The following is a 57,671-nucleotide window of genomic DNA, read 5'->3' as shown; positions in this document are numbered from 1 at the left end:
CTCGGGCGCGCTGTGGAGCGCGTCCACGTACAGCGGTCACGACGCGGCCGGGACGCAGGGCGTCTTCCACAGCCTGGAGGGCGCCGGGCTGGTCTGGACGCGGTACGCCGACGGCACGTCCGTGCCCGTGACCCGGCCGACCGGGAGCGTGGTGAGCGGCGGTTCGGGCGGTGACGTCATGGTCAGCCGCTACTCGGACGGCCGGGTCGACCTGTGGAACGCGGTCGACGGCAGCACCCGGACGCTGCAGGCACCCGAGGGCCTGAGCGTGCTCACCGGCTACCAGGACCTGGCGGTCGCCTACCGCAACGTCACCGACGAGAACGGGACGGCCTGGCGCGAGATGCATCTGCTGCTCCCGGACGCCGACGGCGGCACCCGGGACGTGCCCGTCACCGGTGTGCCGGCGGGGGTGAACCTCGGGCAGCCGGTCGGCGCAGACGCGGACGGGCTGCTGTTCCAGGGCGCCAAGGACGGCCAGTACCTGTCGGTGATGGTCGACCGGCACACCGGTCAGGTGCGGGACATGACCCCGCTGCGCACCAAGGTCTACCTCAAGGCCCAGGTCACCTCCGACCACGTCGTGCTGTTCAACCTCAACGAGACGACCGTCCTGGTCTACGACCGCGCCGACCTCTCCGCTGCCCCCGTCGAGGTCCCGCTCGCAGGCAGCGGGGTGAACCCGGCGCAGGATCTGGCCGTCGTGGGCGACTGGCTGGTCCACCGGCCCAGCGGGGGTACGACGGTGTACGCCAAGGCGACCGCGGGTGGTCCCGAGGTCACTCTGCTGGCCGGGTCGAACGTCGGCGTCTCGGCTGTCTCCGACGGCACCGCCGTAGCTGTGGGCCGCACCAGCGCCGCCACCGACGACTGGGGCGTGCAGCGGATCGCCGCCGGCGCGGACGGCAGACCGACCGTCACCATGGTCAAGCCGTTGCCGAAGCCGCCGTACCCGATCCAGGGGCTGTCGCTGGACCAGGGGCGGCTGGTGGAGGCGGACGCCAGCTGGGGCAACACGCGTGACACGTACGGCCGCACGGTCGCCGTCACCGGTACGCCCACCTATGGTCCGCGCTCGAACTACGACGGCACCGACATCAAGCTGTACAGCTGCCCGGCCGGCGACGTCGGCTGCTCGCAGGTGTTCGGTACGGCCGCCGGGCCGACCGTCTGGCTGGAACGGGAGTCCGGGGAGGACGACCGGCTCAGGGTCAACGGCCCCGGGCAGTACGCCTTCTGGGACCGCGATGTGCCCGCGGGCGGGCGGATCACCGACGTCTCCGGCACGTACGTCCTCTACACCACCGCCACCCAGCAGTACGTCTACAAGATCCGCGACGACGCGCCGGCCAAGGTCACCCGCGCTCCCGGCGCCGCCGCCCTCTCCGGTGACCTGCTGTGGACGGCGGACGTGACTCCCGGGCGGGTCAGCGCGTACGACCTGTCGGCGAAGAAAACCGTCGAGACGCTCACCCTCGACGGCGTCGGCTGCGCACCGACCGAACTGCAGGCGCTCGGCCGCTATCTGTACTGGAACTGCGGTGACACGGCCGGGGTGTTCGACCGTACGACGAAGAAGTCCGTGTCCGTCCCGGCCGACGAGGCGAAGCTCGGCGACGGGTATGTCGTCACGCACGACAAGGCGGCCGCGAAGCTGGTGCTGACCACGGTCGCCGACGGAAACCCGGTCAGCCGGGTCATCGGCGAACTGCCCGACACCGGCGTCTCGCAGCGCGATGTGCGCTGGACGGTCGACGAGTCGGGCGCGAACGCCGCCTACGTCGACGCCCAGGAGCGGGTGCACATCGTCCCGTCCGGTGTGCCGCAGCAGCCGCTGCGTCTGCTGGACCCGCCGGCGTCCCGGGACATGGTCACCCCGGACGAGGAGTATCCCGAGTTCAATCCGCTCGCCCGAGTGCTGCTGTCGAAGCCGGCCGCGGGCTGGCAGCTGACCGTGCGCAGCAAGGCGACCGGCAAGGTGGTCGACACCCGCCGCGGCGGTGAGGCGCGCGGTGAGCTGAAGGTCGAGTGGTTCGGCGCGACCGCGAACGGCCGCCTGCCGAACGGCGGTTACGACTGGGCGCTGAGCATCGACCCGGCGGACGGCGTGGGCGCCCCGCTGCAGGTGCAGGGCTCGGTGCAGGTACGCAAGGGCGCGGCCGTCCGCCGCGACCAGGTGGGCGGCGTCTGGGGCCTGCCGGACGGCATCGGTGACCTGTTGACCCTCAGCTCCTCCGGCAAGCTGGCCTTCCAGCAGGGCACGGGCAAGGGCACCTTCTCCGGGACGGTGACCGGGATCGGCTGGCCGACGACGATCAGGCCGGTGCCGTTCGGCGATCTGAACGGCGACCGCTGCAACGACGTCCTGGTCCGGCTGAGCAGTGGCGCCCTGCGCGCCTACCGCCCGGACTGCGGCGGGGAGTTGGCGCCGTCGACCCCGTACACCTCGCTGGGCACGTCCGGCTGGAACCAGTACGACGTCCTCACCTCGCCCGGCGACGTGACCAAGGACGGCCGCCCGGACCTGATCGCCCGCAACACCTCGACCGGCGCGGTGTACCTGTACAAGGGCACGAGCACGGGGAAGCTGTCGGCGCGGGTGACGCTGTACGGCGACTGGCGCGGCTACAAGAAGGTCGTCGGGGCCGGTGACCTGAACGGCGACGGGATCGGCGACCTGCTGGCGCAGGACAGGGCGAACACCCTGTACCGCTACTACGGCAAGGGCGACGGCACGTTCGGTGCCCGGGCGAAGCTGTTCTCCAACTGGGGCGGCTCGTACAACGCGCTCGTCGGCGTCGGCGACATCACCGGTGACGGCAAGGCGGACCTGGTGGAGCGGGACACGGCGGGGAACGTGTACCGCAACTCCGGTGACGGGAAGGGGTCGTTCGGGGGCCGGGTGAAGATCGCGTCGGGCTGGCAGGGCTACAAGGGTATTTTCTAGCCAAGTTGTGACGTGTGTCACGCCCTCGGTGTGGGAATCGCTGGGGGCATGACAGATGACGCGATAGAGAGTGGGCTGTCGGACGAGGAACGGCTTGCCCAGCTCGGTTACACCCAGGTCCTCGCCCGCCGTATGTCGGCGTTCTCCAACTACGCCGTCTCCTTCACGATCATCTCCGTCCTGTCGGGCTGCCTGACCCTCTACCTCTTCGGGATGAACACAGGCGGCCCCGCGGTGATCACCTGGGGCTGGGTGGCCGTCGGCCTGATGACGCTGTTCGTCGGGCTCGCGATGGCCGAGATCTGTTCGGCCTACCCGACCTCCGCGGGCCTGTACTTCTGGGCCCACCGGCTGGCGCCCCCGCGTTCGGCCGCCGCCTGGGCGTGGTTCACGGGCTGGTTCAACGTGTTGGGCCAGGTGGCGGTGACGGCGGGCATCGACTTCGGCGCAGCGTCCTTCCTCGGCGCCTATCTGAACCTCCAGTTCGACTTCGAGGTGACCCCGGGCCGGACGGTCCTGCTCTTCGCCGGGATCCTGGTGCTGCACGGCCTCCTGAACACCTTCGGCGTGAAGATCGTCGCTCTCCTCAACGACATCAGCGTGTGGTGGCACGTGCTCGGAGTCGGCGTCATCGTCGGCGCGCTGGCCTTCGTGCCCGACCACCATCAGTCCGCGTCCTTCGTCTTCACGAAGTTCGTGAACAACACGGGCTGGGGCAGCGGTGTCTACGTCGTGCTCCTGGGCCTGCTGATGGCGCAGTACACCTTCACCGGCTACGACGCCTCGGCCCATATGACGGAGGAGACGCACGACGCGTCGACGGCGGGCCCGAAGGGCATCGTCCAGTCCATCTGGACGTCGTGGATAGCGGGCTTCGTCCTGCTGCTGGGCTTCACGTTCGCCATCCAGTCCTACGACAAGGAGCTCGCCTCGCCCACGGGGGCGCCGCCGGCCCAGATCCTGCTGGACGCCCTGGGCGCCACGGCAGGCAAGCTGCTGCTCCTGGTCGTCATCGGCGCGCAGCTGTTCTGCGGAATGGCCTCGGTGACGGCCAACAGCCGCATGATCTACGCCTTTTCACGCGACGGCGCCCTGCCCTTCTCGCGCGTGTGGCACACGGTGAGCCCGCGGACCCGGACGCCCGTGGCGGCGGTGTGGCTGGCGGCGGCCGGGGCGCTGGTGCTGGGACTGCCGTATCTGATCAATGTGACGGCGTACGCGGCGGTGACCTCGATCGCCGTCATCGGCCTGTACATCGCGTACGTCATCCCGACGCTGCTGCGGGTGCGCAAGGGCGACGACTTCGTGCGGGGGCCGTGGCACCTGGGCCGCTGGTCCCGTCCGGTCGGCATCGTCTCGGTGGTGTGGGTGGGCGTGATCACGGTCCTCTTCATGCTGCCCCAGGTCTCACCGGTCACCTGGGAGAGCTTCAACTACGCCCCGGTCGCCGTCCTGGCCGTCCTCGGCTTCGCGGCGGCGTGGTGGGGGGCGTCGGCCCGGCACTGGTTCCTCAACCCGGCCCACGAACGCACGCTCGCCAGGGAGGCGTCACGCATGGCAGCCTCCGGAGGCGCCCCGGAAAAGGTAGATCCCTGACACTCCGGCCGGATCTTCGCCTCCGGCACGGCCGTGTCCCCGATACCCGATCGGAGACGCGGCCGTGTCCGGCTATGCTCGGGGAGGCAACATCGCCAGGGGCCCTTAGCTCAATTGGCAGAGCAGTGGACTTTTAATCCATTGGTTGTGGGTTCGAGTCCCACAGGGCCTACGGCTGGTAGGCGGGGGATATGCCCTCTGACCTGCTACGCAGCGCCTGAGTCGGCTTCGGTCGGCTCGGGCGCTGCTTCGTTTTCGAGCCACTGCGTGAGCGATGCGTGAGCGGATGTGGCCGTGGCCTGCGGATCGGCTGCCGTTTGGGCGGACGGTTCGGCAGCCACCTGACGCGACCGGGGGATCAGCTTCGCTGCCTTCTCGGCGATTTCACGGTCCAGCTCGGGGAGCAGACTCGTGTACGTGTCCGAGGGCAGCGTGATGGTGGAGTGCCGGAGCGTCTCCTTCACCGTGTGGATGTCGCCTCCGCCTCCGTGCGTGAGCGTCGCGGCGACGTGGCGTAGGTCCCGGAGGGTGATGGGCGGCAGGTCGGTGGTGGCGAGGATGCGGCGGAAGGTCTCCGAGACCGTCTCCGGGTGAAGCCAGGAGCCGTCCTCCTTGGTGAACACCTTGCCGGTGTCCTGCCAGGCGGTGCCCCAGTCCGCACGCTCCTTGTCCTGGCGGGCCTTGTGGTCGCGCAGCACGGCAATGTTCATGCTGTCTAGCGCGATCGTATTGGCGCTGCCGTCGGTCTTCGGCTCGGACTCGTAGAGGTCCCAGCCGTCGACCACGATCTCCTTGGCCGGGGTGATGAGGCCGGCGCCGAGATCGATCTCGTGCCAGTCCTGGCCGACCGTCTCGCCGCGACGGAGCCCACCCGGTGCGGCTGGCACCCTGCGAAGACCACCCGCATCCAAAAGGGCGAGGTGCAGCCCACCGACGGGGACATCCGAGCCTGGTGCGCCGGCTGTGGTGCCGCAGACCAGGCCGACGACCTGATCGCCACGGCCCGCGCCGTCGACTCGATGTATGTGGAGTGGCGCAGGAGCCACCGGACCGGCATGCGCAAGACCCAGGGGGATATCTACGACCGCTACGCGCACGGCGGCGTCACCCGCGCGTACGTATCCAACGTCGTGCCCGGCTTCTTCCAGACCCCTGCCTACGCCACGGCCCTGATGGAGGCCATCACCGACTTCCAGGGCACGTGCGTCCTGCGCTACCGCGTAGGCGACGCAGAGACGATGGCCGGACGGCTCAGGCACCTGCTGACCGTGATGCCGCTGCCCTCCGTCTCCCCGGGTCTCATCCCCTTCACCGCGCAAAGGACCATGTGGCCGCTGGAGGCGTTCTACCTCCATGACGGCGCACGCAGCGTCGTGGAGACCCTCACCGCCGAGGTGAACGTGGTGCAACCGCGCGAACTCGCCGACTACTGCAAGGCGTTCGGGGAGCTGACGAAGATGGCCGTCCACGGCAACGCCGCCCGCGCCTTGATCGAGTCGGCGATCACCTCCCTCGGATGACGTCGCACAATTCCCCGCAATTTCGTTGAGCCGAAACTCCGGCCCTCCGTACGGTCGTTGGCGTCGCCGGGCAGGTCCAGGCTTCCCCTCGGCGGCAGAGGAGGAGAGTCCCGCCCGTATTCCCCCGTCGCGGGCGGGACGTCCCAGCCCTGAGGAGACGACCCTGTGAGCGTCATGACCGGACCCGCCGCAATCGGACCGCCCGGCTACACCGAAACCCTCCCGTGTGAGCCCGAGACGGCCCGTCGTGCCCGACGCCTTGTCACGGTCGCGCCGAACACCTGGGCATAGCCGAGTTGGCGGAAGCGGGCACGCCGATCGTGTCCGAGCTGGTGGGCAACGCGGTCCGCCACACCTCGTGCCGTCTGGTCCGGGTGTCCGTCCGGCGCGTCACGGACGATCTCGTACGGATCGGCGTCACCGACCGATCCCACGCCCTGCCGAAAATGGATCTGGTCGCCGACGGCGATGAGACGGGGCGCGGCCTGGTCCTGGTCGACGCGCTGTCACACCGCTGGGGCTACGACGAAATGCGGTGGGGCAAGACCGTCTGGGCGGAACTGGCGGTCCCGGTGAGCTGACATTATGGCTCCTGCCGGAAGGCGAACAGGCGGGCGTCGCCGATCCGGAGTGGTGCGTGGAGCCGGCCGTACCTCACCACACCGAGGGCCCGCTCACCGTTCAGTCCGGGCGGCGTGCTAGCCACCGGGTCGTACCAAGTGGTGCCGTGAAGGCGGACAAGGGCCACCGGCGCCTTCAGGCGCTGGACTCGCGACGTTCGATGAGCTGACCGCGTTCGAAGCGGGTTCTGGTCCGCACCAGGGCGACGAGGTGGGGCCCTTCACGGCCCGCCAGCGGGCCCGGGCGGGCCCGACAAGCTTGGAGCCCCTGCACTTCCACTGGAACCTCAGGGGTTCACCACCCCCCAACGGGCCATCTCGCTGCCACCAGCGTCGGATCAACAGCCGAGCGCCTTGCGGTTTGGGACGATCGGGCATCGTCTTGGAGGGCGTCATCCTGTGAGGCAACCTCAAGACTGCCTCAACTCCCTTTACTTAAGCTCTTATAGATCATTTACTTACCCTGCGTCACGATGGCGCTCCTCCGGGCGTGGGTGGATGACCTCACCTATTGCCGTCCGTACGGCCACTACCAGCCATATAGACATGGAGACGCGCCATGCGAGAAGCGCGTATGCGCGACACCCTCAACCAAGCCAATCAGACCGCGGTGTCGCCACAACTGCCGCCCAGCGCCGAAACCCCGGAAGGTAAGCAGCACAACGAGAGCAAGGGGACGTTCGGCTAAAGCGGTCAGATAGAGACGAACGGGGAGACCACCGCTTTGACTTACCTCACGACGGACGACCAGAGGACCGGATCGCAAGGGGACTTCAGCTCCACCCTGACCGCTCCACCCACCCCAGGGGACCCCCACGCCATCCCCTATCTCACCCCCCGAGAACGCCAAGTCCTCACCCTGCTCAGCCGCGCCGCCGACAATCGCGAGATCAGCCGCCGACTCGGCATAGCCGAACGTACCGTCAAAGCGCACCTGACCAACCTCATGGTCAAGATCAAAGTGACCAGCCGCACCGAAGCGGCCCTCTTCGCCTACGCCTTTCACGGCCGTATCGTCGGCCGGCTCTGAGGATCTCGTTCGCCCGCTCGGTCTGGGCGTTCCGCCTCGTTCTGGCGGATTTACCCATGCAGGGCCACGGGATGCATGCCGAGGGTCCGGGCCGCATGGCGGATGACCTCGGGGCGACCGCAGTCGGCGCTCTTCTCGTGAGCCCCGCCTGTGCCGCCGCCGCACCCTGAGCTTGACAGCACCCATATCGCTTATCGATACTATCGATAAGCGATATGGGTGCTGCGAGCGGCAGGGGGAACCGTGGGTACGAAGTCCTGGTGGAGCCGGACCGACAATCGGCTGCTGGAGGCGGCTCTGGGCCTGGCGGCTCTGCTTGCCGGCGTCTTCGGGGTGCTGCTCCCGGTCCTCGGGGTGGTCGGCCTCATCGACCCGGTGGACACCCGCGAAGTCAAGGTCGAGACCACGACCCGGGTGCCGGGCACCGTGACTGACGCGGTGGCGGGCCATGGCTTGACCCTCACCGGCACCCACCAGGCCAACCTCATCTTCGCCCACCCCGACGTGAGCCAGCGCCTGCTGCTCGCGCTGCCGGACGTCATCGGCAGCCTGCTACTGCTCCTCGTCCTGGCCCTCCTCCTTCAGATGGCCAGGACCCTGCGCGGCGGCGACGTCTTCGTGCCGAGCAACGCCCGCCGTCTGAGCGCCATAGGGCTCACGGTGCTGGTGCAGGCGGTCCTCTCCCCGGTCCTGCCGGTGCTCACCACGGCGGCTCTGGTGAACGGCACCCCCATGGCTGATCAGGTCCCCTCCTCGATCACCTTCACCGGCGAGTACGTCCTGCTCGCCTTCCTCATCCTGGCCCTGGGCGAGGTGTTCCGGCGTGGTACGAAGCTCCGCGCCGACACCGAGGGGTTGGTCTGATGCCGTCAGAGGAGGAACACCGGGTTCAAGTCCACCTGGACCGGCTGCTGGCCGAGCGCGGCATGACCTTGTCCGAACTGGCGGCCAGGGTCGGGGTGACGGTGGTCAACCTCTCCGTCCTGAAGAACGACCGTGCGAAGGCGATTCGCTTTTCCACCCTCACTGCGATCTGCCGCGAATTGAACTGCCAGCCCGGAGACCTGCTCAGCGTCCGCGAGGACTGACCCCGGTCATCGGCATGGCCGACATTCCGTACGAGAGCGCCGTGTACCGCCTCCTACCGTGTGGCCCTCGCCGAAGCATGCTCATAACTACGTTACCTAGACAAGGGATTACTCATGGAGATGACCTCTGGCCGGCGTCTGGCACAGGTTGCTGTGGTCGCTGTGTGTGCTGCCGCTCTTGCAGCATGCGGGACCTCCTCGCGTTCCTACAACGTGTCGGGAGCTCCGGGGGGTGCCAGTGCGGCGTGCTCCAGTCTGGTGAGCAAGGCGCCGCAGAAGCTGGGGGGCCATGAGCGCGACGATTCCGACCAGAAGGGAACTGCCGTGTGGGGGGACGGAGATGTCATTCTCCGGTGCGGGAACATCTCGGACGTTCCGGAATCGGCTCCATGCGCGTCGGTTAAGGGGGTCGACTGGGTCGTGAACGAGAAGAAGACCCACGACGGGGTGAAGACGGTCCTGTCGTACGGGCGTAGCCCTGCAGCCGAGGTCACGATGTCGGAGCGGATCAAGGACAAGAACGCCGTGATCGGTGAAGTGTCCGGGATCGTGTCGGGGCTGACGAAGCAGAAGGCGTGCGCGAAGCAGGGCTGAGCCTTTGCGGCCCGGACCCCTGTTAGCCCTGGAGGGCAGGGTGCCCGAAGGTGCGATGGTCGCAGGTGCGGCCAGGACGTAGAAATCAGTGGAACGTGCGTGCGGGTGCCGTTTGCGGTGCCGGGCGCATGGTCAAGGAAGCATTTCCACTTCTACGGGGAGAAATCATGCGTACTCTCTCGCGCCTGGCCTCTGGTGGGGCCGCTGCGGTGGCCGCCGGTGCGCTGCTGTTCGCAGCTGCGCCCGCGCACGCCACGTCGTCCTCTGGTACCTGGGGCATCCCGGGCCACAAAATGCAGGTGAACGCCTGGCACTGTGGCTCGTACGTGAGCACCTGTGACTGGAAGGCGTCGACCAAGGTGTACAAGGGCACGGCCCACGACAGTGCCCAGTGGGTGCAGAACCGGGCCATCCTGACCGCTCACGGCATCAGCGTCTCCCTCACGATCTCGAAGAACCCTGAGGCGACGCTGAAGATGACCAGCAAGTCGCAGGGCGAGGTCCGCTGGAAGAACTACGGCGGGCACAAGTGGATCTCGGACACCTACGGTCAGATGAAGCCCAGCTCGCTGACCGTGTACGTGTCGACCAAGTCCTGCGGCTCGGCCCAGATCACCAGCAGCATCAAGTTCACGGAGAAGTGCGTCACTGCCGGCGCGGCCTGATCCGCTCTTGACACTGCGCACCACCTGAACGTCTCTGCCCCCGCCCCTTTGGCGGGGGCAGAGTTCTCTTACGGGGGAGAACGAGTATGTCTCACGCCAGGAGAGTCGCGAGGAAAGCGGCGTGGGCGGCTGCTGCGGCCTGCGTCCTGCTGCCCGCCGTGTCCTGCACCTCGCAGGGCAGCCACCATGAAAGCAGGGAACCAGCCTACTTCCAGAGCCTCGTCAGCCAGGTCAACGGCCTGTACTACCACCCCTTTCTGAGGGAAGAGCGCGGCAGCGCCGAATCTCAGTCCTACGCGCTGCGCATCCTGGCAGAGACCGGCGCGAAGCCGAAGGTCACGGTGGGAGCCACGACGGCCGCAGCGCTGCGCTCCGATGCGCTCAAGACGTCCGCACTGTGGGGGAGGTACTGGCTTGTCCCGCTGCGCGAGGCCGGAGTGTCTGCAGTGCTGGGGCGCGGCGACACCCAGGACGTGGAGAAACTGCGAACCGGCAAGGGATGGTACGAAGATCCCGCGCTCGGAGAGAAGAGCGACGAAGGACGCCTCGGTGCCACTTGGGCGGCGCTGGAGGTGGAGGCGGCCACCGGAACTCTCACGAAGCTTCCCGCCGCTGACAAGGCGGCCACCGCTGGCTGGCTGGGCAGGCTGGCAGACGGCAGGCCGCGACTGGACGAGGCCGCGGCCCTGGCACGCTGCCTGCACCTGCTCGGCAAGTCCGTCCCCGGCTCCCTGACGTCGCTGGCAGCTCCGGACACGAGCCGGTTCACCGAGCGCCCGGACAAGGAACGCGCCGCCCTGCTGGAAGACACATACAACTACGTATTGCTCCAGGAGTCGGCCGGCAAAGAGCCGCGTGTGGACCGGAAGACATGGCAGCAGGCCCTGTCGCACAACGTCGGAAGCCTCGACTACGACCAGCTGTACAGCCTGGTGCACATCCTGCGCGCCGCCGGCAATTCCAATGGGGCGTTCTCGGCGGTCACCCGCCGTCTTGAGCAGGAGCGCATGCAGGACGGAACGGTGCGTGACCCGTCCTCCTACCTGGGCACGCCCGACGCGTCGTTGTTCGTGCAGCAACTGCGGAGCCTGGCCGGATGGCCTGTGCGGGACAAACGTCTCCTGTCTGCGGTCGAGGAGCAGGCCAATGCCCAGGACGCGCCCCGCGACGGCGCCGCGCGGCTGAACCTGGCCGCCCTCAAGCACAGCGCCGGCGGTGAGCCGCTTTCTCGACAGGAGGCCGCGCTCTGCCAGGATCCGTCGACGGTGCCGGCCACGGTCACCGCAGACAACGTGGTGGCCTGGCAGCGTGCGGCATGGGACTGCGCGGAGTCCGGCATACCGATACCGGTTCCCTCCGTCACACGCTGGAGCGTTGACGATCTGGAAGGCGCGCAGGCGGCTGCCACGCTGGTGGTCGGCCTGCACCAGACCGGCCAGGAGGACCGGACACCTGGATGGCTGACCGCGGACGTGCTCAAGCGATGGGCAGTCGACCCGGGGCCCCGCGCAAGCGTCTATGACCGTGCGCTGATCGTCCGCGCCTACCTGCTGCTCGGCGGCCATGCCGACGAATCCATGGTGAGTCACCTTGCCAGTCAGTTCAGGGCGCACCGGGGCTGTCCGGGGCTCCCCGGCCTGTACCGCCCCGATGACGAGCCGGGCTGCGACCTCAAGACGACATGGGCGGTATGGGAGCTGGACAAGGCACTGGATCGGAAGCTGGGAACTCTGCCCTCGCAGGGCTCCTGAGACAGAAAGTGAGCAGAACCCCCGTGAGCACACTGCTGACAGCGAGTGGGATAGGCAAGTCCTATACATTGCGCGGCCAGCGGGTCGACGTCCTCAAAGACATCGATCTCGCTGTCGCGCCGGGATGCGTCACCGCGCTCGTCGGACACTCCGGATCGGGCAAATCCACCCTCATGCACATTCTCGGGCTGCTGACGAAACCCGACACAGGCCGGGTGGAGCTGGAGGGCCGCGACACCCATGGTCTGTCAGACAGCGCACTCGCGGAACTGCGGCGTCGGCGTCTGGGGTTCGTCTTCCAGTCCTACAACCTGCTGCCACAGCACAGCGCCCTGCGCAATGTCCTGCTTCCGTACACCGGCAGGCGCCGGGAGGCAGAGGCCCGGGCGCGCGGTCTGCTGGAGCGCGTGGGGCTGGGAGACCGGTGCGAGCACCGGCCCAGCGAGCTGTCCGGGGGCGAACAGCAGCGCGTGGCGCTGGCCCGAGCGCTGGTGAACGATCCGCCACTGCTGCTGGCCGACGAACCCACCGGAAACCTGGACACCGAGAGCGAGGCCCTGTTGCTGGGCCTGTTCCGGGAGTTGGCGGACGACGGGCGAGGGGTGCTCGTCGTTACGCACAATCAGGCGGTCGCGGATGCGGCCGACGTCGTTCACCGGCTGGGCCGGGGCGCAGGTCTTTCGGCACAGGACAAGACGAACGGCCGCTCCTGGGCACGCACCCGGGGTTCGCGGGAGGGTGAGCTGTGAACCTGCTTCAGGTGGCGTGGTGGAACGTGCGAGCGTTGCGTAGGCGGCTGCTGGGTCTGGTGGCGATGGTCGCGGTCGCCGGCGCGGTGTGCCTGAGCGCGATCGGGATCGCTTCGAACGCGCAGGGGACGACGACCAGCCAGGTCGGGGAGTCGACGGCGAACCGGTCGGTCACGGTGGACTCCCCGGAGGGACGTCCCGACACCGCTCAGCTGACGGACGCGACGGAGAAGCGCCTGGCGAAGATCGCTCACGTCGAGTCGGTCCAGCACAGGCTTCAGGTGTCCATGCCGGTACGGGACAACCCCGAGGGGGCCGACCTGCTGTATGCGACGACCTATCGCAAGGCGCTGGCACCCCCCGTGGTCAAGTCGGTGCGCAAGCAGCTGTTTCCGCTGCACCGCGGAGAGGTGGTCTTTCCCGCCTCCACGCATGGGGTGGACCTGTCGTCGATGGTGGGCAGGACGGTGACAGTGGACGCGCACCGATATGTGCGGCCCGGCGTGGGGAACACGGTGAGCGACCGGGTGAAGGTGGTGGGCCTGTACGACCCCAGCTGGCAGTTCGACGGCCCGGACACCGCGTATGCGGACGACGCGACCGTGGTGAAATGGGCGGCGGCTGCGGCTGGCAAGACGACCGACGACTACCTGCGCACCTCAGGCTGGGATCAGCTGACGGTGGTGGCTGACAGCGCCGCCCATGTACCGGGCGTGCTCAACGCCGTGCAGAGGATGAACTACCCGGCCAACTCCCTGCAACAGCAGCTTCAGGCTCTTCCCGGAGTGCTGCAGTTGGTCAGCCTGACCGGGAACGTGCTGCTCGGCGTTCTGGGCGTGCTCGCCTTCGTAGGGGCCGTCACGGTGACGGGTGCGCTGGGGCGGCAGCGGGCCCAGGAAGTGGGCATCCTCAAGGCAGTCGGCTTCCGTAGCCGCTCGGTGATGGGGATGCTCGTGGCGGAGATGGCGATCGCCGGTGTGGTGGCGGCTGCAGCTGGCATCGTGTTGGCGGTGGGCGCGTCCAGTGCGGCGGCTGCTGGTCTTCGGCGTATCGGTGACATCGCCCCGTACGTGCGCGACACAGTACCGCTTCCGGGGACGCTGACGCTGATCTCTCTGTCGGTTGCGACCGTTGTCGTCGTAGCTGCCGGCGCCGTGCTCCCGGCTCATCGTGCCGCTCGCATGTCCCCCACTGAAGCCATGAAGGACTGGTGATCCCTGTTATGCGGCGCAAGACGTCGTACGCCGCGCTCGCGGTGTCCGCTGCCCTGTTGGCCTCCTGTTCCGGTTCCGACGATGTGGAGTTGGGAACGGACTGGAAGGGATCGCAGACGTTTGTGACTGCGAGCGTGTCCGGGCACACAGTGGTGGTCGGCATCAATCCAGAAGCTCACCACGCGCAGGCGCTGGCTGTTGTGCCGCAGAAGGATGGCGACGATGACGCGCTGGCTCCTCAGCTCGTGCAGTTGGCCGACGGGACGTGGTGGCTGTCAACGCACCGCAAAGAGGAGCGTCCAGACCGGCTTTTCACACTGAACACCGCCCGGCACGCCCTGGATGAGAAGAACGATACGGAGCGGCTGCGTGAACTCGTGCCGGGCAAGAGCTTGGTCGCGACCGTTCATGACTCCTCCGGAAGCGATCAGGATGCTGCCACGGCGGGCAGCAAAACCACCAGTGTGCTGGTACGCGATGCGAAGACGTGGAAGAAAGTCCGGGACGTGCAGGTTCCGGGACCGGTCACGCTGGCGGCGTCCGATCCGTCCAGTGACACGGTGTGCCTGGCTACCGGACAGGGGTCCGACGTGAAGGCGAGTGTGCTCGACCTCGCCACCGGCAGGACCAGGCAGGTCGGGGAGGCCGGCGGCGTGCAGGTGCAGCAACTTGCATGTCCAGCAGGCACCCCAGTCCTGGCCGGTACCCCCACCCGGGACAGCCAGGAAACCACGGTGAAAGTGACCCTGAAGAACGCAGACGAGGCAACGGTGGTCAGCGCAGTCGGCGGACGGGTCGATGCCTTGCAGGCGTCGAAGAACACAGTCGTGATCGCGGTGAACTTCGGGGAGGACAGCGATCTCATCGAGCTGGACCGGAGAAGCGGGCGTGAACTGCGGCGCGTGACGGTCAAAGGCATGGACAGCTCGTCCCTGCTGCGGCAGACGCGGGGTGGCTGGGTGATGGTCTCGGACAACACCGCGGCCGTGGTGGACCTGAACAAGGGGACGTCCCGGACGTTCGATCTGCCGGGGACGCTGACGAGCTTCTGAGCCTGTGCGAAAGGGGCCTCCACGCGTCGTCCGGTGCGCAGGCCCCTCTCATTGCGCGAGCCGGGATGCGTGAGCGATGCGTGAGCGGATGATCCGGCAGAGACCATCTCGGTGTGGACGAAGCACGGGGCAGCACCTGCCCTGCCCAGGTGGGTCCGGACACCGACACAGCGCCCGGACCCACCCAGCAAGATCACGCCAGGACTTTTGATCCATTGGTTGTGGGTTCGAGTCCCACAGGGCCTACGGGTGGTAGGCGGGGGATATGCCCTCTGACCTGCTGTGCGGCGTCCGGGTCGGCTTCGGTCGGGTCGGGCGCCGCTTCGTTTTCGGGGTTGCTGAGCGGTGGAAGTGCCCGCCGGATGGTCAACGCCGGGCGTCCACCGCCTCCCGCACGACGGACACTTCGCGGCGTTCCGGGCCTTGGTCGAGGCCGCCACTCTCGCTCGCACCCGGCGGGCCTGATGCCGGTACCTGGAGCGACACACCGCTGAACAGAACCGATCCCGCCCGGCCGACGTCCAACTGCAGCCGCTCACCACAGGCCGGGCAGGACCGGGCAGCCATCCGGCCGTCACCATCGGCCACTTCACCAGGCCAGACCCGCTACGAGATCCCTTCAGCGACTTCCGAAACGAGAACATGCGATGTGTGAGCGGCCGGTGCGGCACGAGGGGCACATGATGTGGATCCGCGCGAGCGGGAAACATCGATACCTGCGGCAGGTTGTGGAAGCAGCCTCAGTGGATACCCGGTGAGTGAGGGGTTCGGCAGTGTGCCCCTCGGGTGGACCGTCTGCCCGGATGTCGTCTCCATGAGCCGCTCGGCAGGCGGTGCGCTCGTTTCGGGTGAGCCCCTCCGGCGCTGTGGGTCGGGGCGGCCGGCGACGTACGGTGGAGACACCGAGGGCATCACGCACTCCGGTACTCGTGCCGGAGCCGTCCTCGGCGAGAGACGAACCCCCGGACCGCTCGAGCTGGCGGTGCGGAGACGGGTCGGCGTCATGTCCGCCGCGATCGAAGCACGTCCGCCGTCTCCCCTGGGCGAGGAGCTTCCCGGCCGAGGGGCGGTGTGAGGGTTGTGCAGCGACTGGACATCCATCGCCGTGACCGGGGGGAGCGGGCCCTCGTCACGCTCGCCGGTGAGATCGGGCCGGGGACGGTGCCCCTGCTCCGAGCCGCGCTGGAGCGGTGTCTGCGCGACGGGGTGACCATCATCGACGTCGACCTCACCACCGTCGGCTCCTGCGACGCCAAGGGCCTGAATGTCTTCCTGACGACGTCGAGGCGTGCCGACCGGGTGCATGCGTCTCTGTGGCTGCACCATCCGTGCGTGCAGATCAGCCACCTCCTCGCCGTCACGGGATCCGCCTGCGCCGGCTGAGTCGTCAACAGGCGGAGGGGATGACCGAGGAGATCGCCGACCTGGTGGTGTCGTCGGTCGTGGGCTCTTCCGGGAAGGTGGGCCAGGAGCGGGGTGAGTTCCTGTGGCGGCTGGCCGTCAGTGCCCGGCGGCCCGGCTTCGCGTTGCTGGTCGCCGAGACGACGGTGCTGGTGGGCTGTTCCTTCGGTTTTCCGGTGGGCCCCGGTGCCCGGTCCGAGCGGGGTCTGCAGGAGAGCGTCCAACGGCTCACCGGCTGTGCCCGCTTCCTGCTCCTCACCCAGGTCGTGGCGCCTCAGCACCCCCAGCACCGCGACATCGCCCGGCGCCTGCAACAGCGCCTGCTGGCCGATCGGCACGTCGCACTCGGAGTCGCGCTGCTCCGTCCGGCCGACGATGCCGGACAAGCCGCGTACGAGTCCTGGGACTGGCGGAACCAAGGAGACATGGTCGGGCTGCCGGGTGGGGGCACTCCCTGCCTCCTGACCCTGTCCCGGGAAAGCGAACTCCGGTTACCCGGGCCTCGGAGACGCCGGAAAACGTGACGGTCGTGGCTGATCACCGCCGGACGCCCTGAAGAGGTGGTCCTCGATCTGATGGACGAGGTTGCCGGCGAGGACGTGGAAGAGGAGGCAGCGCAGCACCCCCATGACCGGCGTGATGCCGCTGCCCGCGTCGCCGCACCGCACCCGGCAGCGGGTGGGGAGCCCGTGGCCGTCAGGGAACCACGACGGGCGCACCGGCGGAGCCACGCCCCGGCCTGTTCCCGCGAACCGCCCCGGCCGTCTCATCTCCCCTCACCCGATGCCGGTGATACGGCCGACGCCGGACACCGACTCCGCGCTGCGCGGTCCGACCGCGCAGCCGGACCACACGCCGTGCGGTACATGACCGGATCCCGCGTACGGAGCTGGGGGTCGGCCGCGCCGAAAGTACTTCGGGGCCGTGCCGCATCGCGGACGGCACGTGCATGTGGACACGCAGACGGCCGCCGGGGCGTATCCGTCACGGCGCCCGGCGGCCCGGCTGGTCCGGCCCCGGGCGGGGCGGGGCGAGCCTCCGTGTCGGCACGAATCCCCCGGTGACCGGGAAGGGCATGAGAGACATCCCGGTGGACACAGGGCGGAAACCGGCGGGGCATGGCGACCGAAAGGAGATCTGCGCCCGGCCAGTGCCGACGCGGTCCTTCGCATAGTGCCCCGCAGGTTCCAGAGCTGCGGTGTGAAGGGCTGTCCACCGGCGCGAGGCAGGATTCGGGCCCCCGGGCACCGACCGTCGACGTCTCGGGCCGACGGTGTACGGACAGCTGCGCGACTGCGCTCAGTGCCTGTCCCCCACCGTATGCCCGCCGGACCGGGGACGACCCGCCCGCCCGCCTCCCGCCGAAACGGAGGACGAACGGGCCCCTGGGCGGCGGGAGGCGCACTCGTGGTCCCGCGACGCGCCGCGGCGGGACCGTACGTCCACATTTCGGGGGCAACAGATACGTCTCCGCTCATGCCCCTTGTTCTGGACTCATCGCCTCGGAACCCGTCCGTAAGCGCCTGGAAACAGTCGCTTACGGTCATGTCCATGGGCGTCAGGGAAGGACGACCGGCCGAGCCGCCACAGCAGTAGGCTTGTCATACGGTCGCCCGTGGCCCCGGCCCTCTCCGTGAAGTCCCGTTCCGCGCAACAGAGGCTCTGCGCACGGAGGAAGCCGTACGACCGACTGAGGAGATGGGGCGCATGAGCCCGCATCCCGACGTGTTCGACGAGTGCCGTGTGGTTCGGGCGGGTGGTGAGCTGGACGTGGCGACCGCGTCGTCCTTCACCCGTGGTCTGGAGGACGCCTGCCATGGTGACGGCCGGCTGTTCCTGATCGTCGACCTGAGCGGCGTGACGTTCATGGACGGCAGCGTCCTGGAGCCGTTGTGCGCGGCCTGGCACGACTGCCACAGGCGGGGTGGATGGGTGCGCGTGATCCACACCGGGCCGGGAGCGGCGCTCCTGTTCCGGGCCGCCGGTCTGCTGGAGTGGTTCCCCCGGTACGCGAGTGCCCAGGACGCCTGGCAGGGCATAACCGCGGACCGTGCGGCGCCGCACCGGGACACGTAATGTACGGCGCAGGCCAGGCGGCGCCGCACCTCGGAGCCCCCCGGCTGTCGAGGAGCGGGTAACGGTGATCAGCGACGGCATGGCCGGCCTTCTGCGGACGCTGCGTCGTGGTGAGACCGGCGACCCGGGGCGCGAGTGCGCGCGGGTGCTGGGCGCCCGCGGTGTCGCGCTGTCGCTGCTGCTGGACGGCGGCCGGATGACCGAACCGCTGTGGTGCCATCCGGAGTTGAGCGCTCGGTTCGAGGAACTCCAGCTCACGCTCGGTGAGGGCCCGGGACCGGATGCCGTCCGCATCGGAGCACCTGTCGTGGAGCCGGACCTGGACCGGGTGCGCCCCGAGCGGTGGCCCGCACTGCTGCCGGCCGCGCGCGAGTTGGGTGTCCACGGTGTGTGCTGCTTCCCACTGGGTATCGGCGCCATCCGGGTCGGCGTCCTGACCGTGCTGTGCGACGGAAACAGACGGCTGAGCGAGCAGCAGTACGCGGACGCCACCGCCCTGACGGCCGCGCTGACCGGCGCCTTCCTGAACGGGGCTCCCCGCGAGGGCCGGAACGGTGACGTGCCCGGCTCCGGCGTGTTCTCGGAGTGGCCGTCGGGGCTGCACCGCGCGGCCGTGCATCAGGCCACGGGGATGGTCAGTGTCCAACTGGGCGTGTCCATGGAGGTCGCCCTCCTGCGTCTGCGGGCCCACGCGTATGCCAGCGGCCGCCCTCTCGGCGAGGTGGCGCAGGACGTGGTGGCCCGCAGGCTCCGATTCGACGACGATGTGAGCGGGCCGTATTCGCCCGATGGTGGAAAGGGATGATCGGCATGGCCCGCGAACGACGTCTGGCGGAGATCTTCGTGGAGGTCGCCGACTCCCTCGTCGAGGACTTCGACGTCATCGACCTGCTGCAGCGGCTTTCCGCGCGCTGCGTCGAACTGCTCGACGTGTCGGCGGCCGGGATCCTGCTCGCGGACGCGCACGGGGAACTGCAGATCATCGCCGCCTCGGACGAACACACCCGGCTGCTGGAGCTGTTCGCGCTCCAGCACGACCAGGGCCCGTGCGTGGAGTGCTACCGCACCGGTGCCGCGCGGACCAACATCGACCTGACACGCCGGGAAGCGACCGTGGGCTGGCCGCGCTTCGCCGCGCGGGCCCGTGAGACGGGGTACGTGAGCACGCACGCCATCCCGCTGCGCCTGCGCAATCGCGTCGTCGGCGCGCTCAACCTCTTCCAGACCACACCCCTCCGCCTCGGTGACGACGACATCGCGCTGGCCCAGGCGCTCGCCGACGTGGCGACCATCGCGATCCTCCAGCAGCGCACCCTGGAGCAGTCGCATGTCGAGAACACCCAGCTGGAGACCGCGCTGACCAGCCGTGTCCTGATCGAGCAGGTCAAGGGCGTGCTGGCGGAGCGCTGGAACACCTCCGTCGACGACGCCTTCGCCGCGTTCCGGTCGTACGCCCGCGACCATCACCTGCGCCTGGCGGACCTCGCCACACGGATCATCTCGGGCGGCTTCGACACCGCGGACATCCCCGCCCCGGCGCCGGGCCGATCCGAGGACCGCCGCGGCTGACCCCCTCTCACGGCCCGCTACCGGTGTCGACGAGGATCTGCGCGGCCTGCGTGACGTTGTCGGTGCGGACCGCTTCGGCCATGGCGGCGCGCGCGGCGTCGGGCCTCGTGTGCGGCGGGACCACGAGGAGGGAGAAGAGATCCTGCTCGCCCCGGGTGACCAGGACGGTGTCGTCGCCGACCGGAGAGGAATCGATGTGGACGACACGCCCGTCGACGGTCATTCGCGTCGGCAGCGCGTCCCACGCGTCGGCGTCCAGGCCGACGCGTGTGACGGGCCCGAGGTACTCGGTGAGCGCGGTGATCAGGGCGGGAAGTTCGGCCGTGATGTCACGGGAGCGCGGCCACCACGCCCCGTCGAGCACTCCCTGGCGGTCGTGTGTCGTCTCCAGCCGTACGACGGCCGTCCCGGGTTTCACGGCCTGAGGGACGGCGTCCGGCAGGAGCCTGGTCACGCGCGGGGAGTGGGGGTCGGACATCACTCTCGCCTGCCTGCCGGGGATGAGGGAACGGCGTGGCTTCCTGGCTTCACGGTACTCCCCGGCCGGGGAGCCCGCGGGGCATCCGCGAGGGCCGTGGGACGCAGCGGCGTAGAGTGAGAGAACTGGCCCGTCTTCCAACGGGGCATCGGACTCCGAGGTCGCCATGCAATCCATGGAAGCACCCTCGGACGGGTACGCCGAGGTCCGTGTCGTCGCCGCCTCGCCCGAGGCCGCCCGTCGGGTCGCGGAGGCTCTCCGACGCTGCTTCGCCGCCACCGAGCAGCGCAGCTACCCCGCGGGCGCCGAGGGGGGAACGCGCCTCGACCTCACCGTGGACACCGCCCGCCCGGCAGAATCGGCACAGTCGTGGCTGGAGACCAGCCGCTCCGTGGAGAACGCCCGTCGGAGGAAGTGAGCCGGGCCGGAGACGGGGCTTGCGTGATGCCCGCGACCATCTCTCATCCTCCGCCACGGGCTGCCCCCTTCAGGGCCCGACCGCACGCATCGTCAGCGTGCGCAGGCCCGAAGAGCGGACAAGGACGCGAGCGGGGGGTGCCCTCTCGTCACGGGGCTCGAACCGGCGGCGCGCCATGGGGATGCGATCGCCGTGGCCACCACCCTGCTGATCCTGATCGCTCACATATGACCGTCGGCCGCGGTCGCCATGAGCGGTTCCGCGGCCTCCTCGGTCGTGTCCGGGGGCAGGACCACGAGATCCCAGCGCCCCTGGCCGGGGGTGAGCAGGACGATGGTCTGCGGGGCGGATGCCGTGAGGTTCCTGCGCAGTAGTACGACCTGGTTGGCGACGAGCATCCGCCCGGGGCCGGCGGACCAGGTCGCCCCGTTGACGGTGACGCTGGTGATGTGGCCCCACGCGCGCGGCAACCCGGCGAGCAGCTGGGGAAGTTCGGCGAGCAGGTCGTACGAACGGGGCCACCACGCTCCGTCGATGGGCCTCGGCAGGTCACCGCGGGGTGCCAGGCGCAGGCGCAGGAGGGGACGAGAGGGGGGCGGGGATTGCACTGCGGAGGTCATGAGAGCTCCTGCCGGCGGAAGTACAAGGATGAGTGGGTGATGTCAGGCGCGCCGGGCGGCGACGCGCTCCGGGGTGGGCCGGCACACGTCACTCACCCGGCCGACGCGTTCGGCGTGACAGTCGGCTTCCACCGCGGCCTCACCCACGGCAGCCACCGGGCCATCCGGCGGGAGGGGAGACGATCCGTCGTAGCCCTGGGGCTGCGGGTCGGGGTCGGACGGTGTGACCCTCGTCGAGGGGTTCGGACTGAGCGGCATACGTGCCTCCTCGGCCTGGATGCGGACGGCGCGGCCGGGGTCACGGGCTGCCCCTGACGACGGGGGTGGCGTGCGGTGGAAGGAATGTGGTCTGGTGGACTCACCGGAGCACGAGGACCGGAACACGAGAGGGCGCTCCTGAGCCGGTCCGAGTTCCGGCATACGAAAAGTCCTCGTCTTCTCCACCGTACTCCCGCCTGTGCAGCAAACCGCGGCCCGTCGCAGGCGGCATCGCGCTGACACAGGCCGGCGCCGGATGGTGACGGTTGCACGGCTCAGGGCTGTGCCACCGCGGACATCCGGCACGACGCACAGGAAAGCGGTACTCGATGATGTACGACCAGACACGCGCTCAACAGCCCGCGGACCAGCCCCGCGACGTCACGGGACGCCATGCCCCCGGCTCGGCACCGCTGATCCCGTCGGAGGCACGAGACAAGATCGCCAGACGCCTCGGGCGGGCTGTCAACACGTTCCCCGATGCTCCGCGTGAGTCGCTGGAGGAAGCCGAAGGCGCCTTCGACGACGTCACCGCCCAGCTCATGGACGTCCTCGCCGAACAGCGGCGTACCCTCCACGCGGGCTGGCAGGACCAGGACCCCGAAACGCGGGTCGCCGAACTCCATCTGGCGCTGAGGCAGTACCGGGAGATCACCCAACGCCTGCTCCGCCTCTGACCTGCCATACAGCGCTCGGGTCGGCGTCGGCCGGCTCGGGCGCCGACTCGTTTCGGGGCCATCCGTGAGGGGGTGACGCGGCGGAGTGCCGGTGCTGACTTTCGTCGGTGCACGGAACGGTGTCCGGCTACCAAAGTCACGGGGCGGCGGACGAAGGACCGATGCGTGGGCGCCGCGGCCGGTGGCACGTTGGCTTCATGAGCGAAGACGAGACACTCCGGGCCCGGGGCGACTACGTGGGCGCCACCGCCGACGAGCTGCGTCGCAAGACCTCCGCGGACAGGACGGCCGGCGTGGTCAGCCAGAAGGCGCTGTTCCTGCGCCGCGGCAAGGTCTCCCTGCACGAGGACCGGCTGGTGCTCGGCGACTGGGGCGAGGCCGGGGATCTGGTGCTGCGCCGAGCGGACATCACCTCGGTGGAGGTCAGGTTCACCGAGCTGTACGGCCGCTTCATCGGAGGTCTGCTGAACGCGGGCAAGCCGTTGATCCTGGGCACCGTACCGGCCGGGGAGGTCTACCTCCTGATCGACCGCAAGGAATTCATGGAGACGACCGACGACCGCGCCTGGGCCGCACGCATCGAGGCGTGGCTGAGCAGGTGAGTCACAGGGCCCGTGATTCCTCACGATCGTAAGGACATTCCCCTCAGTCGTCGGTCGGCGCGAGCAGCGACCAAAGTCGCCGTGGTTCAGCATTTCGGCCGCTGACCGGTCCGGTTCGACGCTGCGAGGCTGCCGGCATGGACAAAGCGAAGATCTCCCGTCGGGCCTTCGCGGGCATGGCGCTGGCCGCCTGTACGGGGCTCGTGACGCCGATGGTGAAGGCCCCCCGGGGACGGCGAGTCGATGCGCTGCTGGCCAGGATGTCCGTCGCCGACAAGATCGCGCAGCTGAACATCCCGGTCTGTCTGCCCCAGGAACTCCTCGGCGACTCCACGGATCCGACCGGCACGCGCGAGCACCGGGAGGCGTACGTGCGCGGTGAGACGGTGGTCGGGGAGAAGGCGGACCGGATCACGCTGGGCCCGGGCGGGGGATTCTTCGGCCTGGTCAACCAGTCCCTCTCCGGCTCCGTCCCGGTCCCCCACCCACTGAGCCCGCGTCAACAGGCGCTGCAGCACAACCACTTGCAGCGCCTCGCCCGCGCCAACCCGCTCGGCATCCCCCTCCTGCAGATCAGCGAGGGCACCCACGGCTCGGTCGGACCCGGCTCGACCATCTTTCCCGAGGGGCTCGCGCTGGGCGCCACCTTCGATCCCGGACTGATCGGCCGCGTGTACGGCGCGGTGGCCCGCGAGGCACGGGCGGTCGGTGTCCACGCGCTGAGCACCATCATGGCCGAGCTGAACCGCGACCCCCGGTACGGCCGTGGCGCCTGGTCGTTCAGCGAGGACCCGTACCTCACCGCGCGCATGGTCGAGGCGCTGGTCCCGGCGATGCAGGGCGACGACCTCGCCTCCCCCGAGTCGGTGGTCACCTCCCTGTGCACCTTCCCGATGGAGGCGCCCAACACCGGTGGTCTGGAGACCAGTTCCATCGAGGTGGGCGAACGTGCCTTCCGCCAGACCCACTTGGAGCCGTGGCGGGCGGGGTTCGGACCGGCGGGCGCGCTGATGACCGAGGCGAGCGAGCAGACCGTGGACGGGATCGTGGTGCACGGCTCGCGCAGATACCTCACCGAACTGCTCCGCGACGAGCTGGACTTCCGCGGGGTCGTCATCGGCAACGACGTGCGCAGTCTGGTGCGCGAGCACGTGGCGGGCACCGCGCGCGAGGCGGCCGGGCTCGCCCTGCGGGCGGGGGTCGACATCAGCCTGTCGTGGGACGAGATCCACCTCGACCAACTGGCCGCCGCCGTACGGGAGGGCGGCGTCGAGGAAGCGCTGCTCGACCGTGCGGTACGCCGGGTGCTCACCCTGAAGGAGCGGCTCGGCCTCTTCGAGAACCCCTATGTCGATCCGGACCGGGCCGAGCGGGTCGTCAACTGCGCGGCGCACCGCGACCTGGCGCTCCAGTGCGCCCGGCAGTCGCTCGTCCTGCTCAAGAACGACCCCGGAAAGGGAGGCGGGGGACGAGAACTGCTGCCGCTGTCGCGCGACCGGGTGCGCACGCTCGCCCTGATCGGCCCGAACGCCGACGACCGGCTGAACCTTCTGGGCGAGTACAACGCCTACCCCGCCCTGCATCCCACCCCCTCGATCCGCGAGGCGCTCCGGGAACTGGTGGGCGACGACGTACGGATCGTGCACGCGCGCGGCTGTGAGGTGACGGGAACCGACACCTCCGGCCTCGCGGCCGCCCGAGCGGCGGCGCTCCAGGCGGACGTGGCGGTCGTCGTGGTCGGCGAGCAGACCAAGGGCGGTTACTTCTCCCCCGACCGCACCGACGGCGAACTGAAGGACACCGCCTCGCTGGACCTGACCGGCGTACAGGAGCGGCTCCTGAAGGAGGTGCACGCGACCGGCACGCCGACCATCGCCGTGGTCGTCACCGGCAGGGCACTGTCGCTGCGCTGGGCGGCCGCGCACCTGCCCGCCCTCCTGATCGCCTGGCTGCCCGGCGAGGCCGGCGGCCGGGCGGTCGCCGAGGCACTGTTCGGCGACGTCGAGCCGACCGGCAGGCTGCCCGTCACCTTCCCCCGTGACGTGGGCCAGCTCCCTCTGTCGTACGACCAGAAGCGCGCCCGAGCCGACGCGGACGACTACATCGACATACCCTCCACACCGCTCTACCCGTTCGGCGCGGGCCTCGGTTACACCACGTTCCGCTACGACCGGATCCGGCTGACCGACGACACCGTCAGGGCCGACGCCACGACCCGGGTGCGTGTCGACATCACCAACACGGGACAGCGGGCCGGCACGGAGGTGGTGCAGCTGTACGTGACGGACAACCAGGCGTCGGTGTCGCTGCCGTACATCCGGCTGCGCGGTGTGCGGAAGGCCCATGTGGAGCCCGGGCAGCGGGCCACCGTCACCTTCGACATCAGGCCGAGCCGGGACCTCACCCTGGTGGACGACGAACTGCGCACGGTCGTCGAGCCGGGCACGTTCGAGATCAAGGTCGGGCGCTCCTCGACGGACATCCGCCGACGGGCGACTCTCCGAGTCACCTGACGGGGTCCGCCGCGGCGGTTTCGCTGCGGGATCACGTGCCGGATCACGTGCGAGATCACGAAACCTGGCGCGCTGCCGTCCTTTTTGGGGTATTTCGCACTAATCTCCCGTTGCAGCAAGGAGTTGATCTGTCACAGGTCGCATCCACTTCGCTCCATCGGAGATGACATGCACAAGCTTCGCAAGGCCGCCGTCCTGGTCGCCGCCCTCGGGAGTGTCGGGCTTCTGAGTGGCGGTGTCGCCCACGCCGACGGTGGTGGTCTCGGCGTCCAGCAGAGCACCACCTGCAGGTCGCACGACCTGAACATCAGCGTCCTCGGCGAGGTCGGGCTCATCAACGGCCTGCTGGGCAACGCGCTCAACGGCGAGGGCAACCCGGGCGCGCAGAGCACCACGGAGGGCTCGGACATGGGCTGCAGCAACAGCTTCGGCAAGTAGGTCGTCGAAAACTGCTGTCGGTTGAAGCGGCCTGCTGGGTGATCCGCCCAGCAGGCCGCGGCCGTGACCGCGGCCTGCTGGGCGGGGCTTGGTTACTTGGCCGCCGGCGGAGTGACGTTCCCGAGGCTGAAGTCGCTTCCCGTCGTGAAGGCGGGGGCAGCGTCCGGGCTGCCGTGGCGCCCGCTGCGGCTGTCGTCGTCGTAGGCCACGGCGTTGGACTGCGAGTTGGCCACCGCGGTGACGCCCTCGTCCTCGTGGCCGTGGTCGTGGGCGAAGCTGACGCCGGCACCGAAGGCGGACAGGCCCGCGATCGCTGCGGCTACGACGGCAACGCGCTGAAACTTGCGCATGGTTAGACCCTTTCTTAACCCGGGCGGGACGCCCTGGCGTGGCTACGTATTGTGACAATATATGCACTGATAGTAGTCATTTGGGATCTTGCGGTTGTCCGCGCGCCGTGTCGTTTTTTCGTACGACCTTCAGTCCCGGCGCGGTCGCCCCACGAACGGCGCGGACATGGACAGGCCCACGAGATCGGTCCACACGGCGTCGCCGACACCGTCGAGGGTCTGTTTCGCGGCGCGTTCTGCGGCGGTGAGGATGCCGAGGCCGGCCCGGGTCTCGTAGGGCAGGTGGTCGAGGGCGAGGCGGCGGCCGACGTAGTCGATGACGGAGCCCGCCTGCTTGATGTCCGGGTCGTTGGTCAGGCCGGAGGGTTCGAAGCGGGTCCCGACGTAGTCCGCCACGAGGATTTCGAGCGGGACGCCGTGCTGGAGGCCCCGGGTGACGGTCGAGGAGAAGGCGTCCATCATGCCCGCGAGCGTGGAGCCCTGCTTGGCCATGCGGACCATCACCTCGGCGACGCGGCCGTCGGGGGAGTGCGCGACGGTGAGGTATCCCTTGCCCTCGCCGACGCTGAATGAACGGGTCGTCGACCGCATACGCCTCGCGGGATGCGATACGGCGGGCCGGGCCGCCGCCCGCGTCTCGCCGGCCACCCGTGTCGTACCGTCCCCGAATCGCTCAGTCATGAACGCCCTCACTCGTCGTCGATCTGCGGCTGTCCGGACATGCGTGGCCCAATTCCGGCAGAGCGCACCCTTGTACACAATCTGTGGGAGTCAACTCGCCGCCAGCCACCACATGTTGGGGTTGAAGATAAGGGTGGGAGGGTGAAGAACCGGCTGTGGCACGCCGGAAGGGAGGCTGGTGCGCAGTAAGTTGGGCGGATGTCCACAGTGCCGGTGATCCTGTTGCTGTCCGGGAGTCTGCGCGTCGGCTCCACCAACGAGGCCGTGCTGCGTACCGCGCAGGCCGTGGCGCCGTCTGTGCCGGTGGAGGCTGTTCTGTACGGCGGTCTGGCGGGCCTTCCGCACTTCAACCCCGATGACGACGTGGCCCCGTTGCCGGAGGCCGTGGCCGGGCTGCGGACGGCGATCGAGGGGGCGGCCGGGGTGCTGGTCTGCACTCCGGAGTATGCGGGGACCCTGCCGGGGGCGTTCAAGAACCTGCTCGACTGGACGGTCGGCGGCACCGAGATCTGTGACAAGCCGGTGGCCTGGGTCAATGCGGCCGCGCCGGGGCGCGGGCAGGGTGCGGAGGCCACGTTGCGGACGGTGCTCGGCTACACCGGCGCCGACATCGTGGAGCCGGCCTGCGTGCGGATCGCGGTGGGGCGGGAGACGGTCGGTGCGGACGGGGTTGTCGCCGACCCGGAGGCACGCCGCCAAGTCGCGGAGGTGCTACGGCTGTTGGCGGCTCGGGCGGCCGGGCCCGTGTGAGGCGCTGGGAGTGCGCCGGGCCGGCCTGCCGGAGGGGCTGATTTTGATCTTTTCAGCCCGTCCGGCGTTTGAGGACGAGGCCGTTCAGGCCGAAAGCGGGGGTCTGGGGGGCGGCCGCCCCCCCAGGTACGGGACGGGTAAGGGCGGCGGGGGCGAAAAACGGGGGGTACCTCCCAGGCCCTTGAGGCACTGGGGGAGGCACGACTGCCCGCAGGCACAAGTGCCCGCCCCGCGTCTGACCGGCGCAGATGGTGTAGCCCGCTACACCGCGCCGCCGGGTGCGGGTCGCTTAGCGTGGCGGCATGGGGAAAACGGTGCGGCAGGCGTGGCGGGCCACGGTCCATCTCGTTCTGGCCGCGGCGATGGCGTTCTGCCTGTGGATCTTCATCACGGTGCTGATCATCACCGTGATCGCCACGCTGGCAGTGGTCGGCGCCTGGATGCTGCCCGAGACGGTGCTGATCATCCGGCGGATCGCGGGCGCCAAGCGGAGCATGACGGCCGCGTGGACGGGGCAGCGGATCCCCGAGGCGTACCAGCCCCTCACCGGGCCCCTCCGCGAGCGGATCCGTACGGCAGTACGCGACCCCGGCACATTCACCGACCTGCGCTGGATGGTCGCCGACTACTTCTACGGCGCCCTGCTCGCCCTCGCGCTGCCGCTGTGGCCCGTCGGCCTGGTGGTCGACGGCGTGTGGTGCGGCCTGCTGCGCCGGACCCCCCTCGTCCTGCCGCTGATCGTGCGGATCGCGGACCTTGAGGCGGACTGGTCGACCGCCCTGCTCAAGCCGTCCCCGAAGGCCCGACTTGCCGCGCGTGTCGAGGAGTTGGCTGCCACCCGCGCCGACGCGATCGCCGCGCACGGCGCCGAGCTGCGCCGTATCGAACGCGATCTGCACGACGGCGCGCAGGCCAACCTGGTCGCCCTGTCCATGCGGATCGGGCTCGCCAAGCGCGCCTACGAGCGGGACCCGGAGACCGCCCGCAAGCTGCTCGACGAGGCGCAGGCCCAGGCCGAAAAGGCGTTGACGGAGCTGCGCCAGGTGGTGCGCGGCATCCACCCGCCGATCCTGACCGACCGCGGCCTGGTCGGCGCCGTACGGGCGCTGGCCGCGGGCTGGGGAGGACTGCAGGTGACCGTGGAGGTGGACCGGCTCGAGGACGACGGGTTGCGGGCCCCCGCCGCGGTGGAGGCGGCCGGGTACTTCGTGGTGGCGGAGGCGCTCAGCAACGCCGCCAAGTACAGCGGTTCACCGCGGGCCTCGGTCCGGCTCGAGCGGCTCAGGCGCGGGCTGCGGGTGCGGGTGGCCGATGAGGGCCACGGCGGTGCCGACGAGACGAGCGGTTCGGGACTGCTCGGCATGCGCCGACGGGTCGCCGCGCTGGATGGGACCATGGAGGTGTCCAGCCCGGCCGGCGGGCCGACGGTGATCGACGTGCTGCTGCCGTGCGTGTGGTGAGCGGCGGCTGCGCGGCACCGCGCGGTCATCGGCCCGAGCCTGGCCGGGTCAGCCCGCGTTCAGCTCCGCCAGCGGCAGCGTGTGCTGGGTCTGGAGGACCTTCGCGCGCAGGTAGCGGACGTTGTGGGCGGTGGTGAAGACGCCCGTGGGAACACGGTCGTGGACGTCGATGCCCAGCTCACGGAGCTGGCCGGCCTTGTCGGGGTTGTTGGACAGGAGGTCCAGACTGTCGATGCCCAGGGCGCGCAGCATCTGCGCGGCCGCCGTGTAGTCGCGGTCGTCCTCGGGCAGACCCAGGGCCGCGTTCGCCTCGTACGTGTCGAGGCCCTGGTCCTGGAGGGCGTACGCGTCCAGCTTGTTGTAGAGGCCGATGCCGCGGCCCTCCTGGCGCAGGTAGAGCAGTACGCCGCCGCGGTCCGCGATCCGCTCGACCGCCTCCCGCAGCTGCGGGCCGCAGTCGCAGCGGGCCGAGCCGAACACGTCGCCGGTCAGGCACTCGGAATGCAGGCGGACCAGAGGCGTTGTACCGGGGGCGGGGTCGCCCAGGACGACGGCCACATGCTCCTGGCCGTCGGTCAGGCCGTGGAAGGTGACCAGTTCGGCGTCGACGCTGTAGCCGTCTCCGAAACGCAGCGGGACGCGGACGCGGGAGCGCGGGGTGGCGGCGGGAAAGTCGGTCATGCGGGTCTCCGGGGTCCGTCCGTACCTGCTTCAGTTTTGAAGCAGATCCATGGTCGGGAACCCTACCCCATGCTTTAAATTTGAAGCAACAGTTTTTCGGGATACGTCAGATTTCCGGGCCGCCTCAGGAACACGGCCCGGAGGAGCGGCGGCGCCAGGGAACGTCCTCCGAGGTGGGGCGCTCCTCCTCCCGCTCCAGTGCCTGCACGACGCCCGAGAAGATCTCCTCCAGCTGCTCCACCTGCTGCGGGGTCAGCTGATCGAAGAGCAGCGAACGCACGGTCTCCACATGTCCGGGCGCCGTGCGTTCCAGCACGGCCATCCCCTCGTCGGTCAGCATGGCGAAGCTGCTGCGCTTGTCCCACTGGCAGTCCTCGCGCCGGATCAGACCGTCCTTCTCCAGCCGGGTCACGGCATACGTCAGCCGGCTGCGCGTGATCTTCGCCCGCTCGGCGAGATCGGTCATGCGCAGCCTGCCGTCCGGCGCCTCGGAGAGGTTGGCCAGGATGGAGTAGTACAGATGCGGCATGCCGGCGTCCTGCTGGAGCTGCCGGTCGATCGCGTCCTCCAGGAGGTGCGTCGCCGCGATGTACGCGCGCCAGGCGCGCTGCTCCTTCTCCGTGAGCCAGCGAGTCGTCATGCACCCAGTGTAGGTTTGTTTCAAACTTTAACCAAGCCTGTCCGCCGAGAGTGAGCGCGTCCGATGCCGTACCCGTACGTCCTGCTGTCCGCCGCCGTCTCCCTCGACGGCTACCTCGACGACACCGGCCCCGAGCGCCTCCTGCTCTCCAGCCCGGCGGACTTCGACCGGGTGGACGAGGTCCGTGCCTCCGTCGACGCGATCCTCATCGGCGCCGGCACGATCCGCGCCGACAACCCGCGCCTGCTGGTGTACTCGCCCGAGCGCCGCGCCGCCCGCGTCGCGGCCGGACAGCCGGAGTACCCGCTCAAGGTCACGGTCAGCGGCTCAGGAGACCTGGACCCGGCCGCGAATTTCTGGCACACGGGCGGCGCGAAGATCGTCTGTACGACCGACAAGGGCGCCGAACGGGCCCGCGCCCTCGGCCTCGCGGCCGACGTCGTCCCGCTCGGCCCCGACCTCGACTGGCGCCGCCTCCTGGAGCATCTGCACGACGCACGCGGCGTGCGGCGCCTGATGGTCGAGGGCGGCGGCACGATCCACACCCAGCTCCTCCAGCAGGGCCTGGCCGACGAGCTCCAGCTCGTCCTGGCGCCCCTCTTCGTGGGCGACCCGGACGCCCCCCGTCTCTTCGGCCCCGGCGCCTACCAGCCCGGCCGCCTGCGCCTGACGGAAACCCGCCGGATCGAGGACGTCGTCCTCATGCGCTACGAGCCCACGGCCCCCGGCACCGGCCCGCTCCCCGCCGCCGCCGACCACCACTGGCTGGCCCTCGCCTGCGACCTGGCGGCCGAGTGCCCGCCCTCGCGCACGGCCTTCAGCGTCGGCGCGGTGATCGTCGCCGCCGACGGCACGGAGCTCGCCCGCGGCCACTCGCGCGAGGCCGACGACCCGGTCGTCCACGCCGAGGAGGCGGCCCTGGCCAAGCTGGACCCCGCCGACCCGAGGCTGGCGTCGGCGACGGTCTACAGCAGCCTGGAACCCTGCGCCCACCGCGCCTCCCGCCCCAAGCCGTGCGCGCGGCTGATCCTCGACGCGGGGGTACGACGGGTGGTCACGGCCTGGCGTGAGCCGGACACGTTCGTGGCGGGGGCGGACGGGAGCGGGCTGCTGGCCGGGCAGGGGGTCGAGGTGGTCGTACTGGGGGAGTACGAGGAGCGGGCAACGGCACCGAACCAGCACTTGTTGGCGTGAAGTTGGCGGGCTGATATCTCACCGCCGTTCGGCATGGTTTTTTCAGCCCGTCCGGCGTTTGAGGACGAGGCCGTTCAGGCCGAAAGCGGGGGTCTGGGGGCGGCAGCCCCCAGCACCGCAAGCCGCAACCACCCCACACCGGCCGATCGGCCCAACAGATCCTGCGGCCAACTTCCCGAAGGGTGACCCTGACCGTACCGGCCGGAGGCGATCGCGGAGGTAGTGCCAGTGAGGTCAGTCCCCAGACGTGCGGCGGCAGTTCTCCTCGTCCTCCTGCTGACGGCGCTCGTCGCCTCCTGCGGCACCGACCCGGGCACCCGCACCATGGCGAGGGCGCTGCCCCCGGGCGCACCGTTCACCCACCCCGGTGTGCTCGTCAGCAAGGCCCAGCTGGACGCCGTACGCAAGAACGTCATCGCGGGCAAGCAGCCCTGGCTGAAGGCGTTCCTCGACATGCGGGACAGCAAGTACGGGTCGTACAAGTACGCGGCGCAGCCGTCCGCGATCGTCAACTGTCCCTGGGGCGGCAAGGGCGCGCAGGGCTGTCTCGAGGAGCGGCAGGACGCCATCGCCGCCTATACGCAAGCCCTCCTGTACAGCGTCACCGGTCAGCGCGAGCACGCCCTCAAGGCCCGGGAGATCATGGATGCCTGGTCGGCGAAGCTGAAGCGGCACACGGCGCAGGACGCCCAGCTGCAGTCCTCGTGGGCCGGGTCGACCTGGGCGCGGGCCGCGGAGATCATCCGCTACGCACCGGGCGCCGGCTGGCCCGCCGACCGGGTGCGGCGGTTCGCGGCCATGCTGCGCACCGCCTACCTCCCCGAGGTCACCAGGGACCTTCCCGACTACAACGGCAACTGGGACCTCGCGATGACCGACGCCGCCATCGGGATCGCCGTCTTCACCGACGACCACAAGACCTTCGACAACGCCGTCAGGCGCTTCCGCGGCCTGGTGCCCGACTACTTCTATCTGCGCAAGGACGGCAAGATCCCGCTCACCCCGGCCGGCTCCGACGCCAACACCGTGCAGAAGCTCGAGACGTACTGGTTCAAGGAGACGAAGTTCGAGGACGGGATCGCGCAGGAGACCTGCCGCAACTTCAAGCACGTCGGCTACTCCCTCGCCGCCACGGCACACATCGCCGAGACCGCCTGGCACCAGGGCGTCGACCTGTACAGCGACGTCAAGGACCGGCTGAAGGCGGCCCTCGACTTCCACGCCCGCTACGAGATGGGGGAGAAGCCCCCGCGGTGGCTGTGCGGCGGCAGGGTCGTCGGGAACATGGGCCCCGACCTGGAGGTCGCCCTCAACCACCTGGAGAACCGGCTCGGCACCCCCGTCCCGGCCGCCCACAAGCTGGTCGAGCAGACCCGCCCGGCCGGCACAGACGACCTCTTCGTCTCCTGGGAGACGCTCACCCACGCGGACAATCCGGCGGCCTGACCGAGGCCTGCGGGCCCTGAGAAACGCAGGTGAACGGGGGCGGACGTAAACCGTGGCGCAGACAGCCCCGCGGATGGCGTATGCTGGTTACACAACGACGCGGGGTGGAGCAGCTCGGTAGCTCGCTGGGCTCATAACCCAGAGGTCGCAGGTTCAAATCCTGTCCCCGCTACTCAAGGCTCAGGGCCGGAGTCCAGTTACTGGACTCCGGCCCTGAGTGTTTCCCCCGGTCGGGCCATCCGGCTCGCCGCGCGCAGCCGTCCCGGGAAACCTGGAGGGGTGGAGCAGGAGGGGCCGATCTCATACGCGCGCACCTTCGTACGGCTGCTCCCGGCGCTGCTGATCGTGGGCGGGACCTGCTACGACTACCTCACACCGTCGCGGTTCACGGCGGGCCCCCTCTTCACCGCCGCCCCCCTGGTCGCCGCCCCGCTCTACTCGCGCCGGGGCACGGTCCTCACCGGCATCGCGACCGTCCTGGTCGTCACCGCGATCCACGCCGAGGTCGGCATCCTCTTCCAGGTCGAGGCGGTCACCGAGCTGGTCACCGTGGCGACGGTCGCCGTCCTGGCCGTCCTCATCAACCTCCTGGTCCGCCGCAGCCGCGAGGAGCTCGCCTCGCAGCGCGAGATCGCCGAGGCCGCCCAGCGCGCGGTGCTGCCCGACCCCGCCGAGCGGATCGGAGGGTTCGCGATCGCGGCCCGGTACGAGGCCGCGCAGGAGGACGCGTTCATCGGCGGTGACCTGTACGCGGTGCAGGACAGCCCGCACGGCGTACGGCTGGTCGTGGGCGACGTACGCGGAAAGGGGATGGGGGCGGTGGCCGCCGTGGCCGTCGTCATCGGGGCGTTCCGGGAGGCCGCCGAGCAGGAGGCGACGCTGGAGGCGGTCGCGCAGCGGCTGGACCGGGCGCTGGCGCGCGAGGCGGCGCGGCGCGAGGGCATCGAGCTGTTCGAGGGGTTCACGACCGCCGTGCTCGCCGAACTCCCGCACGGCGAAGGCGTCGTACGCATCGTCACGCGCGGCCACCCTCCCCCGCTGCTGCTGTGCCCGGACGGCACCGTGCACACCCTGCACGCCCGTGAGCCCGCCCTGCCGCTCGGTATGGGCGAGTTCGGGAGCTGGCCCGACCGCGCTGAGGAGACCGCCTTCCGCAGCGGGGCCACGCTGCTGCTGTACACCGACGGGCTGTCCGAGGCGCGGGACGAGCACGGGCGGTTCTTCGAACCCGCGGACCTGCTCGCCGGCCGGGTCTTCCACGAGCCCGCGGCGCTGCTCGCGACCCTCGCGCGGGAGGTGCGCCGGCATGCGGCGGAGGCCATGACGGACGACATGGCGCTGCTCGCCGTAAGACGGCCCTGAGTTACCTGAGGTACCTGAGGCGCGGTCAACTCGCCCGTTTTTCGCCGTTCATGCGCCGTACGTCCAGGTCAGAAAGGTTAATGATCAAGCGGAACACCTTGGAATCGGCACCCCGGGTCTATTAACGTTCGATAACGCAGCGCGGTCGTCCCAGCCGTCACAAGAGGCGGCTCCGTGCGCACGCGCCGAATCCCGCAAGGGAACCGGGGAACCACCACCCTGGGGTGAATCGCGCTGATACCGCCGTGGCAGCACGGCCGGTATACGCGCGTAGGAGACCTTCCTGCTCCGAACCCGTCAGCTAACCCGGTAGGCGAGAAGGAAGGAAAGGAGCACGCCCACGTGGCGTCCAACCCGCCTGCCCCGCAAGCCCCGTTCGTGCCGAGCAGCGAGCCCTTCGGCTTCGCCGTCCGACGCACCGACGAGGGCCCGTGGGAGGAGTGGAATCCCACAGAGGAGTCCATCGCCCCGATCCGCGGCCGGCACCGCGTCGCCAAGCAGCGCGGCGGGGGACTCGCCCGCAGCTCCACGGTCCTGGGCGTCGGCGTCATAGCCGCCGTCGGCGCGGGCGGCATGGCCAGCGCCAACACCGGCAAGCCGCCGGTGTCGATCTCCATGCCCGATCTCGGCTCCGTGAGCCATGTGTTCGACGGCTCCTCCGACGCCCCCAAGGGCTCCGCGACCGCGCTCAGCGACGTCGCCACCACCTCCGAGAGCACCGCGCAGGGCGCCGGTGAGGCGCTGCGCGACCGGATCATGGCGCAGGCCGAGTCGCAGCAGGTCCAGATCGACAGCAAGAGCCAGTCGGCCACCGAGGCGGCCCTCGCCAAGCAGATCGACGACGCCGCCGCCAAGGCGGAGCAGGAGGCCGCGGCCAAGGCCGCCGCCGCGAAGGAGAAGGCGGAGGCGGCGGCCAAGAAGGCGGCCGAGGCCGCGAAGCTCGCCGAGCTGGCCAAGCAGTTCAAGCTGCCGGTCGTGTCGTACACGATCACCGGCACCTTCGGTCAGGCCGGCTCCATGTGGTCCTCCGGCTACCACACGGGCCTCGACTTCGCCGCCCCCACGGGCACGCTCATCAAGGCCATCCACTCCGGCACCATCACGGAGGCCGGCTGGGCGGGCTCGTACGGCTACCGCACGATTCTCACCCTCGACGACGGTACGGAGCTCTGGTTCTGCCACCAGTCGTCGATCAGCGTCAGCGTCGGCCAGAAGGTCAGCACGGGTGACGTCATCGGCCGCATCGGCGCCACCGGCAACGTGACCGGCCCGCATCTGCACCTCGAGGTCCACCCCGACGGCCAGGCCACCGGCATCGACCCGATGACGTGGCTGCGCAGCAGGGGCCTCAACCCCTGAGATCCGTACGTTCTCAGTCCTTCGCCGGCTCCCGGAGTGTCGTAGTCCGCTTGTTTACGGGATCTTTGCGCCCGTTGCGGAAGACCGGCCTCCGGGGTCGACGTTGACGTAGAGCATGACTTCTCCTTCTCTGCGCAAGCTCGGCTCCTCCGGCCTCGAGGTCTTCCCGCTCTCCCTGGGCGGCAACGTCTTCGGCTGGACCGCCGACGAGGCCACGTCCTTCGCCGTCCTCGACGCCTATGCGGCTGCCGGCGGCAACTTCGTCGACACCGCCGACTCCTACTCGGCCTGGGTCGACGGCAACCAGGGCGGCGAGTCCGAGACGATCATCGGCAAGTGGGTCAGGGCGCGCGGCAACCGTGACGACGTGGTGATCGCCACCAAGGTCAGCCAGCACCCCGAGTTCCAGGGCCTGTCCGCCGCAAACATCAAGGCCGCGGCCGATGCCTCCCTGCGCCGCCTCGACACCGACTACATCGACCTCTACTACACCCACTTCGACAAGCCCGAGGTGCCGGTCGAGGAGATCATCGGCGCGCTCGACGAACTGGTGAAGGCGGGCAAGGTCCGGCACATCGCCGCGTCCAACATCACACCCGACCGGCTCCGCGCGTCCCTGGAGTTCTCCGACCGCGAGGGCCTCGCCAAGTACGTGGCCCTGCAGCCCCACTACAACCTGGTCTCGCGCGACACCTACGAGGGCGAGCTGCAGGACCTGGCCGCACGCTACGGCCTCGCGGCCGTCCCCTACTTCTCCCTCGCCTCCGGCTTCCTCACCGGCAAGTACCGCCCGGGCGTGAAGGTCGACAGCCCGCGTGCGGGTGGCGCTGCCAAGCACCTGGAGTCCGAGCGGGGTCAGCGGGTGCTGACCGCCCTCGACGAGATCGCCCAGGCCCACGACGCCCCGGTCGCCGCGGTCGCCCTGGCCTGGCTCGCGGGCCGGCCCACGGTCGCCGCCCCGATCGCGTCCGCGCGGACGGTGGAGCAGCTGCCGGCGCTGCTGGCGGTGGGCGAACTGACGCTCACCGAGGCCGAGGTCGCGCGGCTGACGGAAGCGTCGGCCTGACCCTCTCAGGTCCTACGACCGGTACGGGTTGTACGCGGGATTCGGCACCGCCGGGTACCCGTACGCCCCGTACACCGGCCAGGGCGGCGCCGCCACCGGCACCGGGGGCGCCGTCATCCGCGCCGCGTGGTCCAGCGCCGGGCGCGCCACCTCGCGGCGCCGCCACAGCTCGTGCAGCAACTCCCGTTCCCTGACGACGAAGTCGGCGCCGGCGCGGCCACGGCGCCCCCGGTGCCGCAGGAAGGCCAGGGAGGTCGCGTACGCCTCGTACTGTGCGACCTCGCGTGCGGCGGGCTTGCCGAGGTGGCGGGCGGCGTGTTCGCGGGCCAGCCGGCGTGCCCGCATCGAACCGAGGGCATAGGGCTCGGCGGGGGTGAGCCAGCCGGCGACGGCGTAGGCGGGCAGTTCCTCGCGCACCGTGCGCAGTTCGCGCTGGCGGGTCCAGATGACCAGCCAGGTCAGCAGGGCGAACGCGGGGACCATGAAGGCCGCGTACACCGCGAAGAAGCCGTACTCGCCGAAGTTCGAGGAGCCGTTCCAGATCGCGTGCATGCTCATCGCGAGCAGCAGCCCCAAGAGCGGGACGAGGACGCGCCGCAGGTGCTGGCGTTCCGCGGACAGCGCGGCGATGCCGAAGCCGATGCCGGTGAGGACGGTGAACAGCGGGTGCGCGAACGGGGACATGATGATGCGCACGAAGAACGTCGCCGCGGTGACGGAGGCGATACCGCGGTCGCCGGTGAGCTGGTCGGTGCCGAAGGCAGTGCCCAGATAGAGGATGTTCTCGGTGAACGCGAAGCCGGTGGCGGTGACCCCGGCTATCACCACCCCGTCGACGATCCCGGTGAAGTCCCGTCTGCGGAACAGGAACACGAGCAGCACAGCGGCCGCCTTCGAGGACTCCTCGACTATGGGCGCTATGACCGTCGCACCGAGGGTGTCCGCGCTGGACGGGTCCGCGGTCGCCGTCGCTATCCACTTCGTGGCGAAGCTGTTGGCGACGATCGCTATCAGCGCCGCCGCACAGGCCCCCCAGGCGAAGGCGAACAGCAGGTTGCGCCAGGGGCCGGGCGCGACGCGGTCCAGCCAGCGGAAGGCGGCCATGAGAAGCGGCACGGGCAGGACGGCCAGCCCGAGCCCCACCAGGAACCCTTCGGTGCCGGTCTGTTCACGCACCAGGGCGAGGATGACGAGCCCGGAGAGCGCGAGCAGGGTGATGAGCGCGCCGTACCGGACCGCTCTGCGCTGCCACCAGTGAGCGTGCCCGAGCGCACCGCCGGCCGGGCCGCCGGGGTGTGGCGGATGCGTCGGGTACGGGGGAAAGGTGGCCACGGCATTGACCCTAACGAGGGAGGGCGCCGCCCGCGACGGTACTTCGGATTGCCCGCAGGGCCGTGGGGCGTCAGGCGCCGGTGGGGGGCTGGTTGTGGTGCTGTACGCGACGGAAGAGCAGGTCGTTCACGACATGTCCTTTGTCCAGTCCCTGGCCCTCGAAACGGGTCAGCGGCCGGAAGTCGGGACGGGGCGCAAAACCGCCCTCTGGCTGCGTGTTCTCGAACTCGGGATGCGCCGTCAGCACTTCGAGCATCTGTTCGGCGTACGGCTGCCAGTCGGTCGCGCAGTGCACGATGCCGCCGGGCCTGATCCGGGCCGCGGCGAGGTCGAGGAACTCCGGCTGGATCAGCCGCCGCTTGTGATGCCGCTTCTTCGGCCACGGGTCGGGGAAATAGACCCGCAGCCCGTCCAGCGAATCCGGGGTGAGCATCTCGCGCAGCAGGATGATCGCGTCCCCGTTGGCCACGCGGACGTTGGACAGCCCGTCGTGGTCGGCCAGGTTGAGCAGATTCCCCTGCCCCGGGGTGTGCACGTCCACGGCGAGGATGTTCGTCTCCGGGTCCGCGGCGGCCATCTGTGCGGTGGCCTCACCCATGCCGAACCCGATCTCGAGCACGACGGGATTGCCGTTCCCGAACAGCTCGCCGAGATCGATGGTCCGCTGCCCGTCGATGTCCAGCCCCCACTTGGGCCACAGCCGCTGCAGCGCATCCGCCTGCCCGGCGGTCACCCGGCTGCGCCGCGGCTGAAAACTCCGGATCCGCCGCTCGAAGTGCGACCCGGCAGGATCAGCCTTCGGCCCGTCCGGGAACCGGGGCTCGCCCTTGGCCCGGCTGTGCCGGACGGACACACCGGGGACGTGCGAGGAGTGCTCGCCGGGGCGGGGGGCTTCGGGGGCATTGAGGGAGTCAGACACAGTGGGGACGATTTTACGGGGAGCAGACAGCGGTCGGTCATCCCAGCCCGTCCGGCGTTTGAGGACGAGGCCGTCCAGGCCGAAAGCGGGGGTCTGGGGGCGCAGCCCCCAGGGACGGGACGGGTAGGGGCGGCGGGGGCGAGCTGCATCCGTCAGCGGCTCCGCCGCGGTCCCGGCCCGGCCGCCGGGCAACCTCACACCGAGCCCAGCATGGCCAGCGCCCGGCCGGCCACCTCCCGCCCAATCGGCAGCGAAGCGGTCGCCGCAGGCGAGGGTGCATTCAGCACATGCACAGCCCGCGGTCCCTCCTTGATCAGAAAGTCGTCCACCAGCCCCCCGTCCCGCAGCACCGCCTGCGCCCGCACCCCCGCCGCCGTCGGCACCAGATCATCCGCAGTCACCGCCGGCAGCAGCCGCCGCACGGCCGTGGTGAACGCCCCCTTCGACACCGACCGTGCCAGCTCACCTGCCCCGTACCGCCAGTGCCGACCGGCCATCCGCCACGCTCCCGGCCAGGCCAGCGTCCGCGCCACCTCCCGCGGCCGTACGACCCCCCAGTCGTACCCCTCCCGCGCCAGCGCCGGCACCGCGTTCGGCCCGATGTGCACACCCCCGTCGATCCCGCGCGTGAGGTGCACGCCGAGGAACGGAAACGCCGGATCCGGCACCGGGTACACCAGCCCGCGCACCAGGTCGGGGCGGGCCAGCTCGTAGTACTCGCCGCGGAACGGCACGATCCGCATCTCGGGGTCGTCCCCGGTCAGCCATGCCACCTCGTCGCAGTACAGCCCGGCACAGTTCACCAGCACGCGTCCGCGGACGATCTCACCGCTCGTCGTCCGCACGGCCACACCGAGTTCCGGCCGCCGGTCGATCCGCTCGACCCGCGCCCCGTACCGGATCTCCGCGCCCGAGGCCTCGGCCAGCTGCCGGGCGACCCCCACGAAGTCGCATATCCCGGTCGTCCCGACGTGTATGGCCGCGAGCCCGCGCACCTCCGGCTCGTACTCCGGGATCTGGGCGCCGCCCAGCTCCCGTACCGGAATCCCGTTCTCCCGGCCGCGCTGCACCAGGGCGTGCAGCCGTGGCAGCTCGTCCTTCTCGGTCGCGACGATCAGCTTGCCGGTGACGGCATGCGCGATGCCGTACTCCGCGCAGAACTTCACCATCTCCGCGGCGCCCCGCACCGCGTACCGCGCCTTCAGGGAGCCCGGACGGTAGTAGATCCCGCTGTGGATCACCCCGCTGTTGCGCCCCGTCTGGTGCCGGGCCGGCCCCGGCTCCTTCTCCAGCACGGTCACCCGCGTCCCCGGCGCGACACGCGTGATCGCGAACGCCGTGGACAGCCCGACGATGCCACCCCCCACCACCAGCACATCACAGTCGTAAGCGATCCCCGGCCGCACCTGCACCACCTCCCGCCTAGATAGTGCACTGCGCCACTGACAACCACTTCAAACGTGGGAGAAAAGAGCCCCTCCAATGCCCCCCGGCTCAGGCGGGGGCCATCAACAACGGCCGCGCCCGCTCCCGCAACTCCACCACCCGAGGCTCGTCCCCATACGGCTCCAGCCGATGCAGAAGATCCTTCACATACTCCGTGGTCCGCGCGGACGAGATCCGCCCGGCCACCTCCACCGCCCGAACCCCCTGCTCGCACGCCGCATCAAGATTGCCGGACTCCAGCTCGGCCACCGCCGAAACCACCAACCGCAGCCCGTGCGACCGCACGAACTCCTCCGTCGGCTTCGACAGCGCCTGCTCGGTGAACCGCCGCACCTGACGCGGCGCCTTCAGATCGCGGTAGCACTCCGCCGCGTCCGCCGCGAAACGGTCGTACGAGTAGAAACCGAGCCATGACGGGTCATTGTCGCCGTCACGGGCCCGTTCCAGCCACCCTTCGGCGGCCCGCAGCGCCGCGCCCGCCGCCTGCGCGTCACCCGCCCGCGCGTGCGCACGTGCCTCGACGAGCCGGAAGAAACTCATGGTGCGGGCGGTCGCCAGACCCCGGTTGCGCTCAAGGGCGGCCTGCGCGAGATCGACGCCCTCGTCGCCGAAGCCGCGATAGGTCGCCTGCAGCGACATGGACGCCAGCACATACCCCCCGAGGGGCACATCCGCCGCGGCCCGGGCCAGCCGCAGGGCCTGGATGTAGTACCGCTGCGCGGCCTCCTGCTGCCCGGTGTCGAAGGCCATCCAGCCCGCGAGCCGGGTCAGTTCGGCGCTCGCCCCGAACAGTGCCCGCCCGACCTCGTCCGAGTACGCACCGAGCAGCAGCGGAGCGGCCTCGACCCGCAGGCACTCGGGCACCATCGACGAACGCCAGTCGCCTCCGCCGTACTTGGAGTCCCAGCGCCGGGCGTCCTCGGCGGCCTCCCGCAGCTTCTGCACATCGCTGTGGCCGACTTTGAGCGGTGCGCCCGAGCCGTCGGCGGAGTTCGCCTCGCGCGCGACCGAACTGTCGGCCGGTGTTATCAGCCACCGTGAGGCGGGCGTTGCGTATGCGCTTACTGCGAATGATCCGGCCAGCGACTGCCAGATGCCGCCGGAGCCGGCCCGGCGCCCGGCGAGGTCGAGACGGTAGAGCTCCGTCGCCGACCGCACCGCCTGTCCTACGTCCCTGGGGAAGGCGAGGCCCACTTCGGGTGCGGGATCCGCGTCCGCCAGGCCGATCTCGTGGAGCGGCACCGGGCGGCCGAGCTTCTGGCCTATCGCGGCGGCGATGAGATGCGGCGCGGCACCCTGCGGCACCATGCCCTTCGACACCCAGCGCGCCACCGAGGTCTTGTCGTAGCGAAGAGTCAACCCGCGTTGAGCGCCAAGATCGTTGACGCGACGCGCGAGTCCTGCGTTGCTGATTCCCGCGAGGGCGAGAACGGTGCCGAGTTTTTCGTTCGGCCCGCGTTGCTCCCTGGACATGCGCCACCCCTCGACACAGACGGCTGCCGCGCTGGCATAACCACGCGGCATTCGTAAACCCAGCGTAGTTCGCCGCATCCCAAGCGTTAAGGGGCATTGTTCCGGATGGCGGGATTGTGGTCCGCACTGAAGTACGGGTCCGATACGCGCAGTTGCGCCATGCTCCCGCTGTGTGGCCGTGCGCCCGTCCGTGCGCTCTTCTCCGGCCATGCGGGGAGCGCTTCCATGGGCGGTGCGTGGGTCGGCCCGCTGTACTGGATCCAGCGGGCTGGGGGACACCGCCGCCTTCATCCCCGCGGGCGGCGGACGGGCCCGGGGGGCGAACTCCGTCTCCCGGGCTGCGCGCGGGTGATGCGATGCTCAGAGCATGTACGGAGCGTGTCCAAGCCTGGCCCGCCATCACCGATTTGGCTGAAAATCGCCCCTTCGCTTCCCGGGTAATTGCCGCTCCCACCACGGAACTTGAGGGCGCGAAGGGTGTTTTCGGGGAGCATTTCGGGGGCGCATTCGCGTCGCAGACGCCTTGTCGGGTACGGGTGTTCGGCCCTACGGGCAGTTGAGCGCCGAAGCGCCCTCCGGGGATTGTAAGCGACTCCACCACGCCTCCAGCGTGCGCCCTTCATGGCAGCATGGTGAATCAGTTCGTACGGTGCACTGGTTGTCCACAGCCTGTGGAGGCGTCCATGCGGTGGTTGGTGGGGTGGAGCAGCACCGCCGCGAGGGCCCCGGAGATCGGCTCCGCGGGGGCCACCGGGCAGGACGGCGAGACCGTGCACCCGGTGGGTTCCCAACTCCTGTGGGGAGACCCGGACCCGCTCTGGGCGGTCGGCGACTGGCGGCCCGACGAGGTGCGGGTGGTGAAGGCCGACGCCCAGACCCGGATCGCGGTCCTCGGCACGTGCGGGGCGTCCGACGAGCAGCTGCGGGTCGGTCTCTTCGCCGCGCGCGGAGGCGCACTCCGCCACCTGACGGCGTGGCCGGGCAGCTACACGGCGATCGTCCAGGTCGGCCGCCGGGTCACCGTCTGCGGAGACCTGGCGGGCGCCCCCCGCCCCGTCTTCTACACCCCGTGGGCGGGCGGTACGGCCTACGCCACCGCCGCGCTCCCCCTCGCCGACCTCATCGAGGCCAATCTCGACTTCGGCCACCTCGCCGCGCTCCTCGCCGCCCCCGACGTACCGGCCGCGCTGCACGACTCCACGCCCTACGACGGCGTACGGCGCATTCCGCCGGGGCATGCGCTGATCCTGCGCGCGGGGGCGCGTGAGATCGCCGGCTACGAGGCGGTCGCTTCGCTCGCGGTGGCGGCGCCCTCGGCGGACCCGGACAGCGCGGTCGACGCGGTGCGCGACGCGCTGGTGGAGGCGGTACGCGCGCGCTTGGCGGCACCGAGACACGTCCCGGGCGCCGACATAGACCCGGGTCCCGTCCCGGGCATGGGCCCGGCGGAGCGCCGCGCCGCGCGCGGGATGCCGGTGGCGGGCATCGGCGCGGACCTCTCCGGCGGCCCGGCGTCCGGGACGCTCGCCCTGCTGGCGGCCGGCCTGCCGGGCATGCCGGGCACGGTCCTGGGCCACGGCACCGGCGCGGGCGAACGCCTGCTGGCGGTCACCTTCAACGACCTGGCGGTCGGCGGCCGCGAGGCGGAACTGGAGCGGGCGGGATCCCTGGCCGCCAACCCCCGCCTGCACCACGTAGTGGTGACGGGGGGCGAGGAGTCCCTCCCGTACGCCGAACTGGACGGCCCCCTGACGGACGAACCGGGCCAGTCCCTGGTGACGGCGGCCCGCCACCGCACCCGCCTGGCCGCAGGCAGCGCGGACCACTTCACCGGCTACGGCGCCCGCCAGGTCCTGGACGCGCACCCGGCCCGTCTGGCCGACCTCCTGATGGACCGCAAACGCCGCCACCTGGTCCGCCCCGTCGCGGCACTCGCGAAGGCGGACGGCTCGGTCATGGTCCCCGCACGCGTGTACGGCGCGGCCCGGAAACTGTCGAGGACCCCGTACCGGGCGGGCCTCGACCTCCTCGCCGAACGCCTCCTGCAGCGCCGCTTCGACGAGCCGGGCGGCGCTGTCGGCGCGTCCCTCGCCGCCCTCACCTGGGCCAGACCGGGCCCGGCGGCCCGCTGGCTGACCGGCGAGGCCCTTGCTGAAGTATCGGTTCGCCTGCAGGCGTCGACGAGCCGCGCGGCCGTAGGCCCGGCCCAGCGCCCGGGCGACTACCGTGCACGCGCAGCCCTGGCCCGCCACGCAGCAGACCTGCGCATCCTGGAACAAGCAGCCGAGATCCGCTCCCAACGCCTGCACGCGCCGTTCCTGGACAACCAGGTGGTCCGCGCCTGCCGCGCCCTGCCCGAGGCGCTGCGCGTCCAGCCGGGTGCGCGCGCCGCGATCCTCCGCACGGTCCTGGAAGGCGCAGGCGTGAGCGACCTCCCACCCGGCTGGGGCGCCCCTTCCCACGCCTCGGCAGCGGTAGCGGCCCGCACGGGCCTCCGCGTCGCCGCGGACTCCCTGATGGCCCTGTTCGGCACCCCCCTGCTGGCGGAGGCGGGCCTGGTGGAGGCCCGAGTCGTCCGCAAGGCCCTGCGCGCAGCGGCAGCAGGCGAACCCCTCCCCCTCGACGGCCTGGCAGACCTGGTCTCCCTGGAACTCTGGCTACGCCGCCTACTCTCCCGCCGAGGAACCTGCTGGACAGGCACCCCCGCCCGCCAGAGAGCAGTACCGGCGGGCATCACACCCCGGAGGGGCGCACTGGCATCTGGCGGGGGAGCGGGTGTGGCGTGAGCCGAAGCCGTCGGTGCCCCTGACGGGGCGGACCTTTCCAGCCGCCGGTCCGCGGGGTTGAAGGGGCGGAGCCCCTGGGGACGGGACGGGTAGGGGCGGCGGGGGCGAAGAACACCCCGGCGCCCCCACCCGCACCGACCCCCGAAACCCCGGCCCCCACAAACCACGTGCCCCACCCCCAACCCCCAGCGACAATGACCTGGTGCGGTACAGAATCCTGGGCGTCACCCATGCAGAGGACGACCACGGCACCGCCCTACCCATCCCCGGCCAACGCCTCCGCACCCTCCTCACCGCCCTCGCCCTACGCCCAGGCCGGGTCACCACCACCGACACCCTCATCGACGAGGTCTGGTCGGACACCCCACCCCAGGACGCCCCCGGCGCCCTCCAGGCCCTCATAGCCCGCCTCCGCCGCACCCTGGGCAGGCAGAGCATCACCTCCGCCCCCGGCGGCTACCGCCTCGATGCAACCCAGGACGACGTAGACCTGTTCGTCTTCGAACGACTGGTACGCCAGGGCACAACAGCCCTCGACCACGGCGACCCGCACACCGCCGCACACACCCTGGACAGGGCCCTCGCCCTGTACCGCGGCCCCGCCCTCGCCGACCTCCCGGACCGCCTCGCCGCCACCCGCCCCGACGCGCTCCACCGCGAGGCGACAAGGGCCCGCATCGACGCGGACCTGCACCTCGGCCGCGCCCACGCCGCCGTACCGCACCTGAAGGAACTGACCGCGGCGCACCCGTACGACGAACCGCTGCACGCCCTCCTCATCCGCGCCCTGCGCGACACGGGCCGCCCGGCCGACGCCCTCGCCGCATACGAGACCGCCCGCCGCTCCCTCGCCGATGGCCTCGGCACCGACCCGGGCCCCCAACTACGCGCCCTGCACAGGGAACTGCTCACCCCGACGACAGCACCACATCGCACGCCCACCCTCACCCCCACCCCCACCTCCACGCCCGCCCAACCCGAACCCCCCACCCGCACCGGCAACATCCGTCCCCGCCTTACCTCTTTCGTGGGCCGGGAACCAGAACTCGACGCCATCCGTTCCGAATTGCACAGGGCAAGGCTCGTCACCCTCACCGGTCCGGGCGGCTCCGGAAAGACCCGCCTCGCCGAGGAGGCCGCCGCCGGGCTCCCCCAGGCGTGGCTGGTCGAACTGGCACTGCTGGACCGCCCGGAGGCGGTGCCCGGCGCGGTGGTCAGCGCGCTCGGTCTGCGCGAGACCGTGCTGATGGCCACCGAGCTGACGGCCCCGCAGGACGACCCCCTCGCCCTGCTCGTCGAGTACTGCGCCCCGCGCAGCCAACTCCTGATCCTTGACAACTGCGAACATGTCATCGAAGCAGCGGCAGCCCTCGCCGAGACACTGCTCACCCGCTGCCCCGGCCTCACGATCCTCGCCACCAGCCGTGAACCCCTGGGCGTCCCCGGCGAGTCCGTGCGCCCGGTCGAACCCCTCGTCCTCGACCAGGCGCACCGCCTCTTCGAGGAGCGCGCCTCCGCAGTCCGTCCCGACGCGGCCGCCGTGCTCCGCGACCGCGCGGCGGTGGAGGAGATCTGCCGCCGCCTGGACGGCCTGCCGCTCGCCATCGAACTGGCCGCGGCCCGGCTCCGGCTGCTCACGCCCCGCCAGATCGCCGACCGCCTCGACGACCGCTTCCGCCTCCTCACCTCCGGAAGTCGTACGGTCCTGCCCCGCCAGCAGACCCTGCGCGCGGTCGTCGACTGGTCCTGGGAACTCCTCGACGAGCGCGAGCGCACGGTGCTGCGCGAGGTCTCCGTGTTCGCCGGCGGCTGGGACCTCGCGGCGGCGGAGGCCGTGTGCACCGGCCCCGCGACCGATCTCGTCGGCGCGCTCGTCGACAAGTCCCTGATCGTGGCCACCCCGGCCGAGACGCCGAACGACGGGACCGGCTCCGGCGGCATGCGCTACCGCATGCTGGAGACCATCCACGAGTACGCCGCGGAGCGCGCCGCCGAGACCCCCGAACTGCGCGCCGCGGCCGAGCGCCGGCACAGCGCGTGGGTGCGCGCGCTCGTGGAGGAGGCCGACCCCCTCCTCCGTTCCGCGGACCAACTCCCGTGGATCTCCCGCCTGGAGGCCGAGTTGGACAACATCCGCGCCGCCCTCCACCGTGCCCTCACCGCGGGCGCCGAGCCGGAGGCCGCCGCCCTCGCCCTGTCCATGGGCTGGTTCTGGTGGCTGCGCAACTACCGCCACGAGGCCGAGTCCTGGCTGGACCAGATCCTCCGCCTGGGCGCCGGGCTGGACAGAAAACCCGCTTCCCAGGCCGCACTCCCCGCAGCCTGCACCAACCCCACCAACCCCATCGACCCCGTAGACCCCCTCGACCCCGTAGACGTCTACCTCGCAGCCCCCCACGCCGAAGCACACCACCCCCACCACACCCTCCGCATGAACCTGCGCATGCTGCATCTGTTCATGAAGTCGGACACCCAACCGATGGACGAGCTGCTGGACGACCGGCTGCGTCGGTACGTCGGCCGGCTGCGGGAATTCTTCGAGCGAGGCGGTCCTGAGGCGGCCCGTATGCCGGGGCTCGTCTGGCCGTTCACCACCTTCGTCCTGGACAGCGCGCAGGACGTCCGAGCCGCCCTGGACGTCTCCGTCGCCAACTGCCGTGCCCACGGCGACGACTGGGCGGTCGGCGTCGCCCTGATGTTCCGTACGCACACGGCCGTCGACTCACCGGGCGGCATGGAGGGCGTGGACGAGGACCTCGCGGAGCTCCGGGCGTTGAGTCGGCGCGTCGGCGACCGCTGGATGCGGGCCCAGGTGTGCAGTGCGGCAGGTGAGGCGGCGATGGCCAGGAGCCGCCTGGGGGAGGCCGAGGGCGAGTACGAGGAGGCGCTGCGGCTCGCCTACGAGGTGGGCGCGTACGCCGAGACACCGTTCCTGCTGGCCCGGCTGGCCGAGATCGCCTACCGGGCGGGCGACCGCGCGGCCGCGGTCAGCGGGCTGGACGAGGCGACCGCCGCCGCCGACCGCTACGGCGTACCGGACTCCAGGGCGTTCGTCCTGCTGATGCGCGCCCAGCTCGCGCTGGACGAGAGGGACACGGCCCGTGCCCGCGCGCTGCACGAGGCGGCTCGCGCGGAGATCGGACGCGGCACGCCTCCGCCCCAGTTCCTGGTGCTGCTGAACGCGATCGACGCTCTGGTGACGGTCGCCGAGTCGGGCCCGGCGTACGGACTGCCGAAGCTGGCCGACACCGTCCGTGAGGCGGTGGAGCGGCGCTGTGCCGACGTGGTCACGGCGACCCTCGTGGACGGCGCGGCCGTCCTGCTGTCCGACCTCGGGGACCATCCGCGCGCGGTCCGCCTGCTCGCCGCCGCGCAGGACTTGCGCGGCGGCGGACCGCGCCTCATGCCGGAGCGCGCCAAGGCCGAGCGGGCCGAGGCCGCCGCCCGCGCCGCGCTGTGCGCCGAGGAGTACGAGGCGGAGTCCACCCGGGGCGCCGCCCTGGCCGCCGACGATCTCCTCGCCGAACTCGGCGAGGCCCTGCGCAGACACCCTGCCGAGCCGCTCCCGTAGCCGGAACCGAACCGCAGCGGTACGACGCTATGAGCAGGTGAACTTCGAATCGGCCCAGTCCGCGAGCGTCAGGGAGTCGAAGCTGCTCTGCGGCTGCACGACCAGCCGTACGGTCCGGTGCCCGGCGAGGTTCACATGGACCGGGACCGCCGGGTGGCTTGCCTGGACCATCCCGGACTGCCACAGCCGGACGCCGTCGGCGTAGACGGAGAAGTAGACCCGGCCGAGCCCCAGGGTCATGTCGTCGACGCCGACCACGGCGTCGTAGGCGGAGCAGGTGCGGTTGAGGTCGACGGTGACGGAGGACTCGCCGTGCACGGTCACGCCGTGCACGTACTGCTTGCCGGCGATCGCCATGCCGTACCGCTGCCACACCCAGCTGCTCTCGCCGAGCCGCATCTCGGGCTTGGTGCCGTCGCCGCCGAGGTTGTACGACAGTCCGCTCCACTGGTAGACGGCCGGAACCGGCGGCGGAGTCGGGGTGGGTGTGGGCGTCGGCGTGGGCTTCGGTGTGGGCTTCGGTGTGGGTTTCGGCCTGGGGGTGGGGGGCGGGGTGGCCTTCGGCCGGGGAGTCGGGGTCGGAGCAGACCCGGGGGCCGCCGCGCGCACGATCACCGGCGGCTTCGGCTCGGACTTCTCCTTCGGTGGGATCGGCTTGGGCGACTCGGGCCGGACGGCCGGCGCCGAGGCGGGTGGCTTCGCGTCCGGCTTCCGGACCGGGGTGTCGCTCCCGGACATCGCGAGGGCCACTGCCACACCCGCCGCGGCGAGGACACCGGCGGCGATGCCGATCTTCGCGGGCGCACCCAGCCCCTCGGAGGCCGCCGCGCCACCGGCGCCCGCCCCGCTGGAGGAGCCGCCGCTCGCCGCGGCGGCCGCACCCGCGGCGCCCGCCGCGCCGGCTCCGGTACCGCCCGCGATGAGCGCGGCCACCTTGGCGTACCCGGCGGCACCGAACCAGCCGATGACCGCGACCGGCACGACGCCCGGGATACCGCTGGCGACTTCCTTGATCTGGCCCGCGGCCAGCCGGCACTTGGCGCACTCCTCCAGGTGCTTGCGCAGCCCACGCTCGGCACGCGTGCGCAGTCCGCCGCGGGCGTAGGCGCCGAGCCGGTCGGCGTAGCGGGCGCACTCCTCGTCGTCGGTGAGCGTGGCGCTGACGTGGGCCTGGAGGTAGGCCTGCTTGAGGCCCTCGCGGGCGCGGCTGGCGAGCACCCGAGTGCCGTTGGCGTCAAGACCGAAGAGCGTGGCGACCTCGCTCGGCGACTCGTCCTCGACCTCGGTGTGCCACAGCACGGCCTGCCAGCGCTCCGGCAGCGACCGGAAGGCCTGCATGGCCATGGACTGCTCGGCCTCGTGCATCGCGCGCACATCTGCGCCGAGGTCGAGTGTGTCGTCGTCCGACACCTCGGAGGAGCGCGCGGCCTGCGCCGCGAACACCGCGAAGTCGTCGACCAGTTGCTCCCGCTTCGCGGACTTCGTCCAGTTCGCGGCCACGCGCCGGACGGTGGTGAGCAGATACGCGCGTACGGCGTGCTCGGGGCCGTGGCCGCCGCGCACCGCCTGGAGCATGCGGGCGAAGACCTCGGCGGTGAGGTCGTCCGCGGTGTGGGCGTCACGGCAGCAGGTGCGGGCGTAGCGCCGCACCGCGTCCGCGTGGCGCCGGTACAGCTCCTCGTACGCCGTGTCGTCGCCCGAGCGCATCCGCCCGATCAGGTCGGCGTCGGAGGGCGGCAGGTCCCTGGGCGGCGGCAGGACGCCGTCCTCCCGCCGGTCGCGCTGCGCCGGGACACTGCCCTCGACGGGCTCGACCGGCTCGCCGCCCTGCGGAGGGATGACGGTCTCCGGGCGGCCGCCGCCGCGCGGGACACCCGCCCGTCCGCCCGGCCCGCCCTGACTCGGCACCTGCGGCGAACCACCGGCCTCCGCGTCACCGTCACCCAGTGGCTCGTCCCGCCCGTCAACGCTCATCGCGGAAAGCCCCCGACGCCTGCCCAACCAGTCCCGAACACCGGGTCAGAGTGCCATATTGGCTTTTGTTCAGGACCCCTCGGAGCGGACCATCCACCCGTCCGTGGGGACTTGTCGTGCCGTAGTACTAGCCATCGCCCATTCGGGGAAGGCTCAATTGACGCCCGACAGGCGGAAGTTGAGCGGCAGTTGAGTGGCATGCCAGAAATGTCCTGCTCATTTCCGGCCCACGCCGGGCGCGCGAGCTGCGCAGTGCCCACGCCCCACCGTCACCTCTTCGAGTTACGGGCCGTTCGAGTTACGGACTGCCGGAGACGCTGACACGCCCTGCCCCGCAGACGGGCCGCCACCTCAGGCCGGCCGCGACCGCAGCCCCTCCAGCAGGATGTCGAGCAGCCGTGCCGAAGCGGCCGCCTGCTGGGCCGCGTCCGGCAGCGAGGGCGCCGCCGTCGCGATGACCAGCAGCACGTCCGAGACCGACACGTCGGCCCGCAGCTCACCCGCCGCGCGCGCCCGCTCCACGAGCTGGCCCACGACCTCGAGCAGCGCCGCCGCACCCGTGTCGTCCTCCGCAGAGACCTTCGGGGCCCCTTCGGGAACGAGCCGCAGCTCCCCGGAGCCCGGCTGCGTCCGCTGCTGCGGCACCCGGGCCTCGTCGAAGACCGTGCCGTCGGACCCCTCGTCGCCGGCCGAGACCCGCAGCACCTGCGGCGGCAGCAGCCGCCCGGCGCCCGAGGCCACCGACGTGCGCAGGAAGCGCGAGAGCGCCGACCACGGCTCGTCCTCCTGCCCGAGCGCCGCCCGGGCCTGGTCGGTCAGCCGGGAGGTCTCCTCCTCGGCTATCCGCCGTACCAGGACGTCCTTGCTCGGGAACCGCCGGTACACGGTCCCCACACCCACCCGCGCCCGCCGCGCCACGTCCTCCATCGGCGCGCCGTACCCCAGCTCGCCGAAGACCTCGCGCGCCGCGCGCAGTACGTGCTCCAGATTGCGCTGTGCATCCACGCGCAGCGGCGTCGTACGCGAGGTGTCCCCGCGTCCGTTGCCCGTCGCCGCGCTCACCATGCCGCCCGATGTCAGTGCAGACGCGGACGACCAATGAGAGTCCTGAACATGCATAAGCGTTCCCCCGGTAATGACGTCTCCCCCCGGAGACTCTCCCCGCCATTCATTGGTTGCCGGAGCGTGGGAACAAGCCCGGTTCACCGGCCCGCTTGTCGCGGACTCGACGACCGATGAGTGCATCCCCCTACACCCCGTCAAGACACGAACATAGTTGAGAGGGAGTCAATTCAGAAGGGGCAGGTTCCGCACAGAGCGCCCCCCGATCGGAGTACGGGTCGTATACGTCCCGATTGCGCCCCTCAAGGTCATCCGGCGCACACCCGCTGACCTGCAATCCTTCCGAGCGCTTGGACAATTCGGCCAACCCTGGGCGTCCCCGGCCGTCCGTCACACAAATTGTCGGGGCTGTGGACAAACTCAAGCGCTGGGTGCGTCATGGGATGGTGAAGGAACGTGCGCGCATTCTCGTTGTCGGCGGTGGCTACGTCGGGATGTACACGGCCCTGCGCCTCCAGCAGAAGCTGAAACGGGAACTCAGGCGGGGCGAGGCCGAGATCACAGTCGTCACTCCCGACCCTTACATGACCTATCAGCCATTCCTTCCCGAAGCGGCCGCCGGTGCCATTTCACCCCGGCATGTCGTCGTACCGCTGCGCCGGGTCCTGGACCAGTGCCATGTCGTCGTCGGCGAGGTCCAGTCGATCGACCACGCCAAGCGCACCGCCGGCGTCATGACCCTCGCCACGGAGGAGGAGGGCGCCGGCCCCGAGCACATGACGTACGACGAACTCGTCCTCGCCCCCGGCTCGATCTCGCGCACGCTGCCCATCCCCGGCCTCGCCGACCACGGCATCGGTTTCAAGTCGGTCGAGGAGGCCATCGGCCTGCGCAACCACGTCATCGAGCAGATGGACATCGCCTCCTCCACCCGCGACCCCGAGATCCGCGACGCGGCCCTCACCTTCGTCTTCGTCGGCGGCGGCTTCGCCGGGGTGGAGGCACTCGGCGAACTCGAGGACATGGCCCGCTACGCCGCCCGCTACTACCACAACGTGCGGCCCGAGGACATGAAGTGGATCCTCGTGGAGGCCTCCGACCGCATCCTGCCCGAGGTCGGCGAGGAGATGGGCCGCTACACGGTCACCGAACTGCGCCGCCGCAACATCGACGTACGCCTGCAGACCCGCCTGGAGTCCTGCGCGGACCGCGTCGCCGTCCTCAGCGACGGCGCCCGCTTCCCGACCCGTACGGTCGTCTGGACGGCCGGCGTGAAGCCCAGCCCGCTGCTCGCCGCCACCGACCTCCCCCGCACCGAACGCGGTCGGCTGAAATGCACCCCCCAGCTGACGATCGACGGCACCACGCACGCGTGGGCGGCAGGAGACGCGGCCGCCGTCCCCGACGTCACCGCCGCCGAACCCGGCGCGGAGACCGCACCCAACGCCCAGCACGCGGTCCGCCAGGCCAAGCTCCTCGGCGACAACATCGCGCACTCCCTGCGCGGCGAACCCCTTCAGACGTACTCCCACAAGTACGTCGGCTCGGTCGCCTCCCTGGGCCTCCACAAGGGCGTCGCCCACGTCTACGGCCGCAAGCTGAAGGGCTACCCTGCCTGGTTCATGCACCGCGTCTACCACCTCAGCAGGGTGCCCACCTTCAACCGCAAGGCCCGTGTCCTGGCCGAATGGACCCTTTCGGGCCTCTTCAAGCGGGAGATCGTCTCCCTGGGTTCGCTCGAACATCCCCGAGCGGAGTTCGAACTCGCGGCCGGTGGAAAGCCTCCTACCGACCCGATGAACGACCCGAAGGGGTCGTCCTGACCGGACCGAGGAACTCCACCGACCGGGTGGGCGTCTCACGGATGTCGCCCCGGTAGGCCACACTGCCAGACTGATCCCCGCCCCCGGGGCGAGCAGATGCTCGCCCTTCGAACCCAAGAGGCTCTCTCCACCGTGCTGCATCCCGGGGGCGTCACGCCCCAGCCCTCCGGCCGGGTCCGGAGTCGGCCGAAGACGCCGAAGACGACGACACGAGGCAAGGATTCGTGAACTTCACGCGCTGGAGCGCCCGGCTCCCCGGAACGCAGCGCCGCGCCGCAGCGCGGACCGATCACACGGCCGCCCCCGACCGGCAGGCCGAGGCCCCGGGCGCCGTGCCCGCGGCCCGCGCCGAACAACTCACCGACGAGCACGCACCCGTACCGGCCGTCGACGAACTCCCCGTCCGCGAGGTCCTCGACCGCGTCCCGGCCCTCGTCGCCCTCGTCCACGGCCCCGACCACCGCGTCGCCTACATCAACGACGCCTATGTGACGGCCTTCGGCGTACGGCCGCTCGGCGAGCCCACCCGCGAATCCCTCCCCGAACTCGACGAACTGGGCCTGCTCCCGCTCCTCGACCAGGTCCTGCGCAGCCGCAAGCCCCGCACCCTCAAGTCCCGCAAGGCCCCCGACGGCCGCTCCTACACCTTCACCTGCACCCCGGTGACAGAAGGCGAGAACGCGGGCGTACTGGTCTTCGCGACCGACGTCACCGACCACGCCGAGGCCGCCGAACGCCTCCGCGCCAGCGAACGCCGGCAGCGCGAAACAGCGGTCACCCTCCAGCGCTCGCTGCTGCCCCAGGAACTCGAAGAACCGGACGACCTGCGCATCGCCGCCACCTACCAGCCCGGCGGCACCGAGGCGGCGGTCGGCGGCGACTGGTACGACGTCATCACCCTCGGCGGCGGCCGCACGGCCCTCGTCATCGGCGACGTGATGGGCCGAGGCGTACGAGCTGCGGCCGTCATGGGCCAACTCCGCACGGCGGTCCGCGCGTACGCCCGCCTCGACCTCCCCCCGCACGAGATCCTGCAGCTCCTCGACGGCCTGGCCACGGAGATCGACGCCAACCAGATCGCCACCTGCGTGTACGCCATCCACGACCCGAACGAGGGCCGCCTGGTGTACGCCTCCGCCGGCCACCTCCCGATCCTCGTCCGCGACGAGAGCGGAGTGGTCCTGCGCGCCGACGAACCGACCGGCCCGCCCCTCGGCACGGGCGGCTGGATGCACGCGTCGGGCTCGATCCCCCTGGGCCCCGGCTCCACAGCCGTCCTCTACACGGACGGCCTGGTGGAACGCAGGAACGAGGACCTGGACGAGGGCATCGCGGCCCTGGAGCGCGCCCTGTCCGGCGCCACGGGCACCCCGCAGGTCGTCTGCGACCGCCTCGTCCGCTCGGCAGGCGTGACGGCGGACCACGACGACGACGTGGCCGTCCTGGTCCTCCAGCACCCGGCCCGCACCGGCCCGGACAGCGACCTCTTCCGCAACGCGGCCCTGGAACTCCTCGGCGGCATCGAAGCGGCCCCACGCGCGCGTGCCTTCGCCTCCGGCGTCCTGACGAGCTGGCGCTTCCCGACCGAACTCCACGACCTCGGCGTCCTCGCGGCCAGCGAACTGGTCGCCAACTCCCTCCAGCACGGCACCCCACCCATGCGCCTCCGCCTGCGCCGCACCGACCGCCGCCTGATCATCGAGGTCACCGACGGCGACGACCACCTCCCCCGCCGCCGCCGAGCGGAACCCGGCGACGAGTCGGGCCGGGGCATCGCCATCGTCGCGACGATCGCCTCGAACTGGGGGTCGCGCCGGACGCCGGGGGGCGGCAAGGCGGTCTGGTGCGAGTTCGTCCTGCCGAAGGGGTAACGCCGCGGGGACTTCCGGCCGTGGCCGGGTGCGGGTGCGTGCTGGGTTGCTCGCGCGGTTCCCCGCGCCCCTAGGGGGTGCAGTCGCTGCACCTGCGGGCAGTCGTGCCGCTGGGGCGGCTCCCGACCCAAGGGGAGCGGCACCTCCGAGCGGGCAGCGCCCGAACCCGCCCACCCCAGCACCGGGTGCCCTACGCCTCCGTGGCCACAGGCTGGGCAGACGCCCCACCCCGGGCAACCACTCGGCTCTGGCGCGCCAGCCAAGGCTGGTCCTGCACCGGCGTGAGCCCCTTGCCCAGCCGCAACGCCAGCACGCTGATCCCCAGCGAGAACAGCAGGAACGTCACGATGTACGGCCCGTGCAACGAGGCCCCCAGCGGCCCGCCCACCGCAGGCCCGACCGCCAGCGCAAGCTGTTTCACCAGGGCGAAGGCGGAGTTGTACTGCCCCGCCATCCCCGTCGGCGCAAGATCGGCGACCAGCGGAGCGACGGTCGGCGACAGCATCGCCTCACCCAGCCCGAACAAGGCATACGTCGACACGAAGGCGGCCGTTGCCATCTCCTGGCTGCCGTGCCCGAGCCCGGCGTACCCGGCCATGACCCACGCCACGGCCCAGATCAGCCCGACAACGGCGATCACCCGGGACCGGCGCCGGCGCTCGACGAACCGCAGCACGGCGAACTGCGCGACGACGATCATCAGGGTGTTGGCGGCCAGCGCTGTCCCCAGCGCGGACGTCGAAATCCCCGCAGCCTCGACCCCGTATGCACTCAGCCCCGACTCGAACTGCCCGTAGCAGGCGAAGAACAGCACAAAACCCAGCACGGACAACTGCACCATGGCCCGGTTGCCGAGCAGCTGCTTCCAGCTGCCCTTCGTGGACTGAGCGGGCGCGCCCTCGATGCGCGGGGAGTGCGGCATCCGCACGGTGGTCATCACGACCGCGAGCAGCAGGAACACCGCTGCCTCGATCGAGAACAGCAGGGTGAAGGAGTCGACGCGCGTAGAGTCCACAAGATGGCCGCCGATGAGCCCGCCGACACCGAGCCCCAGGTTCTGCAGGAAGAACTGCATCGCAAAGGCGCGCGAGCGGGTGTCCGCCGTGGAACAGTCCACGATCATCGTCGCGAGCGCCGGCTGCATCACGGCCTGCCCGGCGCCGAGCGCGGCCGCCGACAGCAGCACGGTGGTGCTGCTGCTCGCCAGCCCCAGGCTCAGCGCCCCGATGGCGGCAGTGACCAAGGCGGCGAGCAGGACCGGCCGGGGACCGCGCCGGACGATGGCCCGCCCGGCGAACGGCAGCACGATCAGCGCGGCCACAGCAAAGACGGCGAGTACGAGTCCCGCCGTCATGGCCCCCAGCCCCCGCACCTGCGCCACATAGACGTACAGGTAGGGGACGGTGAAGCCGAGCCCGAACGCGCTGAGTGCGTTACCCATGTGGATCCGGCGCATCGCTGCGCCCATCGCCCTGGTCACGTTCACCTCTCTCAGTAGTTAGGAGTGAAGACTTAGAAGCTAAAGTTCGAAGCTAAACACTACACCCAGAAGAACTTCAACGCCAAGCGTGCCCGTGCCATACTTCGCCCATGGGCGACACCCCCGGCACCCTCGGCGAACCGACACTCGAAGAGCAGATCGCCGCCTACCAGCGCGAGTTCCGGGACCTCGATCCCCAGGTCGAAAAGATCGTCTCGGCCCTCTCCCGCCTGAACCGCCGTATGAACGTCGCCTACGGCCGCCAGACCTCCGCCCTCGGCATCAGCAACGCCGAGTGGGAGGTCCTCAAGGCCCTCGTCCTCTCCGGCGCCCCCTACCGCCTGGGCCCGAGTGATCTCGCCAAGCGCCTGGGCCTGACGCCGGCCGCGATGACCCACCGGATCGACCGCATGGTCGCCGAGGGACTGGTGACCCGGGAGCGCGACGAGTCCAACCGGGTCCGGGTGATCGTGGAGCTGACCGCGGAGGGCCGCGAGAAGTGGCTCGAAGCGATGCGCATGGCCACGGTCTTCGAGGAGGACCTCCTCCAGGACCTGTCCCTCGAGGAACGCACCGCCCTCGGAGAGGTCCTCACCCGCCTCCTGCGTAGGGTGGAACACGCCCAGCCGGACGCGGGCGGACGCCTCACCGACCTGGACTGAAGCCCGACATAAAAGATCTTGACAGAGGGTGCTTGACAGCGCTCTCGCGGATCCGTAGAGTTCTTCGGGTTGCCACGGAGCCGTAACGGTTCTGCGACAGCACCTCCGCCGCACGAGCGGCACCTCAAACCATCAGAACGATCTCCCAATGGGATTGATATCGGCGTGCCCGAATTCAATTCGATTCGGACCCGGCAGCTCGATTAGGAACTGCCGAAGGGATCCGCTAAGGTTTGAGACGTCGGAACGGCCCAACGGCCGGGAGGACAGCCCCTCTGACTGGGAGTCAGGCCCGAAAGGATCTGATAGAGTCGGAGTCGCCGGAAAGGGAAACGCGAAAGCGGGAACCTGGAAAGCACCGAGGAAATCGGATCGGGAAACGGTCTGATAGAGTCGGAAACGCAAGA

At 70.5% G+C, this 57,671-nt stretch carries 49 protein-coding genes, 2 tRNA genes, 1 pseudogene and 1 riboswitch (1 of these 53 running past the window's edge); of the genes and pseudogenes, 37 read left to right on the top strand and 15 right to left on the bottom strand.

The genetic code is table 11. The features are described 5' to 3' along the window. The 3 genes from IH68_RS0123620 to IH68_RS0123610 form a co-directional block, all read left to right on the top strand. Positions 1–2,947, top strand: partial view of an FG-GAP repeat domain-containing protein gene (locus IH68_RS0123620; RefSeq protein ID WP_030938490.1) — the 3' portion only. Its footprint begins 149 nt before the window's first position; the window shows 2,947 of its 3,096 coding nt (coding positions 150–3,096); its start codon lies beyond the left edge, outside the window; it ends in the stop codon at positions 2,945–2,947. A 48-nt stretch (positions 2,948–2,995) separates the two neighbouring features. After that, positions 2,996–4,543, top strand: a complete 1,548-nt coding sequence (locus tag IH68_RS0123615; protein WP_030938489.1) for an amino acid permease — start codon at positions 2,996–2,998, stop codon at positions 4,541–4,543. A gap of 99 nt (positions 4,544–4,642) precedes the next feature. Continuing rightward, positions 4,643–4,715: transfer RNA gene (locus IH68_RS0123610), tRNA-Lys, on the top strand. 34 nt (positions 4,716–4,749) lie between these two features. Here the strand turns inward: IH68_RS0123610 and IH68_RS0123605 are convergent. Beyond that, a pseudogene (locus IH68_RS0123605) lies at positions 4,750–5,412 on the bottom strand (tyrosine-type recombinase/integrase); the annotation flags it as partial. Here IH68_RS0123605 and IH68_RS0123600 point away from each other — a divergent pair. The 16 genes from IH68_RS0123600 (at position 5,365) to IH68_RS0123515 (ending at position 19,872) form a co-directional block, all read left to right on the top strand. Beyond that, positions 5,365–6,063 (top strand): DUF5753 domain-containing protein, encoded by a 699-nt coding sequence (locus tag IH68_RS0123600; RefSeq protein WP_051833698.1) that lies wholly within the window; start codon positions 5,365–5,367, stop codon positions 6,061–6,063. The pseudogene IH68_RS0123605 and the gene IH68_RS0123600 overlap by 48 nt on opposite strands. A gap of 320 nt (positions 6,064–6,383) precedes the next feature. Further along, positions 6,384–6,644, top strand: a complete 261-nt coding sequence (locus IH68_RS59445) for an ATP-binding protein (RefSeq protein ID WP_324607682.1) — start codon at positions 6,384–6,386, stop codon at positions 6,642–6,644. A 763-nt stretch (positions 6,645–7,407) separates the two neighbouring features. Then, positions 7,408–7,713: a helix-turn-helix domain-containing protein gene (locus IH68_RS0123580; protein ID WP_030938486.1), complete on the top strand. Its 306-nt coding sequence runs from the start codon at positions 7,408–7,410 to the stop codon at positions 7,711–7,713. A gap of 243 nt (positions 7,714–7,956) precedes the next feature. Further along, complete coding sequence (locus tag IH68_RS0123575; protein ID WP_030938484.1) at positions 7,957–8,577, top strand: DUF2975 domain-containing protein; 621 nt, start codon at positions 7,957–7,959, stop codon at positions 8,575–8,577. Continuing rightward, on the top strand, positions 8,577–8,801 hold the full coding sequence (locus IH68_RS0123570) for a helix-turn-helix domain-containing protein (protein ID WP_030938482.1): 225 nt from the start codon (positions 8,577–8,579) through the stop codon (positions 8,799–8,801). Before IH68_RS0123575 ends, IH68_RS0123570 begins: the two co-directional genes overlap by 1 nt. Positions 8,802–8,915: 114 nt before the next feature. Beyond that, entirely contained in the window at positions 8,916–9,395 is a 480-nt protein-coding gene (locus IH68_RS0123565) for a DUF3515 family protein (protein WP_030938481.1), read from the top strand. 167 nt (positions 9,396–9,562) lie between these two features. After that, on the top strand, positions 9,563–10,060 hold the full coding sequence (locus tag IH68_RS0123560) for a hypothetical protein (RefSeq protein WP_030938479.1): 498 nt from the start codon (positions 9,563–9,565) through the stop codon (positions 10,058–10,060). Between the two features lie 158 nt (positions 10,061–10,218). Next, the gene (locus tag IH68_RS0123555) at positions 10,219–11,811 is read left to right on the top strand and encodes a hypothetical protein (protein ID WP_051833697.1); all 1,593 of its coding nucleotides are present in this window, start codon (positions 10,219–10,221) and stop codon (positions 11,809–11,811) included. Positions 11,812–11,834: 23 nt separating this feature from the next. Further along, positions 11,835–12,560 (top strand): ABC transporter ATP-binding protein, encoded by a 726-nt coding sequence (locus IH68_RS0123550; protein ID WP_030938474.1) that lies wholly within the window; start codon positions 11,835–11,837, stop codon positions 12,558–12,560. Continuing rightward, a complete protein-coding gene (locus IH68_RS0123545; protein WP_030938472.1) occupies positions 12,557–13,774 on the top strand; it encodes an FtsX-like permease family protein in 1,218 nt (405 codons plus the stop codon). Before IH68_RS0123550 ends, IH68_RS0123545 begins: the two co-directional genes overlap by 4 nt. An 8-nt stretch (positions 13,775–13,782) precedes the next feature. Next, positions 13,783–14,826: a hypothetical protein gene (locus IH68_RS0123540; protein WP_234341532.1), complete on the top strand. Its 1,044-nt coding sequence runs from the start codon at positions 13,783–13,785 to the stop codon at positions 14,824–14,826. 1,071 nt (positions 14,827–15,897) lie between these two features. After that, positions 15,898–16,209 carry an STAS domain-containing protein gene (locus IH68_RS57250; RefSeq protein ID WP_051833696.1) on the top strand — a complete coding sequence of 104 codons (312 nt, stop codon included), beginning with the start codon at positions 15,898–15,900 and terminating at the stop codon, positions 16,207–16,209. A gap of 20 nt (positions 16,210–16,229) precedes the next feature. Beyond that, complete coding sequence (locus IH68_RS57245; protein ID WP_234341530.1) at positions 16,230–16,751, top strand: hypothetical protein; 522 nt, start codon at positions 16,230–16,232, stop codon at positions 16,749–16,751. 1,183 nt (positions 16,752–17,934) lie between these two features. Further along, complete coding sequence (locus tag IH68_RS51800) at positions 17,935–18,303, top strand: STAS domain-containing protein (RefSeq protein WP_051833695.1); 369 nt, start codon at positions 17,935–17,937, stop codon at positions 18,301–18,303. Positions 18,304–18,367: 64 nt separating this feature from the next. Continuing rightward, the gene (locus tag IH68_RS0123520) at positions 18,368–19,108 is read left to right on the top strand and encodes an ANTAR domain-containing protein (protein WP_030938461.1); all 741 of its coding nucleotides are present in this window, start codon (positions 18,368–18,370) and stop codon (positions 19,106–19,108) included. Beyond that, complete coding sequence (locus IH68_RS0123515; protein ID WP_051833694.1) at positions 19,105–19,872, top strand: GAF and ANTAR domain-containing protein; 768 nt, start codon at positions 19,105–19,107, stop codon at positions 19,870–19,872. Before IH68_RS0123520 ends, IH68_RS0123515 begins: the two co-directional genes overlap by 4 nt. A gap of 7 nt (positions 19,873–19,879) precedes the next feature. Here the strand turns inward: IH68_RS0123515 and IH68_RS0123510 are convergent, their stop codons facing one another. Next, entirely contained in the window at positions 19,880–20,350 is a 471-nt protein-coding gene (locus tag IH68_RS0123510; RefSeq protein ID WP_030938457.1) for a DUF5994 family protein, read from the bottom strand. Between the two features lie 166 nt (positions 20,351–20,516). Here IH68_RS0123510 and IH68_RS0123505 point away from each other — a divergent pair, with 166 nt between their 5' ends. After that, positions 20,517–20,768 (top strand): hypothetical protein, encoded by a 252-nt coding sequence (locus IH68_RS0123505; protein ID WP_030938444.1) that lies wholly within the window; start codon positions 20,517–20,519, stop codon positions 20,766–20,768. A 221-nt stretch (positions 20,769–20,989) separates the two neighbouring features. On the opposite strand, the gene IH68_RS0123500 is transcribed toward IH68_RS0123505, so the two are convergent. Further along, complete coding sequence (locus IH68_RS0123500) at positions 20,990–21,388, bottom strand: DUF5994 family protein (protein WP_030938443.1); 399 nt, start codon at positions 21,386–21,388, stop codon at positions 20,990–20,992. A gap of 42 nt (positions 21,389–21,430) precedes the next feature. Beyond that, positions 21,431–21,646, bottom strand: coding sequence for a hypothetical protein (locus tag IH68_RS0123495; protein WP_030938441.1), 216 nt, complete (start codon positions 21,644–21,646; stop codon positions 21,431–21,433). Positions 21,647–21,975: 329 nt separating this feature from the next. On the opposite strand from IH68_RS0123495, the gene IH68_RS0123490 reads away from it, so the two are divergent. The 4 genes from IH68_RS0123490 (at position 21,976) to IH68_RS0123475 (ending at position 25,876) form a co-directional block, all read left to right on the top strand. Then, positions 21,976–22,323, top strand: a complete 348-nt coding sequence (locus IH68_RS0123490; RefSeq protein WP_037885099.1) for a hypothetical protein — start codon at positions 21,976–21,978, stop codon at positions 22,321–22,323. Between the two features lie 197 nt (positions 22,324–22,520). Next, positions 22,521–22,925 (top strand): hypothetical protein, encoded by a 405-nt coding sequence (locus tag IH68_RS0123485; RefSeq protein WP_030938436.1) that lies wholly within the window; start codon positions 22,521–22,523, stop codon positions 22,923–22,925. A 137-nt stretch (positions 22,926–23,062) separates the two neighbouring features. Then, positions 23,063–25,438 carry a glycoside hydrolase family 3 C-terminal domain-containing protein gene (locus IH68_RS0123480; protein WP_051833693.1) on the top strand — a complete coding sequence of 792 codons (2,376 nt, stop codon included), beginning with the start codon at positions 23,063–23,065 and terminating at the stop codon, positions 25,436–25,438. Between the two features lie 168 nt (positions 25,439–25,606). Then, positions 25,607–25,876 (top strand): hypothetical protein, encoded by a 270-nt coding sequence (locus tag IH68_RS0123475; protein WP_030938432.1) that lies wholly within the window; start codon positions 25,607–25,609, stop codon positions 25,874–25,876. A gap of 92 nt (positions 25,877–25,968) precedes the next feature. Here IH68_RS0123475 and IH68_RS0123470 read toward each other — a convergent pair whose 3' ends face one another. Continuing rightward, on the bottom strand, positions 25,969–26,226 hold the full coding sequence (locus IH68_RS0123470; RefSeq protein WP_030938430.1) for a hypothetical protein: 258 nt from the start codon (positions 26,224–26,226) through the stop codon (positions 25,969–25,971). A gap of 129 nt (positions 26,227–26,355) precedes the next feature. Continuing rightward, on the bottom strand, positions 26,356–26,907 hold the full coding sequence (locus tag IH68_RS0123465; protein ID WP_030938428.1) for a ribonucleoside-diphosphate reductase: 552 nt from the start codon (positions 26,905–26,907) through the stop codon (positions 26,356–26,358). 198 nt (positions 26,908–27,105) lie between these two features. Here IH68_RS0123465 and IH68_RS0123460 point away from each other — a divergent pair, with 198 nt between their 5' ends. Both IH68_RS0123460 and IH68_RS0123455 read left to right on the top strand, forming a co-directional pair. Next, a complete protein-coding gene (locus IH68_RS0123460; protein WP_030938426.1) occupies positions 27,106–27,657 on the top strand; it encodes an NADPH-dependent FMN reductase in 552 nt (183 codons plus the stop codon). 302 nt (positions 27,658–27,959) lie between these two features. Continuing rightward, the gene (locus IH68_RS0123455; RefSeq protein ID WP_030938423.1) at positions 27,960–29,117 is read left to right on the top strand and encodes a sensor histidine kinase; all 1,158 of its coding nucleotides are present in this window, start codon (positions 27,960–27,962) and stop codon (positions 29,115–29,117) included. Positions 29,118–29,165: 48 nt separating this feature from the next. On the opposite strand, the gene IH68_RS0123450 is transcribed toward IH68_RS0123455, so the two are convergent. Next, positions 29,166–29,798 carry a GTP cyclohydrolase II gene (locus tag IH68_RS0123450; protein ID WP_030938421.1) on the bottom strand — a complete coding sequence of 211 codons (633 nt, stop codon included), beginning with the start codon at positions 29,796–29,798 and terminating at the stop codon, positions 29,166–29,168. 124 nt (positions 29,799–29,922) lie between these two features. After that, positions 29,923–30,438 carry a MarR family winged helix-turn-helix transcriptional regulator gene (locus IH68_RS0123445; protein WP_030938419.1) on the bottom strand — a complete coding sequence of 172 codons (516 nt, stop codon included), beginning with the start codon at positions 30,436–30,438 and terminating at the stop codon, positions 29,923–29,925. Positions 30,439–30,501: 63 nt separating this feature from the next. Here IH68_RS0123445 and IH68_RS0123440 point away from each other — a divergent pair, with 63 nt between their 5' ends. The 6 genes from IH68_RS0123440 (at position 30,502) to IH68_RS0123415 (ending at position 36,865) form a co-directional block, all read left to right on the top strand. Further along, on the top strand, positions 30,502–31,632 hold the full coding sequence (locus IH68_RS0123440) for a dihydrofolate reductase family protein (protein ID WP_030938416.1): 1,131 nt from the start codon (positions 30,502–30,504) through the stop codon (positions 31,630–31,632). A 222-nt stretch (positions 31,633–31,854) separates the two neighbouring features. Then, complete coding sequence (locus tag IH68_RS0123435; protein WP_030938415.1) at positions 31,855–33,078, top strand: alginate lyase family protein; 1,224 nt, start codon at positions 31,855–31,857, stop codon at positions 33,076–33,078. A gap of 98 nt (positions 33,079–33,176) precedes the next feature. Next, positions 33,177–33,250 (top strand) — tRNA-Met (locus IH68_RS0123430). A gap of 107 nt (positions 33,251–33,357) precedes the next feature. Next, the gene (locus tag IH68_RS0123425; RefSeq protein WP_030938413.1) at positions 33,358–34,440 is read left to right on the top strand and encodes a PP2C family protein-serine/threonine phosphatase; all 1,083 of its coding nucleotides are present in this window, start codon (positions 33,358–33,360) and stop codon (positions 34,438–34,440) included. 173 nt (positions 34,441–34,613) lie between these two features. After that, positions 34,614–34,771, top strand: a riboswitch (cyclic di-AMP (ydaO/yuaA leader). A gap of 11 nt (positions 34,772–34,782) precedes the next feature. Next, entirely contained in the window at positions 34,783–35,799 is a 1,017-nt protein-coding gene (locus IH68_RS0123420; RefSeq protein WP_030938410.1) for a M23 family metallopeptidase, read from the top strand. A 115-nt stretch (positions 35,800–35,914) separates the two neighbouring features. Further along, the gene (locus tag IH68_RS0123415) at positions 35,915–36,865 is read left to right on the top strand and encodes an aldo/keto reductase (RefSeq protein WP_030938408.1); all 951 of its coding nucleotides are present in this window, start codon (positions 35,915–35,917) and stop codon (positions 36,863–36,865) included. A gap of 12 nt (positions 36,866–36,877) precedes the next feature. Here the strand turns inward: IH68_RS0123415 and IH68_RS0123410 are convergent, their stop codons facing one another. The 4 genes from IH68_RS0123410 to IH68_RS0123395 all read right to left on the bottom strand — a co-directional run bounded on the left by IH68_RS0123410 (position 36,878) and on the right by IH68_RS0123395 (position 42,035). Next, complete coding sequence (locus IH68_RS0123410; protein ID WP_030938407.1) at positions 36,878–38,197, bottom strand: PrsW family intramembrane metalloprotease; 1,320 nt, start codon at positions 38,195–38,197, stop codon at positions 36,878–36,880. A gap of 70 nt (positions 38,198–38,267) precedes the next feature. Beyond that, complete coding sequence (trmB, locus tag IH68_RS50070; RefSeq protein WP_030938405.1) at positions 38,268–39,116, bottom strand: tRNA (guanosine(46)-N7)-methyltransferase TrmB; 849 nt, start codon at positions 39,114–39,116, stop codon at positions 38,268–38,270. Positions 39,117–39,310: 194 nt separating this feature from the next. Then, the gene (lhgO, locus tag IH68_RS0123400; RefSeq protein WP_030938404.1) at positions 39,311–40,531 is read right to left on the bottom strand and encodes an L-2-hydroxyglutarate oxidase; all 1,221 of its coding nucleotides are present in this window, start codon (positions 40,529–40,531) and stop codon (positions 39,311–39,313) included. A 79-nt stretch (positions 40,532–40,610) separates the two neighbouring features. Then, positions 40,611–42,035 (bottom strand): hypothetical protein, encoded by a 1,425-nt coding sequence (locus IH68_RS0123395; RefSeq protein WP_030938403.1) that lies wholly within the window; start codon positions 42,033–42,035, stop codon positions 40,611–40,613. 683 nt (positions 42,036–42,718) lie between these two features. Between IH68_RS0123395 and IH68_RS0123390 the strand changes: the two genes are divergently transcribed. Both IH68_RS0123390 and IH68_RS0123385 read left to right on the top strand, forming a co-directional pair. Further along, complete coding sequence (locus IH68_RS0123390; RefSeq protein WP_030938402.1) at positions 42,719–44,821, top strand: asparagine synthase-related protein; 2,103 nt, start codon at positions 42,719–42,721, stop codon at positions 44,819–44,821. 202 nt (positions 44,822–45,023) lie between these two features. After that, positions 45,024–48,392, top strand: coding sequence for a BTAD domain-containing putative transcriptional regulator (locus tag IH68_RS0123385; RefSeq protein ID WP_030938401.1), 3,369 nt, complete (start codon positions 45,024–45,026; stop codon positions 48,390–48,392). 27 nt (positions 48,393–48,419) lie between these two features. On the opposite strand, the gene IH68_RS0123380 is transcribed toward IH68_RS0123385, so the two are convergent. Both IH68_RS0123380 and IH68_RS0123375 read right to left on the bottom strand, forming a co-directional pair. After that, positions 48,420–50,366 carry a sigma-70 family RNA polymerase sigma factor gene (locus IH68_RS0123380; RefSeq protein WP_030938400.1) on the bottom strand — a complete coding sequence of 649 codons (1,947 nt, stop codon included), beginning with the start codon at positions 50,364–50,366 and terminating at the stop codon, positions 48,420–48,422. Positions 50,367–50,717: 351 nt separating this feature from the next. Continuing rightward, positions 50,718–51,485 (bottom strand): TetR/AcrR family transcriptional regulator, encoded by a 768-nt coding sequence (locus IH68_RS0123375; protein ID WP_030938398.1) that lies wholly within the window; start codon positions 51,483–51,485, stop codon positions 50,718–50,720. Between the two features lie 386 nt (positions 51,486–51,871). On the opposite strand from IH68_RS0123375, the gene IH68_RS0123370 reads away from it, so the two are divergent. Both IH68_RS0123370 and IH68_RS0123365 read left to right on the top strand, forming a co-directional pair. Next, on the top strand, positions 51,872–53,251 hold the full coding sequence (locus IH68_RS0123370; protein WP_030938396.1) for an NAD(P)/FAD-dependent oxidoreductase: 1,380 nt from the start codon (positions 51,872–51,874) through the stop codon (positions 53,249–53,251). Positions 53,252–53,475: 224 nt separating this feature from the next. Next, positions 53,476–55,122 (top strand): ATP-binding SpoIIE family protein phosphatase, encoded by a 1,647-nt coding sequence (locus IH68_RS0123365; RefSeq protein WP_030938394.1) that lies wholly within the window; start codon positions 53,476–53,478, stop codon positions 55,120–55,122. Positions 55,123–55,312: 190 nt separating this feature from the next. Here IH68_RS0123365 and IH68_RS0123360 read toward each other — a convergent pair whose 3' ends face one another. After that, positions 55,313–56,563: an MFS transporter gene (locus IH68_RS0123360; RefSeq protein WP_234341528.1), complete on the bottom strand. Its 1,251-nt coding sequence runs from the start codon at positions 56,561–56,563 to the stop codon at positions 55,313–55,315. A gap of 149 nt (positions 56,564–56,712) precedes the next feature. Here IH68_RS0123360 and IH68_RS59860 point away from each other — a divergent pair, with 149 nt between their 5' ends. After that, the gene (locus IH68_RS59860) at positions 56,713–57,264 is read left to right on the top strand and encodes a MarR family transcriptional regulator (protein ID WP_030938383.1); all 552 of its coding nucleotides are present in this window, start codon (positions 56,713–56,715) and stop codon (positions 57,262–57,264) included. Positions 57,265–57,671 lie beyond the last annotated feature (407 nt).

Origin of the sequence: Streptomyces sp. NRRL S-646 (assembly GCF_000720765.1) — a bacterium.
Lineage (GTDB): Bacteria > Actinomycetota > Actinomycetes > Streptomycetales > Streptomycetaceae > Streptomyces.
The sequence above is the reverse complement of the archived record's forward strand: the minus strand, read 5'-3'. Positions and strand labels throughout refer to the sequence as shown.

What these genes read in the sequence shown, in the direction of transcription:
- IH68_RS0123615 (WP_030938489.1), top strand. Translation starts at nt 2,996, where the DNA reads ATGACAGATGACGCGATAGAGAGTGGGCTGTCGGACGAGGAACGGCTT.
- IH68_RS0123570 (WP_030938482.1), top strand. Translation starts at nt 8,577, where the DNA reads ATGCCGTCAGAGGAGGAACACCGGGTTCAAGTCCACCTGGACCGGCTG.
- IH68_RS0123565 (WP_030938481.1), top strand. Translation starts at nt 8,916, where the DNA reads ATGGAGATGACCTCTGGCCGGCGTCTGGCACAGGTTGCTGTGGTCGCT.
- IH68_RS0123560 (WP_030938479.1), top strand. Translation starts at nt 9,563, where the DNA reads ATGCGTACTCTCTCGCGCCTGGCCTCTGGTGGGGCCGCTGCGGTGGCC.
- IH68_RS0123540 (WP_234341532.1), top strand. Translation starts at nt 13,783, where the DNA reads ATGCGGCGCAAGACGTCGTACGCCGCGCTCGCGGTGTCCGCTGCCCTG.
- IH68_RS57245 (WP_234341530.1), top strand. Translation starts at nt 16,230, where the DNA reads ATGACCGAGGAGATCGCCGACCTGGTGGTGTCGTCGGTCGTGGGCTCT.
- IH68_RS51800 (WP_051833695.1), top strand. Translation starts at nt 17,935, where the DNA reads ATGAGCCCGCATCCCGACGTGTTCGACGAGTGCCGTGTGGTTCGGGCG.
- IH68_RS0123515 (WP_051833694.1), top strand. Translation starts at nt 19,105, where the DNA reads ATGATCGGCATGGCCCGCGAACGACGTCTGGCGGAGATCTTCGTGGAG.
- IH68_RS0123510 (WP_030938457.1), bottom strand. Translation starts at nt 20,350, where the DNA reads ATGTCCGACCCCCACTCCCCGCGCGTGACCAGGCTCCTGCCGGACGCC.
- IH68_RS0123505 (WP_030938444.1), top strand. Translation starts at nt 20,517, where the DNA reads ATGCAATCCATGGAAGCACCCTCGGACGGGTACGCCGAGGTCCGTGTC.
- IH68_RS0123500 (WP_030938443.1), bottom strand. Translation starts at nt 21,388, where the DNA reads ATGACCTCCGCAGTGCAATCCCCGCCCCCCTCTCGTCCCCTCCTGCGC.
- IH68_RS0123495 (WP_030938441.1), bottom strand. Translation starts at nt 21,646, where the DNA reads ATGCCGCTCAGTCCGAACCCCTCGACGAGGGTCACACCGTCCGACCCC.
- IH68_RS0123490 (WP_037885099.1), top strand. Translation starts at nt 21,976, where the DNA reads ATGATGTACGACCAGACACGCGCTCAACAGCCCGCGGACCAGCCCCGC.
- IH68_RS0123485 (WP_030938436.1), top strand. Translation starts at nt 22,521, where the DNA reads ATGAGCGAAGACGAGACACTCCGGGCCCGGGGCGACTACGTGGGCGCC.
- IH68_RS0123480 (WP_051833693.1), top strand. Translation starts at nt 23,063, where the DNA reads ATGGACAAAGCGAAGATCTCCCGTCGGGCCTTCGCGGGCATGGCGCTG.
- IH68_RS0123475 (WP_030938432.1), top strand. Translation starts at nt 25,607, where the DNA reads ATGCACAAGCTTCGCAAGGCCGCCGTCCTGGTCGCCGCCCTCGGGAGT.
- IH68_RS0123470 (WP_030938430.1), bottom strand. Translation starts at nt 26,226, where the DNA reads ATGCGCAAGTTTCAGCGCGTTGCCGTCGTAGCCGCAGCGATCGCGGGC.
- IH68_RS0123465 (WP_030938428.1), bottom strand. Translation starts at nt 26,907, where the DNA reads ATGACTGAGCGATTCGGGGACGGTACGACACGGGTGGCCGGCGAGACG.
- IH68_RS0123460 (WP_030938426.1), top strand. Translation starts at nt 27,106, where the DNA reads ATGTCCACAGTGCCGGTGATCCTGTTGCTGTCCGGGAGTCTGCGCGTC.
- IH68_RS0123455 (WP_030938423.1), top strand. Translation starts at nt 27,960, where the DNA reads ATGGGGAAAACGGTGCGGCAGGCGTGGCGGGCCACGGTCCATCTCGTT.
- IH68_RS0123450 (WP_030938421.1), bottom strand. Translation starts at nt 29,798, where the DNA reads ATGACCGACTTTCCCGCCGCCACCCCGCGCTCCCGCGTCCGCGTCCCG.
- IH68_RS0123445 (WP_030938419.1), bottom strand. Translation starts at nt 30,438, where the DNA reads ATGACGACTCGCTGGCTCACGGAGAAGGAGCAGCGCGCCTGGCGCGCG.
- IH68_RS0123440 (WP_030938416.1), top strand. Translation starts at nt 30,502, where the DNA reads ATGCCGTACCCGTACGTCCTGCTGTCCGCCGCCGTCTCCCTCGACGGC.
- IH68_RS0123415 (WP_030938408.1), top strand. Translation starts at nt 35,915, where the DNA reads ATGACTTCTCCTTCTCTGCGCAAGCTCGGCTCCTCCGGCCTCGAGGTC.
- IH68_RS0123395 (WP_030938403.1), bottom strand. Translation starts at nt 42,035, where the DNA reads ATGTCCAGGGAGCAACGCGGGCCGAACGAAAAACTCGGCACCGTTCTC.
- IH68_RS0123390 (WP_030938402.1), top strand. Translation starts at nt 42,719, where the DNA reads ATGCGGTGGTTGGTGGGGTGGAGCAGCACCGCCGCGAGGGCCCCGGAG.
- IH68_RS0123380 (WP_030938400.1), bottom strand. Translation starts at nt 50,366, where the DNA reads ATGAGCGTTGACGGGCGGGACGAGCCACTGGGTGACGGTGACGCGGAG.
- IH68_RS0123375 (WP_030938398.1), bottom strand. Translation starts at nt 51,485, where the DNA reads ATGCATGTTCAGGACTCTCATTGGTCGTCCGCGTCTGCACTGACATCG.
- IH68_RS0123370 (WP_030938396.1), top strand. Translation starts at nt 51,872, where the DNA reads ATGGTGAAGGAACGTGCGCGCATTCTCGTTGTCGGCGGTGGCTACGTC.
- IH68_RS0123360 (WP_234341528.1), bottom strand. Translation starts at nt 56,563, where the DNA reads ATGGGTAACGCACTCAGCGCGTTCGGGCTCGGCTTCACCGTCCCCTAC.
- IH68_RS59860 (WP_030938383.1), top strand. Translation starts at nt 56,713, where the DNA reads ATGGGCGACACCCCCGGCACCCTCGGCGAACCGACACTCGAAGAGCAG.